Here is a 57,671-nt window from a genome sequence, read left to right on the forward strand (position 1 = left end):
TAACCATTTGTTTTCAACAATGGTGATATATCATCAACTTCTTGTTTAAAAACAAGCGCTCTGCTTGTCATATCTACCAGCTGCCATTTATCATACTTTGACCAGAAATCTTCCATCGACCATACTGTCTCTTCTATTGTTTCTTCACTCATTTCTCCGTCTAAATAAATCCTTTGCAATACGACTTCCAACTTTTTAGGATTCTCATTTTGAGAGACACCGCTTCCAGTCTTTCCATATACTTGTCCATTAGATAAAAAGACAGTAAGAATACTGACAAGAAGAACAGTTGAAAATAAAAGGAATCTGGTTTTCATTATAACCACCTCTTCACATTACTCACAACAGTAGCTTTATTTCCAAGGAAATAGGGTACTGTCAATCTAAAGCTTGGTTTTAAAACAACCTTACTCTCTATTATTCTCACCATAAAAAATAATTTCATTCCTAATTTATAGCAATCTTATTCCGGAGGATTCTCTCATAACGTATTGTAGTACCTCACTCCAGTTTGCATATTCTTTTCCTATTGAAGAATCCTATTCAATAGTTCATTTTTCTTTTTTGGTGCCTATTTTTATATTATCTATCGCTAAACGAATCCCCTTTAAAAACGGCACTTGTGCCTGCCATCCTAGATGGACTTGTGCCTTCTTTATTGAAATTCTACTTTTCTCTCCTTCTTTCAAACCCTTGTGAGGGAGAGAATCCTCTTTTATCGACGACTGAATAATAGAGACAACTTCTTTCATCGAGTATTTTTCCATTGGACAAATATTAAAAATTTCATTCCCGCCTTTATTTAAACTAGAAACAAAGGCTCTAACAGCATCACTAATATATAGGAAATGCTTCTTATGTTCTCCATCTTTAAAACAATTAGACGGGCGATTTTCTAGCACATTTTTGATTGTTGTTTCCACTATATTGTCATTCTGATTATGGAAGGAATATTCTCCATAAAGAATAGGAAATCTTAAAATCGTATAAGAAAGACCATATAATGTATGATAATTTTGTATGTATTTTTCCACTATCTTCTTCGATAATCCTTCAAATAGTACTGGTTGTAAAGTCATATCCTCTGTGATCACTCCTTCCAAGTCCCCATAAACTGCTATGGTAGATGGAAAGATAATTTTTTCTACTTTAGCTTCCACACATGCTTCCAGTACTTCAATCGTACGGCCAATATTCTTCTCTGACTGTTCAAAGGAGTCTTTCATTTTGTTTGATATAATTGGCTCATTCGATAAGTCAATTACACAATCGATTTGATACTTTGCCATTAAACCTGCTAATTCCATCGTGTTTAAGAAAGTGTGTACTTGATGCTGAACTAGAGAGGTAAGGATACTATTATCATTTGCTTGATCAGCTACTATATGATAAATTTGCTTGTTTGAAAGTTCTTGCATTAGAGCATATCTAATTTTATTCTCTTGTCCACCTACGATTAGCACTCTCACCATATATCCCTCCGCCATTTTCGGCTTTTAACTAATTCTCTGATAGTTCTTTATAACGAATGTTTTTTTCATTATAAAGTATACATCTTTTCTTTTATAATTACAACAACTAATTCATTATATAGAACACCTTCTTTTCCTTCTTTCTTTTTTCTGTTAGTATTCATTCTTTTCTTCTTTTATAATTTGGGTGAATCTTGTCTACTTTTTTTAATATGTTCCTAATAAAGAACAAATGTATAAAAACTAACTCCAAGTGGTTTATTCCACTCAAAGTTAGTTTTTATTTTATCTGTTATCTCTTGCAGGATTTAAATCCTGAAAAATATTTTCAATATTATTGTTAATCGTTTGTCGCGGCTGACCATTTCGAATCGAACGATTTATATCTTCTATACTGTTAAATACTCCTCTATCTGTGACGACTGAAATATCTCTTCCATTTAGTAAATCATTTAGTTTGTCTTTTACCTGCGCTTTTGTTTTGGCTATATTCTTTGTGTTTTCAACTTCCAATGCAACTAAAACGTTCTCTCTATAAACAAGCGTCCGTGCATTTTTAACATTATCCATTTTAGTAACCCGATCGGATATTTTTTCAGCTAATTCCGTGTCATAGGATACTCTTTCATCCCGATCATTTGTATTTACGTTATCATGATCATTGTTGCGATTATTTATATTTCTAACGTTTGTTCCGTTTCTATTGTTTACATTTCGAACATTCGATCCATTTCTATTGCCTTCATCCCCAAAAGTATGGTCCATCATTTCTGTAATTGGTCCATCGTTATCTGTATTGCCGACGCCATTGTTTCCTTCATGCTGTTCATTTGAATAGTATCCAATCGGCCTAGTATTATTAAGGCGATTTCGATCAGCAGTCTCATCCTCATTTACACCACAACCTGTCAATCCAAAAGACAGTGTCAACAGAACTGGAGCAACTAGTTTAACTTTACGCATAGTAGAATTCTCCCCTTCATGTAAATCTCGAGCAATATCCTTGCTCTCTTTTATCTTCTACTGTTTGGAAAGAAACATACTGTAAAGTCTAGCCAGTCTTTTTCATGTCTTATGTTCCTACGAGTTGTTGAAGTTTTTGATAAAACTTCTTCCTCCTTTTATATTGATTAGTTGTTAGTAATTGTACTTGATCTAACAAGAAGTCATTATTTACATCTTTATTTCTGATTATTCTATTCCATTCCCTCAAAATATCTGTCGGATATATTAAAGCTGTTAAAAACCATTTATCTTTAAAAAGATCGGCATATACTTGCATTTTTTGTAAATCTTGTAAAGACCATCCTATATCAGGGAGAATGCGATTAGCAAATTGTAAATAGTCAGCAATTCGTGGACCAATACTTATTAAATCAAAATCAATTAAGTATAATTCATTATTCTTAACTCGTAAGAAATTATGATGAGCAACATCCCCATGTATGATTACGTTTGGGGTTGTGTCCAAGTAGTCCATTTGTTTTTTTATTAAACCAAATGAATAATCAGCCCATTCCATTATTTCCTCCGCTATGTCTTTTTTTATATATTGCTCAATAATTAGTAAATTCCCTCGAAATTCTTCTAGCCTTTGTTCAAATTTCTTTATTAAATGAAAAGTTGGCAAGATATACTTATATATTTCTACCAGTCGCTCTGTAACCGAATAATAATGTTCCAATAATTGAAGTGCTTCCCTTCTATTCCGCTTACTATGATAGGAAAAAGTATCTCTATGAGGGGGAAGATATTCAATCAGCCCATACACTTTATTATCGATAATGATTGGCTCATCATCGAAATCATAAAATTGATATGTCTGTGTAAAACCTTCTTGTTTAAGTGCTCTTGTAAAAGCAACTTGAACCTTGAGTTTTTGATAACTATTGTACCCTTTTAAAATTATCCAATATTGCTTCGTTTTTATTAGATATACATCATTTCTAATCCTGTTTAATTCGATAATTTGGATTGGTATTTTTTTTTCTAATAAAGAAAGGAGACGATAAAAAAAAGTATCGTCCCCTCTATGATAAAAATCATAGATCACTGCTTTCATCCTCTTGGTATCTTGGCATTCCAAATGGAGTACCTTGATTCATGCCATATGGATTCATAAATGGCGGCTGCCCAATAGTAGGATTATAAGGCGGTGTGAATACTGGAGCATTCCCTCCCGGTCCATATACAGGTGATGTCACGTCTGTAGAAACTGGCTGCGCCATACTACTACCTTCATATGATGGCGCTTCTTGATCTGCACCATAATTTTCCGTTGTATATGAGATTGGCGTATTTCCAACAGCATCTTGAGGATACGGAGATTGATTTATAGATGGTTGATATCCTATCGGATGTCCTCCCATTTCCATTCCTGAAGTGAATCCTCCCGCCATCGGATAGCCTCCTAATTCTAAGCCAAATCCTTGTGGCACTCCTCTCATATCCATTCCTGGATTAAATCCTCCACCCATTGGGTGTCCTCCCATTTCTGGGCCAAACCCTTGCGGCATTCCTCCCATTCCTGGATTAAAACCTCCACCCATTGGATGTCCTCCCATTTCTGGACCAAACCCTTGTGGCATTCCTCCCATTCCTGGATTAAACCCTCCACTCATTGGATGTCCTCCCATTTCTGGGCCAAATCCTTGTGGCATTCCTCCCATTCCTGGATTAAATCCTCCACCCATTGGATGTCCTCCCATTTCTGGGCCAAATCCTTGTGGCATTCCTCCCATTCCTGGGTCGAATCCTCCACCCATTGGATGTCCTCCCATTTCTGGGTCGAATCCTTGTGGCATTCCTCCCATTCCTGGGTCGAATCCTCCACCCATTGGATGTCCTCCCATTTGTGGGTCGAATCCTTGTGGCATTCCTCCTATTCCTGGATTAAATCCTCCACCCATTAGATATCCTCCCATTTCTGGGCCAAATCCTTGTGGCATTCCTCCCATTCCTGGGTCGAATCCTCCACCCATTGGATGTCCTCCCATTTCTGGGTCGAATCCTTGTGGCATTCCTCCCATTCCTGGGTCGAATCCTCCACCCATTGGATGTCCTCCCATTTGTGGGTCGAATCCTTGTGGCATTCCTCCTTTTCCAGAAGTGGCTCCTTGCATCATTCCATCTACTTGAAAATTGCTTGCTGTAGGGAATGATGGACCACAACCACAATCCTCTTTAACAGGAAGAGTAATAGTCGGATGAACCGCTGTGTGCGTAGGTGCATTTGGTTTATGCGCAACATTTGGTTTTTGAGCTGCACCAGCTACATGGGAAGTAGGTTCATTCTCTATAGGCATCTGACTAAACTGAGCCCATGGTTTTTGACTATTTTCCTGTGGTATCTGATTAACATGGGAAGGCGCCTGATTTATAAAAGCAGAATAGGACGAGGAAGACTCTTCCCAATGGTGTTTTTCTGTAAATTCTACTCCAGGAAATGTTGGATAAACTTGGGATGCAACTTGTTCAACCGGAACTCCTTCAGGAGGGCAAACCCCTGGAGGAAAACCGCTACCTGGCATCATTGGCGATACTTCATAACAATAAGGCTGATAAGGGACAATGGGTGGACATACATCTTTTTGAACTGGTTCTTGATTTGGCAAAACAGGTGCAAGTTGTGTTGGTTCAGGCTTTGTTGGTGCTGGTTTGGCTGGCATTGGTTTTACTGGTGCTGGTTTGGCTGGTGCCGGTTTTACTGGTGCTGGTTTTACTGGTGCTGGTTTTACTGGTGCCGGTTTTACTGGTGCTGGTTTTACTGGTGCTGGTTTTACTGGTGCCGGTTTTACTGGTGTCGGTTTTACCGGTGCCGGTTTTTCTTTCATTTCCACATCAATATCCACATCAACATTAGTCATATTCATGGAATAATAATTCGTTATATCAATTTCGGGAATGATTGGAGCAGGCATTTTTGGTGTAAATGGTTTCTCTTTTGGTATCTCTTTTTTGGGCATTTCCTTTTTTGGCGCTTCTTTTTTTGGTGTTTCTTTTACTGGCATTTCTTTTTTCGGTGCTTCTTTCACAATTGGTTCCATCGTAATCGGCATTTCTTTTTTTGATCCCATTTGAGGAGCTTCTTTCTTTATACTCCCTCCTAAAGTAGGGACTTTAATTTTCATGCCAGGCATAATCATATCAGTATTAGTCAATTGGGAATTTAACGACTTTAACTCTTCGAAATTCACCCCATATTTTTTGGCAATTTCCCAAAGAGTATCCCCTTTCTGAACAATATGGATCTTCACTATAGATTCCCTCCTATGCATATGTCCATATAGTCTATGTTCACACTGCAAAATGGTTATCATTCTATTCAAAAATCTATGCGTTTTTTTTCAAAATATGTGTTCTGGTCGTACAAAGATTGCCCAGATCTTTGTCCTTCTTTTCGCCATTAATTTATAAAAATAAATTGGTTTATTCATTTAGATATTCTTTTGGTAAAATAGAAAGAAAGAAAAATAAATACTGAGTTCTCCCTTTCAAGTGAAACAGGCTAACTGCCACTATTTTTAAAGTAAATGCCAAATAAATTTGTGTTGTTACCTTTACCGGAGATAACAGAAAAAGCAGATAAAGAAAAGGAAGCTTTCTAATCAGAGTAACTGCAACAAAAGGAGAGATTGGATGACTGAATCAAAAAAAATGCTTGGTGAAGAAAGAAGGGCTTATATTCTTACTTTACTAAAAGAGAAAAATCGACCTTATACCGGCAGTGAACTTTCAAAATTGACAAATGTTAGTAGACAAATAATTGTTGGAGATATTACACTGCTAAAGGCGAAAAATGAACCAATTTTGGCAACTAGTCAAGGCTATTTATATTTACAAGAATCAAAACCGATGCTCTACGAAAGAATTATTGCGTGTAATCATCCACCAGAAAAAACGGAGGAAGAGTTAAATATCCTTGTTGATAATGGAGTAACTGTTAAGGATGTCACAATTGAACATCCAGTATACGGCGATTTGACGGCTTCCATCCTCGTCTCTAATCGAAAAGAAGTGAAACAATTTATGAAGAAAATTAAGCATACAAATGCTGCTTATTTATCTGAATTAACGGCAGGTATTCATCTGCATACCATTACCGCACCATCCCTTGATACATTACTAGAGGCAGAAGAAGCTTTACGAAAAGCAGATTTTTTAATGGAAGAAGAAGCTTAACGTAAATGACAAAAAATCACTAAGACTTTAATCGTCATTAGTGATTTTTTGTCATTCTTCGTATAGTGGTTCTATCTATTCCGTCATGTAATAAGGATAACTCCCCAGTATCTTTACTTCACAGCCTATTGCCTCTAATTCTGCAATAGCACCTGGTATTAATACATCATCCATTTTTCTATCTAAGTCAATAAGAAAGAAATAATTCCCTAATCCAGTTTTTGTTGGCCTTGATTCAATTTTCACTAAGTTTAGTTTTCTCCATGCAAAGGCAGACAATACTTGATGGAGAGCACCAGAACGATCGGCAGGCAAAGTGACCATAAGACTTGTTTTATGACCAACCAGTTGACTTGTTGTTGCTGAATAATGTACAGGATTTTTCGATAAAATGAGAAAACGAGTATGATTATTCATTGAATCATGAATATTATGTTTTACAATCTTCAGACCATATTCTTCAGCTGTTAGCAAATTGCCAATAGCAGCCCCGTTGATATGCGGATTTTCTTTAACAAACTGTGCTGCTGCTGCTGTTGACGTCATATACTCACAAGCAATCCCGTTTAATTCTGTATGTAGAAACTTATGGCATTGAGCAATTGCATGGGAATGACTATAGACTACTTCAATTTCTCTCCATGTGTCTTCCCGGAATGGATGAACCATTATATGTTGTTTTATCGGAACCGTCACTTCCCCATGAATAGGTAAAAATACTTCATGTATTAAATAATCTAATGTAATGTTGACCGATCCTTCTAATGTGTTCTCAACCGGAACTAAAGCAACATCCACTTTATCTTCCATCACAGCATCGAGGCAATTGGGAATGGTTAGAAAAGGAATGGATTCCACCCCAGGAAATTGCTGATTTACCGCCATATTTGTAAATGTTGCTTTTGGACCTAAGTAGCCTACTTTCACTTCTTTCTCCTCCAAAAAAATTATTTATTCTGAATTTAATCTTTATAAAAAGAAGATTGACTGAAAAAGTCATCTTCCTAATAAACAACAGGGTCTCCTTATAAATAAATGCCTTTTTATGCGCCCGTACTCAAAACGTCCACTTTCTCCACAAATTCAAGCATACGCAATCGCTCTAACAACATATCAATGGATATTTCCATTTCTGCGGTATTTAACGACAGTGTTACATTGGCTCTTCCTTGCAGCGGAATCGTTTGATGGATTGTCAGTACATTGCATCCAGCAGAAGCAACAACACTTAGCAATTTAGACAAGGTACCCGATCGGTCTTCAATATAAAAGAATAACGTAATCAATCTTTCTTTCACTATTGTGTGGAAAGGAAAGATTGTATCACGATATTTATAAAACGCACTTCGGCTTAGGTCTACCTTTTTTACTGCCTCATGGACAGATTCTGCTTTTCCTCTTTCTAAGAGCTCTTTAGCATCTAGGGTTTTGCGCATTGCCTCTGACAGTACATCTTCTCTTACAATAAAAAATTTATGATCTATTTTACTTTGTTTCATCTGCTCACCCCTATAAGGTATAACGGATACTTAATATGTATGATAGAAATAACTCTGGTTTATAAGAACTAGACATTTCGATTTAGTCATTCTATTCCGTATGAGAAACTGCCCTCTCGTATTATTTATTTTTACGAGAGGGAAGATCTTTCATCTTTTTTAAACCATGTTTTCTTAGTCAATGAATTCAAATTCATATTCCATTAACTTTACAGTATCTCCATCTTTAGCGCCACGCTGACGTAATGCTTCATCGATGCCCATGCCGCGCATTTGACGAGAGAATCTGCGAACAGACTCATCACGAGAGAAATCTGTCATCTTAAATAGCTTTTCAATACCTTCACCTGAAAGAACAAAGCTACCATCAGGATCTCTTGTAATATAGAATTGACGCTCATCTACTTCATGTTTATAAACAACGCGGTGAATACCTGCTTCCTCTTCTACTTCCTCTAATGGGAACTCAGGAGTATTCTCTAATTTATCCGCAATTGCAAAAAGAAGTTCACGCAGACCTGATCTAGTTAAAGCGGACACTGGAAAAATTGGATAGTCTTCCTCTAATTTTTCTTTAAATACTTTAAGGTTTTCTTCTGCATCTGGCATGTCCATTTTATTAGCAACAATAATTTGTGGTCTTTCTAATAAGCGCATATTGTATTCCTGAAGCTCGTTATTAATCGTAACATAGTCCTCATATGGGTCTCTGCCTTCAATAGCAGCCATATCAATCACATGGACAATAACTCTTGTACGTTCAATGTGACGAAGAAACTGATGACCTAATCCGATACCCGAATGAGCTCCTTCAATTAACCCCGGCAAATCCGCCATAACAAAACTTCTATTATCTTCTGTTTCCACCATTCCTAAATTAGGAGCGATTGTTGTAAAATGATAGTCAGCTATTTTTGGTTTGGCAGCAGATACAACAGACAGCAATGTAGATTTACCAACACTTGGGAATCCAACTAAACCAACATCTGCTAATACCTTTAACTCCAGAGTAACATCTCTTTCCTGACCTGGTTCCCCATTTTCCGATAATTCTGGGGCAGGGTTAGATGGACTTGCAAAACGAGAATTTCCTCTTCCTCCACGACCGCCACGTGCAATTACTGCTTGTTGGCCATGTTCAGTTAAATCCGCAATAACTTCTTTTGTATTCGCATCTGCAACGATTGTACCAGGCGGAACCTTGACAATCATATCTTTGGCATTGCGACCATGCTGATTTTTTGACATTCCATGCTCTCCGCGAGGTGCTTTGAAATGACGTTGATATCGGAAATCCATTAAAGTACGCAGACCTTCTTCTACTTGGAATATTACATCTGCACCTTTTCCACCATCGCCACCAGCTGGGCCACCTTTTGGAACAAACTTTTCTCGGCGAAAGGCTACCATACCATTTCCGCCATCTCCGCCCTTCACATAAATCTTAACCTGATCCACAAACATAAATTTATTTCCTCCTATTAAGAAAAACATAAGCAGCTTACTTGTCTAATAGTGAACAAGGACTAATCCTTATGAAAGGAGGGTTGCTCTCCTCACTAGAAGGACTAATTATTTTATTCCTACAAACATTTGCAGCTATTTTTTCTAAAAATCACAATTTTCTTTTATGCTATTGCAAACAAGTCCTTCTTATTATTTACCTGTTTGCTCTCTATCCATCCAAACTTCAAATAGGAGTTCTTCTTTTCTCATTTCAATATTTTCCAATTTCAAATGAGAAAAAGGTTGATGAAGAAATTGAAACATAGATTCACTATCTAGCAGCTCTCCGTTAAAATCAACATACAAACGAAATCCTTCTACCATGGAATGAATGGAGATGTATAAATGATTATCTGCAAAGGGTTTGCTATATTGATTTAACGTCTGGAAAAATAAGGTTGTCCATTTGGCAAGTATTTCATCTTCTGTCCCTTGACATTTTTCTTCGGCCAACACTTCATATTCCAATCGAAAATAATAATTTTCCCAGTTTGCGATTAATAATTTTGTAGCAAATTGTGGAATATCTAGATTTGATAACTTAGCTTCTTGTTTTGTCTCTGTAATAATATCATTAATAATTTCTTTCACTCGATCCGGTTTATTTAAATCCAAATTCCCTTTTATCAATTGAATTTTATTTAGCCAATCATGACGAACATGTCTTAAAAACTCTATCGTATTCCAGTCTTTATTCATTCTTGTACTCCTACAAAGGTTATTAAGTCTTAGAAGACTGCTTGAAGTAAGTATAACAAAAAATGAACCATCTATGAACAAAAACGATAACTCCATCATGTTAGCCATTCAATTATATCCACTTGAACTTTAGGTTTTTACTACTGGAAAATATGAATTAAAAAATACCCGTTTTCTAAAAGTTCTATCCAATTTATGCACCAAGTTATTTTGGATTGATTCGATCAAGAAATGTTGAAAGCGAAGTATATGAAGACTGTGGTAACAACAAACTATATACATAAGAGGCAACCTTCTTGATTGCATACAAAAAAGCAATTGATTTCTCTCTATTTTTCAACACTTAGACAAAAAGCCCCTCCTGCTTTTTGTCTAAGTGTTGAAATCATCCTTCACCTATCTGATCACAACATATATTCTTAATCAAAAAAATCTATCCCTTAACAAACAGATAGGCTGACCCTAAACGAGCCAGCCTATCTGAACATTATCTTATGCTTCTTGTGCTACTGGGTATACGCTAACTTGTTTGCGATCACGACCAAGACGCTCAAATTTAACGATTCCGTCAACTTTTGCGAATAGTGTATCATCGCCACCACGACCAACGTTTACTCCTGGATAGATTTTTGTACCGCGTTGACGGTAAAGAATGCTTCCACCAGTTACTAATTGACCATCTGCACGTTTAGCTCCTAAACGTTTAGAAATGGAGTCACGTCCGTTTTTAGTAGAACCTACCCCTTTTTTAGATGCAAAAAACTGAAGATCTAATCTTAACATTTCGTTCCACCTCCTATTTAATTATAAGTGATAGTTACGTATTTTCCATAGTCTCGTTCAATTGTTTCTAAAGAAACAATCATTCCCTCTAATAGAAGTTGAATTTTATCTCTTGTCTCAGCCGGAATATTTCCAGGAACCGTACAAGAAATAAACCCTCCATCCTTTCCTTGCTTTATAATGGGTGTAATACCAGTAAGAGAAATAACGGCATTAATGCTTCCAAAAGAAACAGCTGATACTCCTGCACACACGATATCATCCCCACTATTCGCAAAAAGAGCATGACCACTTATCGTAAAGGAATGAATGAGACCATCATTCGATTTGTTAATCGTAATTTCGATCATACAAATTCAACCTTATGCGTTGATCTTTTCGATAACGACTTTAGTGTAAGGTTGACGATGACCTTGTTTTTTATGATAATTTTTCTTCGCTTTGTATTTGAAAACGATGATTTTCTTTTGACGGCCTTGTTTTTCAACTTTAGCTGTAACAGTAGCTCCTTCAACAACTGGACTTCCTACTTTTACATTTTCTCCGCCAACGAAAAGAACTTTATCAAAAGTAACAGTGTCACCAGCTTCACCGTTTAATTTCTCGATGTAGATAGCTTGACCTTCTTCAACTTTGATTTGTTTTCCGCCTGTTTCAATAATTGCGTACATTAAACTGCACCTCCTTAATAGACTAAGACTCGCCAATGACAGGCGTTTTGCGAAGCAAAAGCTTAATTACCTGCTATGTGCGGTTGTAGAGCACGGGTGCTACAAACAACATTAAAATACTAACATGTTTAAAAGATACTGTCAATCATATTATCTATTATTAGCTTTATGGTGAATCATTTAACCATTCGAATAAAATAATCCGGCTTTGGAAATTCAGCTATTTCCATTTTAATCATAAAGCCTAATACTTCCTCTAATCGTTTTTTATGTTTATTTCCTACTCCCGTAAATAGAGTATGGACATCTTGTGATACGATAACTTCCACAAGTTCGATATCCATATGGCGATATTCCCATAACTCTCTTTCTAATTGAAAGGCCATACTACTTGCGCTATTCACTAAGCCTGTGCCTTCGCAAATCACACACTTACTTTGCAGTGTTTCGGATAAGGATTTCATCGTTTTCTTTCGGGTGAGCTGCAATATTCCTAGTGTAGTAAATCCAATTACTTTCGATTGTCTATTATCTGATTGCAATTCCTTCTCCAGGATATCCAGCACTTTCTTTTCTTCCTCGCTCTTCATATCAATAAAATCAATTAATATAATGCCAGAAAGGTCTCTTAATTTAATTTGCCTTGCAGCTTCCTTTGCAGCAAGTATATTTGTTTGAAAGACCGTTTGCTCTAACTGATGTTTCCCTTCATATTTACCTGTATTTACGTCAATAATAGTCGCCGCCTCAGCCTGATCGACTATCAAATAGCTGCCATTTGTTAGCCAAACAACTCTTTTCAAAGCTTTATCTATTTCCCTTTCGACATGGTAATAAGAAAATAAATTTTCATTTCCTCGATGAAACGAAACAGTTAAATGGGGGTACATCGCTTGCCATTTTTTCTGCTCTTCAAGACTATCCACAATGACTTCTCCCTCTTTCATTTGTTTAAAGAGAACATTCAACTGTTTAGTAAATTCATCATTTTCATAGACAAGCATTATTTTCTTTTGGCTAGCTTTTTGTTCCAATCTCTTATATTCCTGCCGTAATGCTTCGAGCTCTTCCTTTACTGTTTCTTCCGAACAATTAGCTGCAGATGTGCGAAAGATTAAGCCTTCTTTGTCTGTTTTTATACGACTCCCTATGCTTCTTAACTCTTTTTGCACAGTATGAGAATGAATTTTTTTGGATACCGCTACATATCGCCCATAAGGCATATACACTAAATGCTCTCCGTTAATCTCAATTATCCCCGTTATTTTAGCACCTTTTGGCCCAGCAGCATCTTTTATTACTTGAACTAATACTCGTTCTCCTTGTTTTATATAAGAGGAGACACTTTTCTTTTTTTTCTCCTCTAAAGTTCCATCACTCCGCACAAATGAAGCCATTTTCTCTCTCGGCAAATAGGCTCCTTTGCCTTCCCCAATTTCTACAAATGCAGCGTTCATTCCTGGGATCACCTTTGTCACTTGTCCTAAATAAATATTTCCAACAGTTGTTTTATATTGCGGCTGCTGGACATATATTTTTTCTACTTTCCCATCTTTTAGATAAGCAAATCTATTTTCTCTTGTTTTTATATTAATGATTACTTGATTCAACATCATACATCCTCTTTTTCTGGTTATCCTTTTATTGTAGCTTAGATGAAATGTTTTAGTAAACTTAAGGACCTATTTATTGGACAAATTTCAAGTAAACTCTAACTAAAGAGATCTCATCAGTAATCACCGTTTTAACTATGTATATCTTATAAGACGCATAGTATTTCTTTTATTTTTGCCGTTACGTTCTTTTCTTTAAAATAAACATGTAATAGCTCATTCTCATCCAAAATCGTGTTTTCTTTCCGCTTGGACCTTACAATAATCGGATGTTTGCATCCTCGATGAAATCGCTCTAACACATCCAATAAAGAATCGTCTTCTTGGACTTCTAGAGGAAGTAACTTTCTTAATTCAGTCGATTTCCCATAATATCGTTCCAGTAAAAATCGCATAAACAGAAACCTTCTTTGTTTCCATTCAAAATAAATAGAAAAAACTAAAAAACTAATAATAATCCATGCATTTACATTCTTCGGCATCATAATAAGAACCATTAACAGAAAGATTAAGGTTCCAACAATGGAAAAATAAAGCGTATATTTATGAGATTTGGGAAAGGAATTTTTCAAGGAAAATAAAAGAAACATCAATTTGCCACCGTCCAATGGCCAAATTGGTAGCAAATTAAAGAAAAGGATCATGAAATTATATTGAATAAAGGTATGATACAAGGATTCTGTGAAAATCCCCCACTGCCATAAAAGAAACCCTAATCCAACCAGCCAAATATGCTGTATAGGTCCAGATATTATAACGATTGCCTCTTCTCGCAAAGGACGATTTCCGTGTTCATCCATTTCCGCCACTCCGCCAAATGGTAATAAAGATATTTTCTTTATTCTCCACGAAAAAAATGCGGCAGCAAACGCATGACCTAATTCATGAATAAAAATAATCATAAACAATAAGCATAATTCATAAAAATGGGCAGTCATTACCCCGATAGCAATGACAACCCATAATAGTGGATGAATATGAAGGTACTTAAAAACGCTAAGAAACCTATTCAATTTCAATCACCTGTAAAGGATCGATAAAATCATCATTTTGCTTAATCGCAAAAAAGAATAAACCTAATGTTTCATCTCCTTCATATCTTGAAGCGTTTCCAACTTTTGTTCCTTTTTTAATATTTTCATATAACTTTACATCCACTTCTTCTAAGTTGCCATACCATGATTCACTCTGATCACTATGCTTAATAACGACAGTTTTTCCAAAGCCTTCTTTCTCGCCAATAAAGGTAATTTGTCCTTCATTAAAGGATTGTACCGTTGTATCTACTCCGGTTTCTATCGCAATTCTTTGCCCGTTTTTCTGAAATTCTTCTAATACCTTACCAGAAGCAGATAAAGCATATTGTTGCAATTGTTCTGTATCTTGTTCTTTTCCTTTTTGTTCCGGTAAAAAAGCTAATGGTTTACCGAATTTCTCTTCATACCAATCTGTAACAACCATAAAATTAAATTCTGTCGACATTGCTTGTCTAATCGCATTTTCGACTTTTGCTATTTTTGTGGATGGATGGTCTACTATGATGGCAACAGCAAGAAAAAGAATAGCTGCTCCTAAAATTTTCAACATAAATAAATCTTTTCGAAATAAAGGGTGAATTTTAGGAGGGTAATTTTCCTCTTTTGATGAAAACGTATAATCGAAGTTGTCCTCTTCATCAGACCAAAGCACTCGGTTATCAATATTTTTTTCTATTCTCGCCCGTTCTTTTCTTCTTCTCTCGATTTTTTTTCTAACCTCATCATTTCTTGACCCCATATACTCCTCTCCCCTAACATACTTGTCCTCTTTACCCTATATTTATGTTAGGGAGCTATAAGTTATGCCACTAATAAAAGAATGGTAGAGATATAAAAAAACTGTAAAGAAATAAATTGATTACGCATGAATCAATTTACTCTTTACAGGGCCAGCTATTACGATTATCTCCTATCAGCAGATAGAAGTTTCGTTCATATTTTAAAACAGTTTCGCAACCGACTTATTTATACAAGTATATAAATTTACAATCGTTGTATTTATCTAGCACCAAAGAATGTCTTAATTTTTGCAAACACGCCTTTTGATTCTTCTTCTAACTGCTGCAAAGGAACCGTTTCGCCTAAAATTCTTCTTGCAATATTTCGGTAAGCAATCGCAGATTTACTATTGGGGTTTAAAGCAATCGGCTCCCCGTTGTTAGAAGCTCTTATAACCGCATCATCATCTGCTACAATTCCCAATAAATCAATGGATAGATGGCTAGTTACTTCATCAATATCTAACATATCGCCATTTTTCACCATATGATTTCTAATTCTATTGATAACAAGCATAGGAGGTTCCATCTGCTCTTCTTTTTCCAATAACCCAATTACTCTATCTGCATCTCTAACAGAAGATATTTCAGGAGTCGTAACAACAATGGCTTTATCCGCTCCAGCCACTGCATTTTGATATCCCTGTTCAATTCCTGCAGGACAATCAATGATGATATAATCATAATCTTGCTTTAAGCGAAGAACCAATTCTCTCATTTGATTTGGTCGTACAGCCGTTTTATCACTCGTTTGCGCAGCAGGTAATAAATATAATAGATCATCAAATCGTTTATCTTTCACAAGCGCTTGATGAATTTTACATCTTTCCTCCACCACATCTACTAAATCATAAATGATACGATTTTCTAATCCCATCACGACATCAAGATTTCGCAAGCCAATATCTGTATCTATTAAACAAACTTTTTTTCCTTGTAACGCAAGTGCTGTTCCGATGTTTGCAGAAGTGGTCGTTTTTCCAACTCCACCTTTTCCTGATGTTATAACAATTGCCTCTCCCATCTTAATATCCTCCTTCCAATTTCAGCAAATTAGGTCTTAAATGTGGTAATACTTGTAATCTATCAATCTTAATGACACTGTCATTCACATATGCACATTCCATTTCTCTTGTTTTTTCAGATGAGGTATTTCCAAGCTCTCTCTCAATAAAACGACTAATTCGAATTTGTGTCGGTTTCATAACGGACGCAGCAATGACCGCGTCATCCTTCCCATTATATCCAGCATGAGCTATTCCTTTTAACTGTCCCATAATATAGATGTTGCCGCCGGCGATTACTTTTCCACCTGGATTCACATCACCTATTAATAATAAATCACCGGGGACCTCTAAAACTTGACCAGAGCGCACAATACTGGTTATCGATTTCAATTCATTTTGTTTTAGCCAGTTCTCCGCTTCTTTCTTTGTCACTAAATTACTATTAATCGCTTGAACAGTTAAATTTTGTTTTTCCTGAATGAGATGAATAATGGTTTCTTTTTGTTCATCTGTTACATATCTATTTCCAAGCTCTACTGTCACTTTTATGTCTCGATTTTCATTATGTAGACTGGAGCTCTCATTCAATTTATACTGTAATTCCTTTAGTAGATCCTCGTAAGAACAATTATCATATAGATGCAAACCCAGCCCATTTTTTGTTCCTTTAATTGTTACTAGTTGCCTTTTTTTCATTTCAAGTTGTTCACCTCTGTAAGAAAAGCGTAAGCGTCTCTATATCCTGCTTGGACATAAAGACATAATACATCTATTTCATCCACCATACTAATAGTCTATCGTTCCTTAGATATAAGACGCAAATGCTCGGATATCGTTATACTTATAAATCTCACTTTGCATAAAAAAGCGCAAACATCCTTATCAAATAAAGAAGAGCTATCGATTCTAAACAAGTATCATGCTGTCTATTAGATGATACAAGTCTCCTAATCGATCCAACAATTTAATTTGATAGATGGTTGGCACTTTAACTTAAAGCATTTACTGCTTTGCATAAATGCTGTTTCCACATGCAAAAATAATGTTTTACTTCTCCGTTCACTTTTTAAATAAGTGTCTTTCACCAACACTATGATATAAGAGTAAGGACTTTAGACCTTTATTTCTAATTCCTTTTTATATCATTCGACAAACGCTTTTAAAATTCCTTTTCGAGCTAAATATATTTCTTCTCAAAAAGAACAAAAGACAAATAGTCACTAATCAAATAAATTTCAGATTGTTGACAACTTAATGTCCAACCTGAAATTTATTATCATGCATTCTAACTATATCATTCTTTTAACTCTGCTGCATACTTCTCAAATAATCGTTTATAAGGATAAGCGACAATGATGATAAAAATAAGATTTAATCCTAAAGACGGTAGAAGTCGTAAATGTAGGAAACTCGCAAAATCAATCGTTGTCAAATTTATCACTTTTATCATTTGATACACAATCATTTCCAGTGCCGAAACAGCGAGTAAATTCATCACAGATACAACAACAATATTACTATGAAAAATTTTCATCAATTTATTAAAAATATAAATGATAAAAGGAAAAGTAAAAAAGTAGATACCTAAAATTTCTGTATAAACAATATCAAAAAGTAGTCCAAAAACAAAGCCATATATGACACCAACATTTCTATTTCCATAAACAGAAAAGAAAAGGATAGTAATGAGCAAAAAGTACGGGACAAAAATCCAGTTTTTCCCAAAAGGATCTGTAGGGAGCAACTCAAGAAATACACTCTCCAAAATAAACATAAAGGAAATTAAACAGCCAATTAAAACTTTTCTCATTGTTCTTCCTCTTTAGGAGATAACGCTGCCCTGTCTACCACCATTACATGCTCAATATCATAGAAGTCCGCTGCCGGCTTAATGTATACTTTCTTCTGCAGTCCATTTTCATCTGGCTCTACTTTATCTACTGTACCAATAGCTAATCCCTTCGGAAAGACTCCACCCATACCTGAGGTTGTAACAAGCTGACCTTTTTTCACTTTCAACCCATTAGGAACTTCTTCCCAAGTCATAATTAATTGCTTTGTTTCTTTATCATAATCAGCAATAATCCCAAAAACTTCGGATTTTTCTTTCTTCTTTTTACCATCATCTTTTGACTGAATAAAAGCAGAAATTCGATTAGCTGGATCTTCAGAACTAAGCAGCTGCACAGTCGCAGTATTAGGTGCTACTGACTTTATTTTTCCTATTAACCCAGCAGAAGTTATAACCGCCATATTTTTCTCTACGCCGTCATTATCTCCCCGATTAATGGTAACTAGTTCTGTCCATTGAGAAGGATTTCTCCGAATTACCGTTGCTTTCATAAGTGTGTAGTCACTTAATGACTCTTTTTCTTCCAATGTTTCCTGTAATGCCTGTACATCTTTTTTGAGACCTTGAACCTGATATTTAAGCTGAGCATTTTCCTCTAGCTTTGCCTTTAATTCTTTATTCTCTTTATATGTATCTTGCAAGGATTGGACATTATCAACAAAACCCACCACATAATGGGCAGGTCTAGATACAAGGGTTTGAACCCAGCCGGTAGTATCCTTTACGAATTGTTCCGGCCAGGTTAATTTGTTTCGATTACTCAATGAAAACCCTATTAATGCCACGAGAATAATGATGCTAACAAGCAATATAATCAAGCGTTTATTCATAAAAAACTGTGGCATGCTTCTACACCTCTACTAAAATTATCGTGAATCTTTTGCTTTATTTTTGAATAAATGAATATGGTCTAAAGCTTTACCAGTTCCGATAGCTACACAATCCAATGGATCTTCTGCTATCACAACAGGCATTTTTGTTTCTTCACTGATAACTTTATCAAGATTACGAAGCAATGCTCCACCACCTGTTAGAACTATACCACGATCCATAATATCTGCAGCTAATTCTGGAGGCGTTTTTTCTAACGTTACTTTGACTGCATCAACAATTGCAGCAACTGTATCTTTTAACGCTTTCGAAATTTCATCTGCAGTAATTTTAATTGTTTTTGGAAGACCTGTTAATAAGTCTCTTCCGCGAATATCCATGTTTTCAATTTGATCTGGGTTTCCAGCACTGCCAATTTCCACTTTAATGCTTTCAGAAGTTCTTTCCCCAATCATCAAATTATACGTTTTACGAATATAGTTAACGATTGCGTCATCCATTTCATCACCAGCAATGCGAATGGATTGACTAGTAACAATACCACCAAGGGAAATAATAGCTACCTCTGTTGTACCACCACCTATATCAACAACCATACTACCAGTTGGCTCCCACACTGGAAGATTAGCACCAATAGCAGCAGCAAAAGGCTCTTCAATCGTATAGGCATCTCTTGCACCAGCTTGACGTGTTGCATCAATTACAGCTCTTTCTTCTACAGCTGTAATGCCTGATGGTACACAAACCATTACATACGGTTTGCCAGAAAAATAGCCCTTATTCTTTGTTGCTTGTTTAATGTAATATTTCATCATCGTTGCTGTTGTTTCATAATCTGCAATTACACCATCCTTCATAGGACGTAGTGCAACAACATTTCCTGGTGTTCTACCAATCATATTCTTTGCATCGTTACCAACCGCTACAATGCTCTTTGTATCGGTTTGTAGTGCAACAACTGACGGTTCTCTTAGTACAATTCCTTTACCTTTTACATAAACTAGCGTATTTGCTGTTCCTAAATCAATTCCAAGATCTCTTGTTCCAAAACCTAACATAAATGTATCTCCCTTTCTGAAACTAATGCAATATTATAAAGTAGGTAGATGTTCTCCTCTTTGTAATTTCCTTTAAATGTTACTTATCTATATTTTGTCATGTTTAGACATAAATAGCCAAAAAATCATAAATTATATTATAGCTTATATCTACAAAAAAGAACAGTATCATACATACCCTTTTTCTTTTAAGCTGATAAATTTATTTTCCCCAATTATGATATGATCTAGCAGATCAATACCAATTATTTTTCCACATTCCACTAATCTTTTTGTCACTTCAATATCCTCTCTGCTTGGGGATGGATCGCCTGATGGATGATTGTGAAGACAAATGATAGAAGCTGCAGATCTTCTAAATGCTTCTTTATATACTTCTCTAGGGTGGACGATACTAGCATTTAAACTACCAATAAAAATGACTTGCTTATGCATGACTTGATTCTTAGTGTTTAAATATAGACAGACGAAATGCTCCTGAGTTAGAAATCTCATTTCATTCATCATATATTTGGCAGCATCCTCTGGTGATCGAATACAATATCGATCGGTAAATTCTAAATTGGAAACACGTCTCCCTAATTCAATTGCTGCCATCAATTGAATCGCTTTTGCCGTTCCAATTCCTTTCATTTCTTTTAACTCATCAAGACTTGCATCCTTCAATAAGCGAAGTCCATCAAAATGGACTAAAAGTTTGTTCGCTAATGTTAATACAGATTCATTTTTGGAACCTGTTTGAATCAAGATAGCAAGCAGTTCATGATTTGCTAAACTTTTTGGTCCCTGTTTCATAAAACGTTCTCTTGGTCGTTCATCATTTGGAAAATCTCTTATTAATAGTGAATCCATTCTTTCTTAGTTCCTCCCTATCATTTGATTTTGGGAAGAAAAGAATAAGGGACCTTTGAATTATTTAGGCATATTGAAGCCTTTCGCTTTCAACTCGCGTACCGTTCGAGAAATCGGAAGACCGACTACGGTGAAATAATCTCCTTTAATTTCTTTCACGAGCGTTCTGCCTACTCCTTGAATTCCATACGCACCTGCTTTATCAAATGGTTCCCCGGTGTCTAAATAATCGTGTATTTCTTCATCTGTTAATTCCCAAAATAACACGTCTGTTTTTTCATAAAATGTGGAACATATTCCATTTGCCATAATGGCGACACCAGTGTAGACAGAATGCGTTTTGCCAGAAAGTTCTCTTAACATACGAAACGCTTCCCCATGCGAAGCAGGCTTGCCTAATATCGCACCATTAAGATATACTATCGTATCAGCACCTAGTATATATGGATACTGTTCATCAGCATAAATTGCTTCAACTTTTCGTCTCGCTAATTCCATGACAATTTCATTAGGAGAAAGAGAAGGATCGAAACTTTCATCTACATTACTACTGGATATTACAAATGGTATTTGGAGTTCTTCAAGGAGCTCTTTTCGTCGAGGAGAAGAAGAGGCCAATATGAGGGTTTGCTTTAACATGATTACACCTACCTACTATTTCAAATTGTGAGATACAGATTAATCCTATCAAAGAATTCGCCGATATACAATTTTGAAACGAAAAATTTTATATAATAGTAAATAAAATGTAATATGACGAAATTTGTAGAAATATTTATACAATTAATACAAAAGATATTTTTGCCTATTTAGTTGTATTGCGGCAGATAATCTATACTCTAGTCAATCGTTCGAAGCTGTATAGATGGGGTACCATTCCCCCATCAACTTCCTTTGCAAAAAAGAAAAGGAGCCACCGTTTAATAAACAGTGCGCTCCCCTAATCCATTATAATGAGACATATACAGCTAAATAGTCTAGCAATTTCTGGTGAACTTCCGCTATTTCGTTCTCGCTACTCTTTTCCTTTAATTTTATGGTAAGCTCACCACCTTCTAAAAGATAGGCTGCCATTTTTTTTACTTTTTCATTAGTAAACTTGGCTGTTTTTTTCTCGTCGACTAGAGAGAGTGCCTTCTCTAGCTTATTTTTATCCTCCGTTGCAATAGATTGATCAAATTGAACACTTGTTACCATTTGCAGAATGGCAGAATAGATAGCGGACGATCCTTCAATAATCTCCTTCTCTTCTTTCGAGACATTTTTCACTTCATTGCCACTAAACACCATCTCTTTTGCGTAAGTATCTTTTACTTGTTTCTGCCATGCTTTCGCATTCTCCAAATTACTCACAACACCAACAAGAAGAAACTGCTGCTTATCTATCGGAAGAATTTGACTCTTCTTCCCTGCATCTGTTAGCTTCTGCTGCTCGCTTTTCGCACGCTCTACATTAGAGAAAACTCCCTTTTGAAGGACATATGTAGTAATATCCGGTTTGGTAGCACTTTCTGTTGTCGATACAGCTTGTCCACTTTTAGGTTTATCGGAAGAATCATTGGCCAAAGCTGCTATTTTTCCATTTGTAGTGTTGCTTTGATCATTGCTTACCATGTTTAATAAAATAAATCCAAAGCTAGTGCCTAAGATGACAGCAAAAAATACAGCAAAGAAAATAGAAGCAATTACTTCCTTTGGCAACCGCTTTTTCTTTCCCTCTTTCTCTTTTTTGCCTTTTGTGAATGGTTGCTTGTCCTTTTTATTTACAGACGATTGAAAGCTAAATATACTTTTTTCTTTATTTTTTGCTGGAATTTCCTCTGATGCGGGCAAAATCCAATCAAAGCTTTCCTCAAATTCAGCTTCTTGTCCAGCCGCAGACTCTTCTTTAAAAATATCCTGTTCTTTTCCTTCGCTATTTTGATCCTTATAAAAAACAGAAGGTTCACTCCGCTCCACCATGTCGTCATTGTCCTTATTTTGGAATGGACGGTCATTTCCGTTGATCTTAATCGTTATCGTTTTGCGATTCTCCGGTTTTTCATTCACTCGTCCTACCCCCATTTCCATTTATTTCGTTAATCCTATCATACAAGCAAAAAAAAATAACAAGACTTTTGTCGTCTTGTTATAGAATGATTTCGTCAAATTCAGTTGTTGTTAGACACAATCTGACTTGGAGAAAGATCGTTATATTGTATAGCTTGGTCTACTCCCTCTTCTTCTGTACAAAGCTTCCGATTTTCCCCTTTTAAACAAACAGCAATCGCTATGTTATTTTGAATGGTTACATAGCTTTTATCTGATGGAACTAACTCTCGATCTGTATCTGGATCATGAAACGTGCCCATATACCCACTTTCAACAAGTTCAAAGTAAGTGATTCTTTCCTTTGCATCTGCTCCACTAGTTGTCGCTTCCTTAATATAAAAATCAGTAGCTTCCTTCATATTCCATGCGTTTGCAATAAAAGCTCGATCGCGCATATCTCCTATTACTTTTAAGACAGAGGGAATCGCTATTGCAGCTATTATTCCAAGTATGACAATCACAGCAAGCAATTCCATCAAGGTTAATCCCTTATTATTTAGTCTAGTTTTTAGCATCGCTAGACCCACCTTCTTTTTTCAGTTCCGCTATTGATCTTTACTATTTTCTAATGTTCCAGTATCAAAAGGATTCTTTCGTTCAGATACCTTTGGTGTATCCAATTGCGGAAGATCCTCCATTAAATCCGTTAATGTCGGATAATAATATACAGACACTGTTAATTCAAAATCTATTTCTTGATCACTTTCTTCAACGGCGATGATTTCTTTAGGTCCAGTAATATTTAAAGAATCAACGGTCATAATACGCTGAGAGGATTCGATTTTTTCTAAGAATTTTTCTAGTTCAAAATAAGTAGCTGTCTCTCCTATCATATTGATTGTTGTTTGATGGATACCACTTGGGAGGACGACTTCTTCTGTATTTTTCTTTTCATCTGTTTCCCTATTTTCTTGCTTGTTTGCATCATCGATTGCTTCATCTGCTGTAGAAACTTCTCCATCTGTAACATTTTCATCAACGTCAGATCCATTCACACTTATTTCTAGTATATTCGTATCAGAAATAATTTCTGCTTTTTCTATTTCAAGGAGCGCCTGTTCTAATAAGCGTTTAACCGGTACCTTTTTCTGCAACTCGATAGTATTCGTACTTGTTTCTGAACCAGTCGATTTTAGTTTGGATTGCAAAATATCCGCTTGCTGCTCGGTCATTTGCAGCTCCATTTTTTTCATGTTCAGCTCATTGGTTAAAGGCATTAAATAGCAATAATAACTATATATCGCTCCTAAGGCTAGGAGAATAATGCTAAATGCAAACCATATCATTGGCTTATGATCGCTTAATTTCATGGGGAATCCTCCCCTTTTTCATTTTTGTCTTTTTGCTTTTCCATTTCATCTCGCAGCTTTGCTTTATTTAGGACAAATTCGTAGCTTGCAAAATAGCGAGGTTCCACTTCTGATTGTTTTAAAGTATCAATCGCTTGATCTACTTGTTCGCTAATTTTATTTTCAAATGCATTGGTTGATTTTCCTTCCGTCAAAAGCGCCTCGTCTATCCAGCTAATTTCAAGCAAAGAATTTAAATAATAGGCAGCATCACTTTTTGTATCAAACTGGACAATCATGTTTGTCTTATGATCATCAGATACCTTTAGTTCCTGAATAAAGCCTCTTTCCGGCAAGTTCTTTGTTATTTCCTGCAGAAAAAGAACATAATCCACTGATTGATTATTCGCCCACTTGATTGCTGATTCAAGGCTTTGGACAGACTGTGAACTTTTGTACCTCTCTAACCTCTGATTGTAAGTATCAACCAGATTAGTTGTCATTTTTAACGAGTTTTCTGTTGCCGATAATTCAGCTTTTTTAGTCATATACTGCCAGATAAATAAGCCTATTAATAAAAAAGTAATCAAGAAAGCTAGGATAATCCAAAGCAATTGCGACTTTCTCTTTGGTTCTTTTTTAGGAAGGAGGTTAATTTCTACTAACATTTTTACACCTCTTTTAATCCTAAACCAATGTTTAAAAGGAAACTTGATGGTATAGGCTTATTAGAAACTGATTGGTTCACTTTTAATTCAAAAACAGGGATTTCAAAACGATTCACCATCTTTTCAATAATGGCAGAAAGCCACGGATGATCCCCTGTTACTACTAATTTTGTTACTAGTTTGTCACCCTTATTTAAAGTATAGCGATAGAAGCTCATCACTTTTTCTAATTCATTATAAACATCTTCAAGACCATTCCAAACTTCAGTATGATCGCCAGTAAATGTCAGCTTTTCTTGCTGTAGTAACTCATCTGTCGTAACAATCCAGTGGTCTTCCTCCATCTCTTGTAATAAATGTCTCATCAATAAAGGATAATGTTCTTCAAAAATACTTGCGTTCACTGTTTTAATATCGATTTCAACTAACATGATAATGTCATTGTCTTCGACTTTTTCAGAGCGATAGAAATAGCGATATAGTGCTAATGCAGATATATCAGCAGATTGTGGCGATAATTTCGCCTCTTCTAATAAATCCGCATACTGGGCGACACTTTCTTCTGGTGAAGCAAATAAAATAATTTGCTGTTTATTTTTTTCTTTTGCTTTCAATAGATAATAATCAAATACAGGATCCTCGAATGGCAAATGAATCGATGTTCCAAGTTCCATATACAAGTACCCTTTAATTTCATCTTCGCTTACATCCTCCGGAATAGGGAGCTTTCGAATGACAATGGAGGAGTCAGGAACTAGAAAACGAACTTGTTTTTTTGATAGTTTCCATTCATCCACACATTCTTCTAAAATCCATAAAAAATTCTCGACATCTTGAATCACTCCATCATGAATTAATCCAGGCGGCAAATAGCGTTCTCCAAAATTTTGCACTACAGCATCTTGGGAATTCTTCATTTCCACAAATCGAATTACATGATCTTTTATGGTTAAGTTAACTACTTTATTTTTTCCAAAATTAAAATTTAATGCCATATTGAAAACTCCTTATTGTTACTAGATGGAGGAAGAAAAATTACTCCCCAAAAAAGGTATCAGCCTTTTAAAGAAAAATACTTAGATACCATTGGATAATCTGATTACCAAAATAATAGGTTATGAGAGTTCCTAAGGCTATGTACGGACCGAAAGGAATTGGTTGTTTCTTTTTTGATTTACCAATAGCCATTCCGATAATACCGCCAATTGTCCCTAGAAAGGTCGAAAGAAAAAGGGAGACAAGGACTAGCTTAGTCCCTAAAACAAAGCCAATTACCGCAAAAAGCTTTATATCTCCTCCCCCCATTCCTCCTTTTGATACAATCGCAATAACTAGAAGAAGCGTAAAACCAACCGCTGCCCCCAGCAAAGAACTCCACCAGGGATGCAAAGGAATAAAGAATCGTTCGATCATAAAAACAATCGAAAAAAACAACAGCACTTTATCTGGGATAATCATATATTTTAAATCAGAAACAGTAATAATGATAAATAAGGAAATAAGTGTCCAGGAAACAAACAGCTCAGAACTCCAGCCAAGCAGAAGCGGACTAACGACAAAGAGAATACCTGTCAAAAGCTCAAATATAGGATAGAAGGGGGAAATCGATGCTTTACAGCATTTTGATTTCCCCCTTAATAATACATAGCTTAAAACTGGTACAAGTTCTATCGCTGATAACGTGCGTCCACAGCTTGAACAATGAGATCTCGGCCTAACAATCGATTCATTTAATGGCACCCTTAAGCCTACTACGTTGTAGAAAGAGCCAAGGGTTATGCCGTATAGGAAGATTAGTAGGTAGATCATGTTATTTTACTATTTACTTCACTACAACTGTAGTAGCATTTTTATCATTAATATTTTTTATGGAAGCACCTTTAAATTCAATAGTTTTTTTTCCTGCCTTAACAGGACCAGCAGTTAATTTAAATTCATTGTCTGTTACATCCACAGAAAATGAGGTGATTTCCAAGTTATTTACATAAGAACTATCAATTTGATCTTCAGTGATTTTACCTCCATCAATTTTTGAAACATCATTCGCAGCAGCATAATTCTTGGCAGCATTTAAAATAGTAATTGCATCTGCTCTAACTGCATCTTCTTTTGAATTTTGAATAATTCCTGAAATACTAGGAATCGCAATCGCTGCAATAATTCCCAAAATAACAATAACCGCTAATAACTCGATAAGTGTTAATCCTTTTTCATTTTTGATACGTTGCTTAATTAATTGACGCATATATCTTTCTCCTTAAAATTGGTATTTTTTGTTTTAAATCTATTACTATTATACTAGATTGTTAATTTTAATTATATCTTTTTTTTACTAGAATCCTCTAGAAATTATTGGACATGATTAAAAATCTCAAACATTGGTATTAGGATAGATGACACAATTGTCCCAACAATGCTTGCAAGAAAAACAATCATAATAGGCTCAATCAAGGACTTTAGTCGATCTGTTGCTGTATCGACTTCTTTTTCATAGAAGTCAGCTACCTTTGCAAGCATGTCATCTAATGATCCTGTTTCTTCCCCTATTGCTATCATCTGCGTCACAAGTGGCGGAAACACCCAATGGGCTTTCATTGGCACAGTTAATGACTGACCTTGTTCAAGCGCACCTCTTGATTGAACAAGGACTTTTGCCATTACTTCATTTTCAATAACTCTTTCGACAATCGAAATGGCCTGTAAGATGGGAACAGAGCTTGAAAATAGCGAACTAAGTGTGCGGGTCATTCTCGCAATCGCTGCTTTCTGCAGAATTTTTCCAAAAATCGGCACTCTTAATAGAAAATAATCGAGATAATACTTCGATGCTTTATTATTTCGTATAACCATGATGGCAATAATAAATGCGATCAGCAACAAAGATACTAGCCACCAAAATTTTTGCATAAAGCTGCTTGCCGATAGAACAAATTGTGTAATGGCAGGTAACTCACTATCAAAATCAGCAAACATATCCACAAACGTTGGTACAACACTCACCAATAAAAATATAACAACTATAAAAGCAATAACGGCAATCGCAATCGGATATGTTAAGGCTGAAATAATTTTTTGTTTTGTGTAATGCTGTTTTTCAAAATGATTGGCTAATCTTTCTAAAGTCTCATCCATACTCCCCGTAGCTTCTCCTGCGCGAATCATATTTACAAACATACTGGAGAAAACCTTTCTATGTTTCGCTGCTGCCGTGGATAAAGGATTCCCATCTTTTAAATCTTGTTCTACCACTAATAAAGCCTTCCGCAATGCCTTACTTTCTGTCTGCTCAGCAAGTATCGCAGTTGCATCCACTACTGATATACCTGCTTTTATCAGGGTAGCGAACTGGCGCAAATAAATGACAAAGTCTTGGAGCTTTACAGGACTGCCAAATGTAATTTCCTTTGTTAAAAGAGTTTCAGGAACTTCATTTATTATTTCTGTTATCTTAATCCCTTTTTCTTTTAACTGCACGATCGCTTCTCTTTTGGATGAAGCTGTTACTATCCCTTTTTTTGTTCCTTTTCGATCTCTTCCCGTATATTTATAGCGAGCCATATTTATTGCTCCTTTTCTTGTAGATAAGGAAGTGCAGCTTCTCTTAATACAGCACCAGCGTGAACTAATTCTTTTACATTGCTTTCCAATGTATGCATTCCAGCTGCTTTTGAGGTTTGCATAATATTTAATATCTGATGAATTTTTTCATTACGAATCAAATTGGCTACAGCTGAATTGTTCACAAGAATCTCTGTTGCTGAAACCCTTCCCGATTTATCTGGGGTTGGGAATAGGCGTTGAGCTACAATGCTTACTAAAACAGAAGCCAACTGGATTCGAATTTGATCCTGCTGCGTGGGTGGAAAAACGTCAATAATTCGGTTAATGGTTGCTGGAGCACTCGATGTATGGAGTGTTCCCAGTACCAAATGCCCCGTTTCCGCTGCTGTAATGGCTGTTTGAATTGTTTCTAAATCACGCATTTCTCCAACAAGAATCACATCTGGATCTTGGCGCAAAGATGCTCGTAAGCCATTGGCAAAATTATTGGTATCAAACCCAACTTCTCGTTGGTCAATAATACACTTGCCATGCTTATGCAAATACTCAATCGGATCCTCTAACGTGATAATATGCTTGCGCATAGTTTCGTTCATATAGGCAATCATCGCCGCTAATGTCGTTGATTTGCCACTGCCTGTCGGTCCTGTAATTAAAATAAGCCCCTGAGGCCTTTCAGCAATTTTCTTTATAATAGCAGGAAGCTTTAAATCATCTAGACTAGGGATCGATGTTGGTACAACTCGAATAGCTAAAGCAATGCATGCTCTTTGCTTATACACATTAACCCTAAATCTAGACACTCCTTTTAAACTGTATGAGAAATCAAGTTCACCACGATCTTGGAAGACTTCCCATAACTTCTCTGGAACCATTGTTCTTGCCATTATTTCTGTATCATTTGGTTCTAGATTATTTTTGCCATACCGCTTTAAATCTCCATTTATTCTCATAACAGGAGGAACACCAACTGTAAGATGAATATCTGATGCTTTTAATTCAAAGCCTACTCTCAATAAGTAATCAATACTATGGTTCAATAATGTCCCTCCTAATCAGGGATAGCTACTCTTAATACTTCTTCTGTAGTAGTAATTCCTTGCTTCACCTTTAATAATCCATCATCAATTAGGAAGATGGTTTTTGCTTTCATTGCAAGATCTCGTAATCTAGAAAAAGATTCGCCATTCATAATGACTTTTCTCATTTCCTCATTGATAACTAGCACTTCATGAATAGCTACTCTTCCTTTATAACCTGTCATATTACAAGAAGCACAACCTTTTCCTCTAACAACTTTTTCGATTGTTAGACCCCGTTTTGCGAAGATTTCTTTTTCTCTGACTGTTGCACTATGAACTTGTCCACAGTCTCTGCATACTTTACGAACAAGCCTCTGTGCTACAATTCCTGTTACAGATGAAGCCACTAAAAATGGTTCTACCCCCATGTCTAACAGTCTTGTAACAGAGCCTAGTGAATCATTTGTATGCAAGGTGCTTAAAACAAGGTGACCAGTTAAAGAAGCACGCACGGCTATCTCTGCTGTTTCTTTATCTCGTATCTCACCGACCATGATTACATTAGGATCCTGACGTAATATTGCCCGTAACCCTTTTGCAAATGTCATCCCTACATTCGTATTTACTTGAATTTGGTTAATTCCTTCTAATTGATACTCAACCGGATCCTCTACTGTAATAATATTGACTTCTTCACTGTTTAAACGGTTTAGCGCTGCATAGAGTGTGGAGGATTTACCAGATCCTGTAGGACCTGTAATAAGTATAATCCCTGTTGGTTTCTCAATAAGTTTTGTAAATCTAGCTAAATTCACTTTATTAAAACCTAGTTTATCTAAATCATTTAGTGTACTTCCAAGATCCAAAATTCGCATAACTACCTTTTCTCCAAAAATAGTTGGAAGTGTAGATACACGGAGATCAATGGGATGAAAGTCCAAATTGAACTTCATTCTTCCATCTTGCGGGATGCGGTGCTCTGTAATATCCAAGTTTGCCATAATCTTCAACCGTGCTATCAATACACTTTGCATATGTTTTGGCAAAATTCTTTCTATACGCAATACGCCATCAATCCGATAACGGATTACCACTTTTGTTTCTTGAGGGTCCACATGAATATCACTTGCCTTTAGGGTCGCAGCATTCGATAATATCTGATTGACTAAGCGGACAATCGGCGTATCTTGTTGTTCAACCATGCTGTCGCTCACATCTTCGCCAACTGCGCCATTATCAGATAGCAACTCTTCAAACCCTTCGTCCATATCATAATATTTATTGATTGCACGCAAAATATCATCTTTTGTCGCAATAGCTGTCTCGATTTGAAAACCAGTAGATAAGCGCAAATCATCTATGGTATAAAAATCCATTGGATCAGCCATTGCCACATATAACTTTTCGCCTTCTTTTTTTAGCGGAATAATTAACTGTCTTTTCGCTGTTTCCTTTGAAACGATCGTAAATAGCTTAGGATCAAAGGGATAGCGATACAAACTAACATGAGGAATACCTAATTGAAATTCTAATACCTCGATCAATTGTTGTTCTGTAATATAACCCTTTTGAAGCAGACTATCTCCAAGCCTTTGATCTGGATGCTTATCTTTAAGTGCTTGCTGCAATTGATCTTCTGTCAACAAGCCAGCCTCCACCAACAAATCTCCTAAACGCTTTCGTATTTGTTTCATTGCTTTAGCTCCTGATTTCTATACTTATTATTTTTCTATTTCTGCTTGTGGAGTCTCTTCCTTATTCTCTTTCAAATCCTGATTGTTTGATTCTGTCTGTGAAGGATTCTCTGTCGTTTGATTGTTACTATCCTTCTCTTCCTCTTTGATGTTTTCTCCAGAATCTGAAGGATCATTTAAATCGGTTAAATCTTCGACATTATCTGTATCAATCACTGTTTCCTGTTCTTTTATTAATCCAGAAGCAACTACTTTATTGATTGGAGGATAAAAGTCTTCACTCATTAAATCTTTTTTCACTTCGACTCCATCTTCATTTTTGGCTAAACGATAGACTTTAATTAAAAGTCCATCTGTTCCTTCTGTGATTGTTCTATATTCATTAAACTCTAATAAAGAATCAAATTGGATGACCGTTTTTGGCTTAAATGCTTCCTGATTGGAGAGTACAACATCATATTTAAATAAAAACGGAACCCCGACTACCGAAGCATATAATTTATTGCCAGACATTTTGAATTGAAGCTGATAAGCAGCAGCATTAGGATTATAAAACCGGTAATCCATTTTTTTAGATTGATTGATTTTCGCTTCATATCCTAATGGAGCATAGTTAGGCAATTGATTACTTATAAACCGCTCAGTAATAGTAAAATTAGTTGCTAAGACTAGCTGATGAAGAGCTGTCGCAACCATACTTAAGGTGGTATCTGAATAGGAATCTGTCTGTTTTCCCATTATATCTAGCAACGAGACCGTCGCTTCTTGCCCCACTTCAATAATTGGAAATTGCTTTACCCATTTTGCAACATTTTTTTTGTTTTCCTGAACGTCTAATGTAGTATCTACTAAGATTACTTCTTCTTCCTTTTGGCTGACTAAATAATCTTGGAGCGCAAGTTCGTGATTTCCTTTGTCTAACTGGGAAGCTATCGCTATTAAAGAATCACTCCATTTATTGACGTAAAAAACATCTTCTTCTACGAGATAGGGAGATATTGAATAAAGTAATCCGATTAAATCATCTTGATTTAACGATACAATCAATGCATTGTCTGTGCCCTGATGGATCTTTTCTAAGCTTTCTTGGAATTGGAATGTAAATAAATCAGTAGCAAAGTCAATTGTTTTTTCTTTATAATTTAATTTAATGGAGACTGCCTGAATCCATTCTTCTTGAGAATCCTTCAATGCTTTTAAAGCTTCTTCTAAAGACATTCCAGAGATATCTATTCCACCCACAGTTGTGCCCTCTTCATACCCTTGCTTGGTCGAAAAAATCCTTTCATATGCCTTTACACCAAAATGCGAAAAACTAAAAATAAATGCAGTTGTAATGGCTATAGCTATAAATAGCTTTACAGCTTGAACGTTTTTCATGAAGTAATGACTCCTTTTGTTATGCATACACACTCATGGATAAATCAATTACTACACTCGGTCCCGCGTTTTGCGCTTTCTCAATATCCTCTAGTGCTAATATCGAACCCTTTGCAACAATCAATTCACCATCTGCTGCATAAATATCTTTTGTTACTTGTTTATTTAGCAATAATTCTCTTTGTTTTTCTTTTAACCCATTAAGACCAGCTTCATTTTCTCGCTCCACTTCTTCTAACGCTTGAATTAAGTGGTCATTTGAAGATACAGCTTCTTCTTGAACAAAATTAGGTGTAGCTACTTCTTCTTTCACAATAATGATATCTTTTCCATAGGTGATAACAGCTTCGGATGAAATGACTGATTCTTGTTCCTCCAAAACAAGTCCAATGATTTCACCTGTCTCTTCATTCATTTGATACTCTGTCACTTTACCTACAAGATCTCCTTTTCTCGTAATAACATTTGTATCAATAATCGCGATTTTTTTGCTTGCCAGCTCACTAGCAATAGGAATCTGTGTTAAATCAATGATAGAGTTTGCACTTTCGATCGTTACAGCATATTCTCCTACACCAATCACCTTTTTAAAAGGGATTGCTTGAATACTCTCTTGCCATTCTTCTTGCTCTAATGTTAAAAAATCCACAAAACCTTTTTCTGGATTGATGATTAAAGACTGCACATTTCCTTCTTGTTGTCCGTTAGAAATGCTGATAATCGGTAAACCTTTAAACTGTGTGCTAATTTTCATAATCTATCTCCCCTATACTATCTATTCTTCAGATACTTTTCTTCCATAAATTTGATTTGTTCCAATACAATCGGTTGTTCCATAAATTTTTCCCTAAGTGAATATATTAAACTTTCTAATTTATCCTTTTCGTTATTTTGAACATATGCATCGATTAACAAAGCAGAATAAGCAAAATATTCATTTAAAGGAATAGGCTTCTTCAAACACAGAGTTAATACAGTCTCAAATTCTTCCATATCCATGGAATTCTTCAACATTACTAATTGTGTTAAAGTATTGTTAATTATCTTATGAGCTAATCCACTTACCACATTTTCGTGTTTGTCGTCATCTGATCCGATTTGATTTTCTTGGCTTTGATTCTGGGATACTTCTGCTTGTTCACCCAACATTTCAATCGCAGAAAACTCTTGCGATTCCTCTATATGTTCACTTATAGCAGTCATTTCTTCTGATAGGATTGTTTTTTCCTCTTCCGTTAAATCATTGTCTTCTATATTATTCCAGATCTGTTCCTGTTCCATCTTTTCCACTGACACTGCAACTTCAGCGTACTCGTTAATAGAAAAAGAGATTTCCTCTATTTGATCCTCTTCGGCAATTTCCTCATTTGCTTCATTTGCAGTGGAAAGATCGTTTTCTTCCAGCATTTTTTCAATTTCAGCTAGATAGTTTGTCTCCGCTGGTTCTTTATCTATTTCTTTATCGATAACTTCTTCCTCTATGGAAAGTGAAAATTCTTCATCCAGTTCAACAACTTCTAACTGTTCCATCACATCAAGGTTTATGTCTATGCTCTCGACTGTTTCCTCCTGAATGATATCCTCTTCATTTGTTAAAATACCTTCTCGGTTTACCTCTGGGACATAGGTAATGATATCCCCTTCTTGTTTTACGTCACTCTGGGTAGTTTTTATAGGCTTTATTTCTCGTGGTTCTTGTCTCTTCTCTATAACAGATTCTTCTACTTCTTCTGGCATGACAAAAAGTACTGTTGACCAATTTTTCAACAAAAGATAGCTTGCACTAATAAGGAACAACAGCATGATTAAAATACTTTGCCAGAAAGAAAAGAGCTCCCTTGAAAGTAATCCGATAGCAGAAATACAAAACGCTAATCCGATAATAGTAAACTTCCCTTGATTCGAAAGTCCTAAAGGCAAGATATACAGAATAGGCACAACAAAAATCAAGGACAAAAGCGCCAAAATATATACACTCATTCAAACACCTCCTCTTTTCGAATCATTTCTCTAATCATACGACATTTTTTGTAAATTATCTAAAACTTTTGTATTATTTTTTTGGCATTTTCCATCCTATAATAGCTATTTAGTATTGTATAATAAGATTAGTATTTTTGAAAGCAGGGAAAAAATATGAAAATTTCAAAGCTGATATCTAGTTCCAAAGGATTGACGTTAATAGAGGTCTTATTGTCTCTTACTATCCTTAGTATAATCATTTTAGGTATAATGAACTTTTTTACTCAGGCTTATTCCTATACAAATCTTAATCAGAAAAAAACTGCTGGTATAAATGTTGCTAGAAATGCTTTGACATACATGGAACAAACTACCCAAGAAGACTCCTTTATCAGCATAAAAAATAGAATAGACCATAATAAGGAAGCAACAGGTGAGCTGTTCATCTGCAATAATGAGTATAAAGTAATCTGGAACAAAGATAATCAAGCTTCCTGTACACCTATTAAAATTAATAATATTGATTATCATGTAACCATTAAGCCTGTTTTAGATAAAAATTACAGCAATTTTTTCATTCCTTTAACGGTAACTGTTACATGGAATGTAAACAAAAAAGAGTACAATACTTCCATGGAGGGAGCCATCAAAAGTGAGGATCTTCGATGAAAAAGGGATAACACTATATGAACTATTGGCAACAATCACTATTCTTGCGATCGTATTGCCGGTCATCTATGGTGTCTTTCAGTCTGGGTTATCTTTATATAATAAAATTCAGATAGAAGGACAAATCCGCGACGATGCAGATTATGCCATTTCTATGATGATGAACTCCTTTAACAGTATCCCTTATGACTATGTGACGATAGAAGGTGATTCGAAAATCAGCTTCTATGATACAGAAAAGACTGTATTTGAAAAGAATACTAAAGAGAATTCTTCTTTTTATACTTATGAGAAAGAAAAAATAACACCAGAGAATGCAAAAGTAAGAAGTATTGAATTTGTTGATCAGCAGCTTAAAAGCGAAACGATTACTGCTGTTTCGATCAATAATCAAATTCTAGAGGGGAGCGGGGATTTTACTGGTTCTAAAATAAGGTTGTCCTGTAGTAAAACGGCCCAAGAAGATAAAAATCGTTGCCTTCATGGGTTAATCTATATCACTTTTGTCATTGATCAAGCACGATTAAATCGACCTTTAACTTTAGAAAGTCAATTTGGCTTTTAAGGAGAATACCATTTATGTTCAATTGGAATCAAAAAGGGAACGCCCTAATTACCGTATTATTAATTTCATTAGTTTTCACCACAATAGGTCTTGCAATTGTAGCATCTAGTATAAGCAGTACAAAAAGGGTAGAGACGAGAGAGTCAGATATCAGTATTACGTACGAGAGCAAAAAAGTACTCGAAGAAATAACGTACGAAATGGCTAATGCCTTACAATCCTTACCGTTAGATTATAAGCAGATCGATAACCAATATATCGTGAGTGATTCTTTTGATACACAGCTTGCATCCAATGTTATTATGCCAACATTAAATAAAATTTTAGCAAATCAACCGTATAATGAAGCGATTAGTTGTCTTAGTGTAGTGGATTTAAGCGCTGCTACTAAAGTAGAGATTCCCTCTCATAAAGCGTGCTCTAAAAATACTTACGATTCGGATAGCACTTATTCGATTGATCGAGGATTGGATTTCACCAGAGTGCTAGAAATTATTCTTGTAACCAATAACCCTAACGAAACAGAAGGAGCTATCACGAGAACTTTAAAGAAGCGAGTAATTTTATCTCCCCTTCCTAGCTTTTTGAAGTATGCGCTAGGATCTTATTCTGAACAGGATGATGAAGGACTATTTATTAACGGATCACCTAATGTTAATGGCAATATTTATGCAAATCAGCTTCAAATTAATGATCATGCGAAATACCAGCTAAAAAATGGAAGTAGACAAGAAAAATCATCTCTTCCCCCTTCTATTACCGGTAATATTTATAGTAGTTCTGCAAACTTATTACCAGTGCTGAAAGACAAGAATTTCTATAAAGGAGAAGTACCTTCTTTAAATCATGATAGTCAATTTATTAATATTGATTACAACCGTACTTTTATCCAACGAATGGATACTATGTTAAGAACAGATGATAATTTGAATAGTATAGCTATTGGAGATATAAGTGAAACAGCTAATTTTCCAAGTCTTCTTCAGCACAAAGTGGCTAGTATGGTGAACGATCAACCAAACAGTGCTGCCTTGATTGAAAATGTCCCAGAACAAGAAGCACCTTCTTCTGTATTAGGAGATTCTCTCAAACGACTCTCCAATAGTTTTCAGATTAAGAGTGACAATCATCCATTAGATTTCAAGAACAAAGTAAGCATCAATGGAGATACCGTTATTAACAGCAGCAATTATCCTATTACGTTCGACAAAGATTTGGTTGTTAACGGTGATTTATATTTAGTAAGCAACAACCAATTAAAGTTAGCGGATAATATTTATGTTTCGGGTGATTTACATCTAATCAATTTTGATGGTGAAATGGATTTACAAGGAAATCTATTTGTTGCAGGTGATTTAAATATCGAGTCTGCTGCTGACAATAAAAGTAATCCTCATAACGGTATCAGCATCAACGGAGATATTCTTACAGGGAAGTCTATCCATATCCGTCCTTTAAATACAACCATTTCTTTAAATAGCAATATGATCAGTCTAGATTCATTTACTATAAACGGAGATGAAAAAGGAGAAGAGTCTGGAGAAAATGATATAGTCAAAATTAACTCTGTTGTTTACACATTAAATGAAAGCTTCGTTTCCAACATTAATATTCTTGGCTTGCCATATATTGATAACAGAACAGGTGCCAATCAAGTGGGACAACTGATTTTATTAGCCAAGGAAAAACTGACGATTACAAGGATGAATGAATTTAATCATTTTCATCCAATGAAAGAAACTGGTTTTCCTTATCTTCCAGAGGAGGAGACAATCATCCAACCTTTAAAAGCTTTCTTTTACACGGAAAAAAACGCAGAATTATATGGTGTTGGTTCCCTGTTCTATATTAAAGGTGGCGTTTTTGCAAGAGATTCTCTCGAAATAAATGCAATTCGCGCCAACAGAGAGTTCTCTTCCATTTCTGATATCCCAAATTCAAGGGAAGGAATGCTTTCTCGATTTATCGTTGATTATGACCAAGATGTTTTATTAAGAGGAATAGATGCACTTCCTATAGTGGATCGACTACAAATGATACCGGATGACTTTGTGATTGAATAATTAGTAGTCAGTCTGATAGTGATAATCACAAACCACCTTTCCTAAATATCACAAAAAGCCCGAACAATTACACGAGAGACTATTTACCTCCCTGTAATTATTCGGGCTTAATTTGTGGGATACTTGTGTTCCAGTCTTTGTTCCGCTAGGGTACAAACAATTTACCAGCGTCCATCTCTGTCTTCTCCACTGCCATTATTTCCTTCCTTTTCTTTTACTACTTTGAAAAGGGTAGAATCTTTAGGTTGGGTACCATCTTTTTGCTTTTCTGCAATGGCGGTTATTTCTGCATAACCAACATCCGCTGCTTTCAAATAATATTGACCATCCTGCTTAATTACTTCCACGATATCAGGAGCATTTGACAGAACTTGCTCAATCTCTTTATCTGTTGCATTAGCAGGGTTAAAGATTAAGAGATCATCTACTGCTATAAGCTTGTCATTTGTTTCAGCACTACGTTCGATTGTATAAACTGGCTTCGTAAATGAAATATCCTCTAGTTTTACATAGGGTTCTATAACATGTACTGGAACCCTTTGTACAAGATTGGATCCATCTGTCGTCTTCACAATTAATTCTGTCATTCCTGCTGCATTTCCTATTAAGGTATTTTGTCCAGGAATTAAGCTAGAGATAGATGGATTAGCGACAGCTATATCCAAAGTCTTATTCGTAGCATGATTCGGCTCGACTTTTATCGTAAAGCTCTTTGTACCATCAACGTTCATTTCTATCGGATTAGGCTCAATTGTTATGGAAGTTATCGGCCATGCTATTTTAATCGTTTTTATTATCTCTGTATTATTCGCAAACCCACCAGCTGCTTTGATCGATAGCGTATTTTCCCCTGATGTCTCGATGCTGATATTATCCTCTGGCTTGAATGTTTTCCAGCCAGTACTCTCAGAACCGTTATCGATTTTATAAGCATAAGTCACATTTTGTCCTGGTACTTTCTGGGTTAATACAGTATCAATAAACTCTGTTGAAGTGGAACCACTCTTATAGCGTTTTTTAGTATCCTGTCCAATTAATTCAAAGTCAGGTAAAAAGTGCAAATATGCTTTACTGTTATCTGAATAGGTAATTTCAATGGTTTGGTTTTCAGATTCTTGCGCAAATACCATTTCTTTTACAGGCTTATTAGCAAGATTATAATCATTGGGGTATTCGGTATTAGCTACTTTCTTATTTGTTTCTTGTTCCCTTTTTTCGATTATCCCTGCTGCATCTCCAGTATATTTAATCATTGTAAACTCTTTTAATTGTACTTTCATATTCATCGTTTGTGCAGACGGAGATATAGTTGTGGCATTTATAGGCTGGAAACGAGAATCCTTAAAATATAAGTCTGCTCTTGGCATACTTATATTATTTACAGCATAATTGATCTTATATTCAACTGTTCTATTAATTGTCGAAGGAGTAAAGCTTCCAGTCGAGTAATGAATCTCATTCGGTAAAGTAATAATGGCATATCGACTGCCATCCTTTGTCACTTCTTTCACACTATCTGTGGTGACGATGGATACACTATCTGGCAAAGGTTGTTCGATAACTAAGTTAGATAGCGTGCCACTTACTGTATTATTCACAAGACCAATCGGATTCAGCGTGTATTTGACATTAAAATGATTCGTTTTATCTGATGAATTGCTTGTCTTAATTAAATCATTTAGTTCATTTACTTCTTTTTCTAACATCATGGTCGAAGAAAAACTAGCTGGTGCATCCTCTTTTACTTGGATTGTTGCACTTGTTTTCTTAGTTTGATTATTTCCATCTAAATCTTTATATTGCAAAGTTATATCATCAAATACATACGTTCCCGTTTCACTAAAAGTCAACGGCAAAGCCATATCAATAGATCCTGATGGCTCTTGATTGACAGGGAAAAGAATGTCTTTCTTAATAATGATATCCCCCACGCTATCTGTTGTTACATTTGCATTATCACTTAATTTGACCTTGTTACCAAACTTCGCAATATTTATTTTTATCGTAGCTGAAATAGTAGGTGTATTTACTTTTTCCGAAATCGTCTCAAATATTTTTGCAATAGATTGTTCAGATGCTTGTTGGGCTGTTACGCCTGTTGTTTCGGACAATTTATTCAAATAACTCATATCTACATCCTTGTTTGTTCCAAAACCAATGGAATAGAGTTTATAGTTATTGGCGGCAAGATTATTTACCTCTGTTTCGATATGAGATTTTATTGCTTTTTCCACATAACTTAAACTTGTTGAAACGATAGTTCCATTAGATCTAACAGCTCTAGCAGTGTTATTTGTATAAATAGTATACGTAACTGTATCCTTAACCTGCTTATTTGAACATGATTGCCAGAAATAATAATTTGTGCAAACTTTATCTGTAAATGTTTCCTCCATCATAGAAGAAGTTGGTTCGCCATCTGTTAAAAATACAATATATTTATTAGCATTATTATTGCCGCTTGCCAGCATAGATCCCGCTGTTTGAAAGGACTGAGTATAATTTGTTCCCCCAGTTGCAACAAGGCGATTCGCTACATTATTAATAGTCTTTAAATTATTTCTGACATTATCAGCTGAATTATAAGCATAAATAGGAAAATAAACCATTTTTTCTTTTTCTACATCCGTTGAAAAGGGAATAAATGCAAATCTATCATATACATTTGGATCTTCACTAAAGTAATTAACAGCCTGTGTAATTGCATTTTTTGCACTTTGAAATTTGTATGGATTATAACCAAGCTCGTCCATCGATCCTGATTTATCGAATACAAATGCTAAATCAATAGGAGAACGATTGCTGCTGGTCACTTTCCCTTCCGGTGTCAAGCGAACATCTAAATTTCCTTGTGCTACACCACCGCTTGGTTTTACAATAATATTTTGGGATGGGGTAACAGAAAAGCTAACAGATGGAGTAGTGGTAGATGCATTAGTCTGTACAGGTAAAATGAATACTAAAATCAATAACACGGTGAAAAATTTACTAGCTAATTTCGTTCTCCTCATTAAATTGCACCTCTATTTATAACTCTTTTACTAGTTTTATTTTATAAACGCAATATTACCATCATTATATCAAGTACTTTTGAACTAGTATAGCCTTTTTATAAGGGGGATCAATAATCGCTTTACGATAAAATCTTAAGAAAAACCGGGCATAGCCCGGTCCTTTTCATGGTTAGAGAATATCCGATAATTTGTACTCTATGCCATGTACCCCTTTATAATACTCAGGATACATTTCACCCCCACATTTTTCACATGCAAACATAGGAGGAGTTGTCGGATCTCCATCATCCATTAAATCGAAATCCCTTACCACGTTAATAGGAATCTCTTCTTTCTCATGACACGCCAAACAAACATAGCTGACGCTCTGTTGCTTGGACTGGTTTAGGCTTATGTTTTTCTTCTTTTTCTTTCCCTTTTTGCGGGTTTTTGATACCGGTGAGATCGTTAATCATCCTTTCTAAATAAGCTCTTGTAGTTTTGCATAAGGCTACCTTTATTTCTAATTTACCATTTTCAAGGCAGACTTCTCCCTTGTATTCATAGTAACATTCACACCTCTGACAAACGAGAGGGTCTTTCTTGCCACTGGCTACTATTCTTTCACGCCACGTCTGGCGACGTAAGGTTTTCTTAACTTTTACAACCCAACGTCTTGCTTTTTGTTGCCAAGTACTCAACACTTTTTTACACAAGTTTTTTGATCTTCTTGAATACATACCGTAATGCCGAATAGTTTTAAATTGCTCGTCTGGGATATGGCGAATTAAACGTGAAATAAATTCTTCGACACTTACGGTTTCGGATTTGTCTTTTCCGTCAGTTTTATCCTTATATTTGAACGTAACGAATTGCCCATCATATGCCTCAATCCGATTGATTCCAATCGCTGGTCGACGAATATAACGGCCAATATAACGAAGTTGTTCTTTTATTTTTCCCCTCTGTTTAGGTGCATACACATAGAAGCCTTCGCCATTATTGGTGAACGCCTTTTGAAGTCTTGGTTGGATTCTTTTCTTTTCTCTTGGTGAAACTCCGTTTCTAATTAATTTTAATACGACCGTTTGCCATTGTTTACGAAGCATCGTAAATGGCAAGAAATCATACTGCTTCCATTCTCCTTTTTCTGTTAATCCACCCATTGTAACTAACATATGTACGTGAGGATTGAAGTTGACCCTTGAACCAAAAGTGTGGAGTCCAGCAATAATCCCAGGTGTTACCTTTGCTTTCTTTTTGAAGAAGTCAGTAAGTAGTCTTGCAGAAGCATCCATTAAATCTTTTAATAGATGTCGGTGAAGGAGAAATACATCTCTTAGTCCTTCATCAATCGTAAAAATTACGTGCCGATGATTAACCTGAAGAACATCTTCAGTAAGTAACCTACTCCATTCTTCACTTTCTCCAACAGAGCACGTGGTACAAAATCGACCTTTACATCGGTAAGGAACCTTTCGCACATCATGACAACCTTCACACACAAATAACTTAAATCCATTTTTGATATCCCCACAATCTCGAAATTTCTCAACCTCCTTAATTACGATAGGGCGGATTTTAGCACCGTGTTTTCTTTTGAAAGCTTCCCAATGTTGGTGTTTATCAAAAAATATTCTTCTCAATATATTGGTCTCCATAAAATGAAAATACCACAGCTTAAATGACTGTGGTAGACCCAAATTTTTATACTTTCTTATCTTTCAAAAAAAAATGAACTTCTCCCAAGAAGTTCAAAGAGCTTTTAATTATTGACTATTCACCCAACTATCAAACAGTTAGGTAAATATACTTTTCTGGTTATTCGACCCTTTTTGCAAGAAGCATTTATTTCACATAACCCGCGACACGATTACGTCCTGCTCGTTTAGCACCCACATATAATGCACGATCCGCATGGCGAATCAATGCTAACGGCTCATCCGCATCTACTGGCGCATAAGCTAATCCAAGGGAAGCAGTAATATTTACATTTTTCACTTGGTGACGATCATCGATATTTTGTTTAATGACAAATGGACTAGAGGCAATTCTCTTGCGGATAAACTCCGCTAAATCAAATGCTTCTTTCTTCTCTATATTGCTTAAGAGGATGACAAATTCTTCTCCACCATACCTAGCAACCAATCCGTGGTCACCAATAAGATTTTGAATTCTTTTGGCGAAACCTATTAAAATCTCATTTCCAGCTTGATGACCATATTGATCATTAATCGCTTTAAAATGGTCAATGTCCAACATAATGAGCACTAGATTGTCCAAATTCTTTTCATTCAATTCAGTGAACTGCTCACTTAAGATTTTATCAAAATAGCGGTAGTTATATAGCTTCGTTAGAGCACATCTTTCACTATTTTCCTTTGTTGTTTCAAAATATTTAGCGTTTTCTAGCGCAATAGCAAATTGGCTGCATAAAAGGTCCAAAACCATTAACTTGATGTTTGCAAATGCCTTCTTCTGTCTGCTTCCCAGCAATAAAACACCAATTACTTTATTATTTTTAATTAGCGGCATACAAAGTATACTTTGAACTCCATCCGGCATATACCCCTTGTTTACCTTCTGCCAATCCTGTTTAGAATGGTATACTTCTGCTTTTTTCGACGCCAACACTTTCCCACATATCCCCTCATTTTCTTTCATTATTTCAGGTAATAGCGGTAATTTCTCTTGCTGCTCCACACGTGATATCATTTCTAATTCTTCATTCGTATTAACTTGATGAATAAACACGAAATCAACTTTAAATAATTCATATAGCTTTTCGATAAAGAAATCGATTGTTTCATTTACATACAAATTTTGAGAAAGTTGATGGCCAATCTCGGCTGTTTTTCGTAAATAATCATTTGCCGTTTGACTAGAATGATATAGCTTTAATATAAGCGATAACGATATAAATGGAACACCGATTAAGATTAAGGCAGCTAGACCAATATATTCATACATGAGATATAAAACAATACCTACCGGATATGTGATAATCGTTGTGATTATTTCCCAAATTAAGTCTTTCGTGACAAACCGTTGCTTTCGCTTATAGATAAAGCGAACAATAAAAAAGATACCCAAAGTATTGAGTAAGAGATAGGAAATAAGATATACAGTAATTAAATAAAATGATTTAAAATTTAAGGCAATATCAAATCCATGTCCCCCTCCGAAACTATAGTAAATAATCCCACTAAAAAAGGAAACAAGGAAAAACATAATCGAATTCATAGGTAAGCGGAATAACGACTTCCTATCTAATTTAGCCTGATAGAGCACCGCTAATAATGAGATTTGTACAAGAATAATTTCCGTAACTAATCCAAAAATTAAGAAAACAGATAAAGTTGCCCATTGCAGAAAAAACACAGGGGTGCCATTTATAATCATCGGCATACTAGCGACAATTGTCATAAATAGTAAAAAAGCAACTAACTCCCAACCCTTATCATAAATTTGCGGAGGGTACAAGGTATAAGAAAACCACAAACCCAAAGGTAGAAGGAGTGTCCAAACTGTCCATATTATTTTTTTGTAGCTTGGATTAATCATCCACTCTCTCCCCCTACCTTTCATCTGTCGGTTAAGTTTATATTTTTATATAACTTTTAATTTATATAGAAACAAAAAAATCGCATCAAATTCTTAAAATTCCCACATTTTAAACCTAATAAATATATACTACCTTTTTCTTTTCTAATAATCTATATTTTTTTGTGCGATATAGTTATTTCAGATAGTTTCTCCAAAATTCCTTTACTTCTGAAATAAAGTACAAAGATCCCGTTATAAGGAACAGGTCATCTACTCTAATCTTTTCCAGTTGCGTGAGAATTGCTTTCTGCCAGTCGCTATTCTGCTCCTTCGATGGATGGTTACTTTCTTCATATAATGTCTTGCTGCTTGCAGCCCTTGGATAGTCAAATGTAACAAAAGTAATTGAAGTTGCCACTTGATCCAATTTAGCAATCATTTTGTCCGTTTTTTTATCAGAAAGTGCTGCAAAGATAATATGTTTTTTCTTATCTTTATAGCGATTAACTAATACATCTACCAGTGCATCGATTCCTTCTTCATTATGCGCCCCATCTACTACGACAAAAGGATTTCCTGACAGAATTTCCAATCGACCAGGCCATTTGGATTGGTATAATCCCTTTCGAATACTATCTTCATTTATGGATTCAAATGTATCCTGCAATATATGGGCACCCATTACAGCTAGTGATGCATTTTCCACTTGGTGCTTACCAAACATGGTAATCTGTAAATCTTCCCATTTAAAAAACATTGACTTTAATTCAAATGATTCACTAGAAGGTGTTGAATGGTATTTATCAATCATAAAGTCCTTATCTAATAGATAGATAGGCGCTTTCCTTTCCATTGCCTGATTTACGATTACTTTTTGAGCACCCTTTTGTTTCACTGCTGCAATAATCGGCGTTTCTGTTTTAATAATGCCAGCTTTTTCAAAGGCGATTTTTTCATAGGTGTCTCCTAAAATCGCTGTATGATCTAATCCTATACTTGTAATAATAGAAAGCAAAGGGGAGATGATATTAGTTGAGTCAAAACGACCACCTAATCCTACCTCATAAATGACAATATCCATTTTATTGATATAAGCAAAATAGTAGAAAGACATCGCTGTAATAATTTCAAATTCAGTTGGTCCGCCAATCTCCATCTGGTCCATTTCTTCGACAATTGGTAATAGTTTATTTGCTAGTGCTAAAATTTCTTCGTCGCTAATTGGTATTCCATTTACGCTAATTCTCTCATTAAATTGTTCGATGTATGGAGAAGTAAAGGTTCCAACTGTTAATCCTGCTTGTTGCAAAATATTTCTTAAATAAGTAACAGTAGATCCCTTTCCATTTGTTCCACCTATATGAACTGTCTTTATCTGTTTTTCCGGATGATTTAGCTTTTCCATCATCATTTCCATTCTTGTTAACCCAGGCTTTATTCCAAAACGCAAACGAGAATGAATCCAATTTAATGCTTCCTCATAATTATGAAACATTGCTACACCCTCTTATAAGATTAATGATTGCCAGTATTTTCTCTAATTAACTTTGGCTAGTATTATGAAAAGTAAATGCTTCATCCATAGAAGAAGGGTGCCTCAAAGGTTTGATAGCGGAGACACCCTTCGTTCTACTATGAAATTAACCTTTTAGTTCATTAATACGTGCTTCAACTGCGGCACGTTTTTCTAAATAATCTTTTTCTTTTGCTTTTTCCTCGTTAATTACTTTTTCTGGTGCTTTTTTTACAAAGCCTTCATTGCTTAATTTCTTTTGAACACGTTCTACTTCTTTATTCCATTTCTCTAACTCTTTATTTAATCGAGCTATTTCTTCTTCCATATTAATTAAACCTTCTAAAGGAAGAATGATTTCAGCACCTGTTACTACAGCCGTCATAGCTTTATCCGGTACAGCAATATCTGTATCAATACTTAATGTTTCCGGGTTGCAGAAACGCTCAATAAAAGATTTATTTTCAAGAAGGGTAGCTTTCACTTCTTCATCTTTAGCTTTTAATAAAATGCTAATTTTCTTACTCATTGGTGTGTTCACTTCTGCACGGCTGTTACGAACAGAGCGAATGATTTCTACTAACAGCTTCATATCATTTGCAGCCTTATCATCTGTAAATGCCGGATTTACTTCTGGCCAGTCTGCAACAGTAATCGATTCGCCAGCATGCGGAAGGTTTTGCCAGATTTCTTCTGTGATAAATGGCATAAATGGATGTAATAAACGCATTGTATTATCAAGCACATACGCTAAAATAGAGCGTGTTGTTAGTTTTGCTGCTTCATCATCACCGTATAATGGAAGCTTCGCCATCTCAATATACCAGTCACAGAAATCATCCCAGATAAAATTATAAAGGACTCTTCCTACTTCTCCAAACTCATAACGATCAGATAGACGTGTCACAGTTTCAATAGTTTCGTTCAATCTCGTTAGGATCCACTTATCCGCAACTGATTTTTCACCTGATAAATCAATCTCATCATACGTTAAACCATCCATGTTCATTAACGCAAAACGGGAAGCATTCCAAATTTTATTCGCAAAGTTCCAAGTAGACTCTACTTTTTCAATACTGAAACGTAAATCTTGACCAGGTGAACTTCCTGTTGATAAGAAATAACGTAAGGAGTCTGCACCATACTTAGCAATTACATCCATAGGATCGACACCATTTCCTAGAGACTTACTCATTTTGCGACCTTGTTCATCCCGAACAAGTCCGTGAATTAATACATCTTTAAATGGTCTTTCCCCAGTAAACTCAATACCTTGGAAAATCATGCGAGATACCCAGAAGAAAATAATATCATATCCAGTTACTAAAGCAGCAGTAGGATAATAGCGCTTATAATCTTCTGCCTCTGTATTTGGCCAGTTTAATGTAGAGAATGGCCATAATGCTGAACTGAACCATGTATCTAATACGTCTGTATCCTGTGTCCAATTTTCTATATCTGCTGGTGCTTCATGGTTTACATAAATTTCACCTGTTTCTTTATGATACCAAGCAGGAATACGATGCCCCCACCAAAGCTGACGAGAAATACACCAATCGCGAATATTTTCCATCCAGCGCATATACGTGTTTTCAAAGCGATTTGGAACAAAGTTAACTTTTTCAGCATCTTTATCTTGCAGGGCGATTGCTTTATCAGCCAATGGCTGCATTTTAACGAACCATTGCGTAGATAGATACGGCTCTACTACTGCACCACTTCGCTCAGAATGACCAACAGAATGCATATGCTCTTCAATTTTGAACAAAACTCCCATTCCCTGTAAATCTTTGACAATTTGCTTACGACATTCGAAACGGTCCATTCCTTCATATTTGCCAGCACGCTCATTCATTGTACCGTCTTCGTTCATTACCAAGATTCTTTCTAAATTATGACGGTTTCCAACTTCAAAATCATTAGGATCATGGGCTGGAGTCATTTTAACAGCGCCTGATCCAAAGTCCATTTCCACATAATCATCCGCAACAATCGGAATTTCTCTGCCTACGATCGGAAGAATTACTTTTTTACCAATTAAATGCTGGTATCTTTCATCTTTCGGATGAACAGCAACACCTGAATCGCCTAACATTGTTTCTGGACGAGTTGTTGCTATTTCAATATATCCAGATCCATCTGCTAAAGGATATTTCATATGATAAAAGGCACCTTGTACATCCTTATAGATTACCTCAATATCAGAGAGTGCAGTTTTGGTAGCTGGGTCCCAGTTGATAATATATTCTCCGCGGTAGATAAGCCCTTTCTTATATAAAGAAACGAACACTTCACGAACTGCTTTGGATAGCCCTTCATCTAATGTGAATCTTTCACGAGAATAATCTAATCCTAGACCTAATTTAGACCATTGGGCACGAATATGACTTGCATATTCCTCTTTCCATTTCCATGTTTCTTCTACAAATTTTTCACGACCAAGATCATATCTGCTTATATTTTGGGCGCGCAGCTTTTCTTCTACCTTTGCCTGGGTAGCAATACCGGCATGGTCCATTCCAGGTAACCATAATACATCATAACCTTGCATTCTTTTCATTCTTGTTAAAATATCTTGTAATGTTGTATCCCACGCATGCCCTAAATGCAGTTTACCTGTTACATTTGGAGGCGGGATTACGATTGTATAAGGCTTTTTTCCTTCATCTGGCTTTGCCTCAAAAAATTTGCCTTCTAACCACCAATCATAGCGACCCTTTTCAATACTTGCTGGATCATACTTTGTCGGCATGGAGATTTCTTTCATTTCCATCCTAATTTCCTCCTAATCGTGTTCCTTTGTACTTTTTAAAGCAAATAAAAAACTCCACTCGTCTTAAAAGGACGAATGGAGTTTGTTCGCGGTACCACCTTTTTTCCAATACAAAATAGGTATTGGCTCTTTAAAAGATGATATCGGATACTGTCCGTCTTTTACTAATAAGCACACCGTTCGCAAAAGAAGCTCGAGGGCTACCTTCCAATGGGTTGAATAGAAATCTCGCAGCTGTTGATTTCCTCTCTTTGAAACAACTTACATTGTACTACTCCCTGTCATTGCTTTAATAATTTATTTTATATATGCTATACTACCGAAAATAACTTAATCTCGTCAATAAGGATTGCCTAAATTTTTTAATTTTATTCATTTCCTTTTTTGTTTGTCTTTACTTTATATACATGTGAAAAAATGGTGACAATTATTACACCCAATAATAATAGACCCAAGTTTTTTAATCCTGGGTCTCTGCTTGTTCCGCAGCATCCTGCTGTGCTTTTTTTTGTCTTTCTATCTCATCCACTCGCATAACAACATATTCAGTATTTTTTAAAAGCCAATATTGTTTAAGCAGCTTTTGAACATATTTTCGTTCATTAATGTCTTTCTTATTTGCTTTCATATATTTCTCACAAACTCGAATAATGGGGCCTGGATGAGCTAAATAACTTAAAAACAATAGCATTTCATCGTATTTTAACGGATTATGCTTAAAGTACGTATATAGCCACTCAATACATTTATCGTTCTGCTTCGGTCCCGTTTTTAATGAGCGTGCGAGAAATGGAAGTAAATCATGACTGGCCGTTCCATACTTAGCTTTTTCAAAATTAGTAAAGTAGCCATATCCTCTATCATCATAAAGAAAATGCTCTGGTGACAGTTTCCCATGAATAATGGAGACTCTTGCCTTTTCATCTTCTTTCGTTTCCTCATACCATTCTTTTAGCTTTGTTTCCGAATAGATCAACGCCTGCCGAATATCATGGTAATACAGACAGAACATTAATTCAAATGGTGACATATACTCTTTACTTTCGCATAGCTCAATAAAGCCATTTAAAAACTCTTGTTCTTTTTCAATATCTAACTGTGTATTTTCAAAATGCTCCTGTCGATCTTCCTTCTCAATTTTCACTTCCTTCGAAGATAAAATATGAAGGCGTGCAAGCTCGCGAAACATTTGCTGATGCTTCCTGGAATAATTCTCTCTTTCCTCATTTGGTAACCAGGGCATTAAGTAGAACAGCTTATTATCATAAAAAATAGCGTATCTACCATCTACAGCTGGATAGATCGGAACAATCCGATTATAGCCTTTTTGATATAGCATTCGAATATGACGGGTGAAATCAGCACCGTGATGAGGATCCATTCGTTTCAAAGCAAAAGTTCCTTTATTACTGTAAATCTTCGCTACTTTTCCGAACTCCTCTACAAAATTCGGTTCGACTGCATATGGCTTCAAAATCGGTGTATACTTCTTTAATATGTTTTGTTCATTCATATCCGCCCACACTTTCTCATAAAGTGAAACTGCCATCTTCTCCGTTTCTATCGATGGTTAGTTGACGATTCGGGCATTTACCATATATTCGATTAACAATCGACTCTGTTTTGTTTTCCTTCCAATTCCTTTCACTCTCTTACCGTTTAAACTTCAAGAATAAAAGACGGGTGAAAAGTCAAGAAAAACAGTCAAGCAGGATTTTCTCCTGCCTGCTGTTTGTGCCCTATTTCTCTACAAAATTCCCAGGAATATATAGAACTTGCCCCTCATATATATCTTGATTTGCTTCCATGCGATTTTCTTTTAACAATGCATGGATATTTACATTGTATCGGTCACTTAATTTTTCTAATGTATCGCCTTGCTGTACAATACAAACTTTCACTTTTGTATGCTTCTCTTCTTCTTTTCTAGCAAAAAATTCTGTAAAAGTAAGAGACTTTGTCTTATTAAAAAGGCCTTTCTTCTTTTTAGGCTCCTCATTAGGAGAAGAAGATGATTCTTCTAGTTCTTCTTCTTCCATAACAACCTCTTCTTGCTTTGCTTCAGAGGAGGACTCGTGATCCGGTTTCTGGAAAACTTCTTCTGCAGTAAATACTTTTTCTTCACTACGTAATATGGAAACTTTCATCTCTGGTTCTGCAGGAGCAGCCTCCTCCTCTTTTCTAACTTCCTCAGAAAAATAAGGGATCTTTGTATGTTCGTTTGTGCTCCATTCATCATCCTCTTCTGGAGTCTTTCTAACCTCTAGTTCGAAGGAAGAATATAAGTCATCCTCTGTTTCCTTCTCTTCACGTAATTCCTCTAGTAAGGGACTAACATTTTGAAATGGACTAACGGCAATTTCAACAGGTTCTTCTATGGAATCAGTTAAAACCTCCTCTTCTTCCTTCGAATGATCCCGTATTAGTTCCACTACTTCTTCCTCTTCTTGCGTATGCCGTGCTACTTCCAATTCTTCTTCCCTTTCCTCTTCCGCTATATCCTCCTCCACTTCTTCTGAAGCCAAGCCAGAAATAGTTAAATCAGCCGTTAAATTTAAGCAGCTTCTTTCGGGAAAAACATAATCAAAAGTATCAATCTCGATTTCCACATCATCAAGACTTGTCACTCTTTCAAGAGGAATCGTAATATCGACAGGGAAATGGTGTAAAAATTCACATACCCCTTCCTCTCTCTCCATAACAGAATGCACTAATTTAGGAGCTTTAAAAACCTCCTCCTCTTCTTGTTCCCCTTCATTGTAGCGCTTGTATTCACCACTAAGCTCTAAAGAGCCTTGAATGATAATATACTGATCGTTCTCTTGGATTGTTATATTGGGATCAAGTGAAATGGAAAGCAGATCTGCTACTTCCTGTCCTTTTTGAAACCAGACGGACTCTTCCAACGAAAACCGTAAAATAGACGAATTTTCTTGAGACAAAGCGACTCCTCCTCTCATTCCTTTCACGTGTATATCACTATTGTCTTTAAAAACTTATGATTATCTGTAACACTTTATGAATATTTCTTTTATTTGTTTAGCTAAGAAAGAATCGAACTTTAACAAAAATCTAATTTTTCTGAATTTATACACCAAATTGTTAAAACTATTTATAATTCTAGCCGTTTTTTCCTATTAGGGTCCGATATAATAAAAGAAGATTTTGTAAGTTAACAAAATTACTTAAATTGGAAACGCAGAAATTCTGCATTTTATGAAAGAGGAGGTTTTATGATGGCTTTTTCTGTGTTAATGTATCACGAAATAAGAAAAGAGGAAGATTTTCAAGCAGCAGAACAACATCCCATTGATGTCAAACAAGCATATAAGGATTTCTTGCCCTCTCCCCTTTTCATTACACTAGAAAAATTTGAACAACAAATGGAGTATTTGTTTCACAATGGTTTCCACACTTTATCTTTAGAGGAAGTAAAGGCATATTATGAAAGAGGCAATCCCTTACCGGAAAAATCAATATTACTTACTTTTGATGACTGCTTTCAATCCATCAAAGAATATGCATACCCGATTCTCAAAAAATATCAATTTCACGCAACAGCATTTGTGGTAACAGGATGGCTGCATGATAATAAACGTATATTTGTAAAAGATAAATCTGTATGTTTATCTGCAAGGGACCTAGAGGAAATGAAAGACGTATTTGAATATGCTAACCATACACATCATATGCATATACGTACAAGTGAGTCAGAAAGTCTATTAATGACATCTCGTAAAGAAACCTTTGCCAAAGATCTAGATGAATGCAACAATCATATTCTAATCAACCATAAAAATGTATTTGCCTATCCATTTGGCCTATTTAACGAATCCAATGTACTCACTTTAAAAGAAAAAGAATTTAAACTTGCATTCACTTGTGAAAATGGTCACAATGATATGCAGACTAATCCTCTTTTACTAAAAAGAAATGCCATTCCTTATTTAATAGACTTAGAGGCATTTAAAAAAATTATAACTATTTAGGAGAAAAATGATGAAAAAAATATGGACCCTATCCTTCATACTCGTTTTCGTTTTAGTTGCTGCTGCTTGTGGAAAGACAACAGCAACTAAAACAAATGATCAAAAAAGTAACACGACTGAAAAACCATCCGGGGAAGAACTAACGATCGGCATTTTGCCCGCAGAATCAGCAATACCGATTATTTTGGCAAAAGAAAATGGCTACTTTGATAAAGAAGGACTAAAGGTTTCCATCAAATCCTTCTCTGCTCCTACTGATCGAAATGTTGCCATCCAAGCGAATGAAGTAGACGGGACAATCGCAGATGTCATGACAGCAGCAGCTTTTATGGAGAATGGCATAAAGATGAAGATTACTTCTGATATAAGTGAAGATTTTAAAATTCTCTCCTCTCCAAACTCAGGAGTGACAGAGATGAAAGAGTTAGATGGTAAAAATGTTTCACTTGTCCCGAATTTTATCTTGGAATATATTATGGATGATTTTGCAGCGAAAGAAGACTTCACTTATAATATCGTGGAAATCCCTTCTTTTTCTGGCCGTGCGGAAGCACTTATGGCAGATAAAGTGGATGGAGTAGTTTTTACAGAACCACAGGCTAGCATGCTAGTCAGCCAAGGAGCTCACCTTTTAGGAAGCTCAACAGATGCAGGGATTAAAGGAGGAACCATTTTATTTTCAGATGAACTAATATCCTCTAAACCAGCAGATATCAAAGCTTTTTATAAAGCTTATAATAAAGCTATTGACTATATGAACAATACAAAAGCTAAGGAATATGCTGATATATTAACTAAATACCAATTTCCTGATGCTATGAGCAATTATTTATCAACAAAAGAAAGCTTTCCTTATGCCAGTGTAGTGCCAAAAAATTCCTTTGATTCGATTGTTCAATGGACAAAAGAGAAAGGGCAAATTAAAGAAAGCTATTCCTATGAAGATTTAACAGACTTTACTTTGTTGCCAAATTAAAAAGTATACTTTTTAGGAAAAACAGAATACAAGTAGACTGATTTAATTTGTTTACGAATACTATTCATAGTAGATTCTCCTTGCTGTGTATTGATTGCAGTTGATATATGCAGCATATAGGAGGATCTTCTTTATAACTAATCCCACAGGAATACTCCTATGGGGCTGCGCGAAGTACATGCTGATGTGCTCCCCCCAGCCTACTTTCTTAAGTTAAATGGAACAAATTAACGCCTTCCCTCTAAACTATATGTATCTCTCTTTACTTATAATTCCAAGGTGTCATTTTTAATTCTAGTTTATCTAATAAAATAAATAGCAATAAACCAATACATCCTAAGGCTACAATTCCTGCGAACATTTCTTCATAATTCATTTTTGTCCAGGCGCTGATAATATAGTAGCCAATTCCATATGTCGTTGCATAGTTTTCGGCAAAAAATAAGGTTGCTAAACTAATCCCTATGCTGATTCTTATCCCCGTAAATATCGCAGGTAGTATGCTTGGAAAAATTAAATAAATGAATTGCTGAAAAATAGCTGCCCGATAGCCGTTCATCACTCTGAAATAGCTTGCCGGTATTTGTAAGACACCATCTCTGACAGACAAAATGATTTGAAAAATAATAATCCAAATAATTAACATGATTTTAGACTCGTTTCCTAAACCATACAAAATCATAAATATCGGTAAAAATGCTACTTTGGGAATTGGATATATATAATATAAAAAAGGGGATAGCCATGTATTAACTCTCTTATTTTTCCCTAAAATAATTCCCATGGGAATACCTATTACCAAAGAAATAAATAATGCAATGAAAATTCTTAACAAACTGGCTCCTGAATGAAGAAGCAATATATATTTGTTGTGCCACATATAGGTAACTGTTAAAAGCGGAGATGGGATGGTGTGAGACTGGAGGAGAAAATAGACAATATACCAAAATAAACCGACACTTATAAAACCTAAGAATAGTTGATTCACGATGATTTTTTTTATAATGTTCTTCATACCTCTACCACCGCTAATCTTTTTCGGACTTCAATACAAGCCTTATAGAAGGACAGATTTTCTTTTGCTCTCTCTACTCCAAATAGGGGATTTTCGATCATCTCGATATCACCATTATCTTGTAGCAATAAAATATACTCCCCAAGAAGGACTGCCTCTTCAATATTATGCGTAACAAACAATAACGTGGTCTGCCGTTTTTCCACCTGCTCAGCAATTAACTGTTGAATTTGTTCTTTTGTCATTTCATCTAATGTAGATGTTGGTTCATCCATTAGCAACAAATCAGGTTTATTAATAAGTGTTCTTGCTAAAGCTACCCTTTGCTGCTGCCCTCCACTTAACTCCGTTGGATATTTATTCTCCATCCCACTTAATCCCACTTCTCTCATTAATGCTGTTACACTTTCCTTTATTTCCTGTTTTGTTTTTCTTTTATCTAACTTTAAAGGCATTGAAATAGAATCAAAAACTTTTAACCAAGGAAAAAGGCCTAAATCTTGAAACATAAAGCCAATATCCTTTTGTGGTTGCTGGATTTTCTTCCCATCCATTAATACTTCTCCCTCCGTTGGGCTTAAGAAACCAGCGAGAAGATGGAGAAGTGTACTTTTCCCCACTCCAGACTTACCAATTAAAGCATATGATTTGCCCTTTTCTAAATCCAAATTGATTTTATGTAAGATAGTAGTATGATCATACGTAAAACTAACGTCCTGCATCTTTATAAATGAATCCATAAAAATCCCTTCTTGTCCTATTAATAGTTGCATCATAACATACTATTTCCCTTCATAAAGTGGCAAAAAATCGACAGTTCTAGGTAATTTGAATACATAGAAAGATGGGATCAAGTAAAACAACCTAAAATCCCGATAAATTGCCATGGGGATTTTAGGCTGTTTTATTTTGCTATAACGAATAAGTTACTTTACAGTTTTATTTAAGCCTTCAACGTAGAAAAAGCTTGTTCAGCAGCACGAATCGTGTGCTCAATATCCTCATCCGTTAATGCTGTAGATAAAAACATCCCTTCAAATTGAGAAGGAGGAAGAAATACGCCTTGTTCTAACATACTATTATAAAAGGCTGCAAAGTAATCTAGATTAGATGTTTTTGCACTTTCATAATCTTTTACATCTTCATTAGTAAAGAAGAAACCAATCATAGAGCCAGCGCGATTTACTGTGAACGGAATCTCATATTTTGCAGCTGCTTCTTTTAAGCCTTCTTCTAAACGGTCCGCTTTTCGGATAAACTCTTTATACGTATCTTTTGTTAATTGCGATATTGTTTCAAAACCTGCTGTCATTGCAAGTGGATTACCAGATAAGGTACCAGCTTGGTATATTGGTCCGCTTGGCGCAATTTGGTTCATAATTTCCGCTTTTCCACCATATGCACCAACAGGTAATCCTCCACCAATTACTTTTCCGAGACAAGTTATATCAGGTGTAATGCCAAAATAGCCTTGCGCGCATCCGTAGTCCACACGAAATCCTGTCATGACTTCATCAAAAATAAGTAAAGCACCATATTCTGTTGTCACATCACGCAAACCTTGCAGGAACCCTGGCTTCGGAGGAACAACTCCCATATTTCCCGCAACCGGCTCCGCAATAATAGCTGCAATGTCTTCGCCATACATAGAAAAGGCGTATTTTACGCTCTCTAAATCATTATAAGCAACCGTAATCGTATTTGCTGCAACGCTTTCGGGCACTCCAGGACTATCTGGTAAACCAAGTGTCGCTACCCCAGATCCTGCTTTAATAAGCAAGGAATCGCCATGACCATGATAACAACCTTCAAACTTCAGAATTTTATTTCTCCCCGTATAGCCTCGAGCTAAACGGATTGCACTCATTGTAGCCTCTGTGCCAGAAGAAACCATCCGAACGATTTCGATACTAGGCACTCGTTCTTTTACAAGGGCAGCAAGTTCGTTTTCAATTAACGTTGGTGCTCCAAAACTAGTTCCTTTTTCAGCAACTTTTTTAATACCCTCGACTACTCGATCATCAGCATGTCCTAAAATAAGCGGCCCCCATGATAAAACATAGTCAATATATTCATTGCCATCAATATCGTAGATTTTAGAGCCTTTCCCTGCCTCCATAAACACTGGGTTTCTTTTAACAGATTTAAAGGCACGGACAGGGCTATTTACCCCTCCTGGCATTAATTCTACTGCTTCTTTATATGCAGCTTCTGATTTTTGATAGGAACGCATTTATCTTTCCTCCTTTATTGTTCTTTTAACATACGTGCAACATCTTTAGCAAAATACGTAATAATTAAATCTGCTCCAGCACGTTTCATACTAATCATTGTTTCCATTATAATTCTATCTTCCTCAATCCAGCCATTTTGTGCCGCAGCTTTTACCATGCTGTATTCTCCACTTACATTATAGGTAACAATCGGCAGATTCCATTCATTTTTCATATCACGAACAATATCTAAATAAGGAAGACCTGGCTTCACAATAAGAAAATCTGCTCCTTCTGCTACATCACTTTCAGCTTCTCTAAATGCTTCCAGACGATTAGCGGGATCCATTTGATAGGCTTTGCGATCTCCAAATTGTGGAGTACTATCAGCAGCTTCACGGAATGGACCATAAAAGGCAGAAGCGTATTTTACAGCATAACTCATAATTGGTATATCAATGAATCCAGCTTCATCTAACCCTTTTCTAATCGCAGCTACAAAGCCATCCATCATATTAGAAGGGGCAATAATATCCGCTCCAGCTTCTGCTTGGCTTACTGCAGCCTTCACAAGTAATTCTAATGATTCATCATTAAGCACTCTTCCAGCTTCAATTACTCCACAATGTCCGTGGCTAGTATATTCACATAAGCATGTATCTGCAACGACAATCATTTCCGGATAGTTAGCTTTAATGTATTTGATACCTTCCTGAACAATACCATGATCATGAAATGCTTGCGTTCCACATTCGTCTTTTTCCTTTGGAATACCGAATAATAACACCGATTTGATTCCAAGCTCTTGAACCTCATCCATCTCTTCCTTCAATCGATCAATGGAAAACT

At 35.8% G+C, this 57,671-nt stretch carries 53 protein-coding genes and 2 other annotated features (2 of these 55 cut by a window edge); of the genes, 6 read left to right on the forward strand and 47 right to left on the reverse strand.

From position 1 onward, the window contains the following. From NST77_RS12885 to safA, 5 genes are all read right to left on the reverse strand, one after another. Nucleotides 1-317: the 5' portion of an intercompartmental signaling factor BofC gene (locus NST77_RS12885; RefSeq protein ID WP_341123059.1), read on the reverse strand. It extends 214 nt beyond the left edge of the window; only the first 317 of its 531 coding nucleotides appear in the window; it begins with the start codon at nucleotides 315-317; its stop codon lies off the left edge, out of view. A gap of 234 nt (nucleotides 318-551) precedes the next feature. Beyond that, on the reverse strand, nucleotides 552-1,469 hold the full coding sequence (locus NST77_RS12890; protein WP_176474226.1) for an NAD-dependent epimerase/dehydratase family protein: 918 nt from the start codon (nucleotides 1,467-1,469) through the stop codon (nucleotides 552-554). A gap of 288 nt (nucleotides 1,470-1,757) precedes the next feature. Then, entirely contained in the window at nucleotides 1,758-2,435 is a 678-nt protein-coding gene (locus NST77_RS12895; protein WP_095331621.1) for a YhcN/YlaJ family sporulation lipoprotein, read from the reverse strand. Between the two features lie 109 nt (nucleotides 2,436-2,544). Beyond that, nucleotides 2,545-3,534 (reverse strand): phosphotransferase, encoded by a 990-nt coding sequence (locus tag NST77_RS12900; protein WP_095331619.1) that lies wholly within the window; start codon nucleotides 3,532-3,534, stop codon nucleotides 2,545-2,547. Continuing rightward, the gene (gene safA, locus NST77_RS12905; protein WP_341123060.1) at nucleotides 3,515-5,728 is read right to left on the reverse strand and encodes a SafA/ExsA family spore coat assembly protein; all 2,214 of its coding nucleotides are present in this window, start codon (nucleotides 5,726-5,728) and stop codon (nucleotides 3,515-3,517) included. The genes NST77_RS12900 and safA overlap by 20 nt, the downstream gene beginning before the upstream one ends. A 382-nt stretch (nucleotides 5,729-6,110) precedes the next feature. On the opposite strand from safA, the gene NST77_RS12910 reads away from it, so the two are divergent. Beyond that, nucleotides 6,111-6,653, forward strand: coding sequence for a transcription repressor NadR (locus NST77_RS12910; RefSeq protein WP_047943611.1), 543 nt, complete (start codon nucleotides 6,111-6,113; stop codon nucleotides 6,651-6,653). A 75-nt stretch (nucleotides 6,654-6,728) separates the two neighbouring features. Here NST77_RS12910 and pheA read toward each other — a convergent pair whose 3' ends face one another. The 30 genes from pheA to NST77_RS13060 all read right to left on the reverse strand — a co-directional run bounded on the left by pheA (nucleotide 6,729) and on the right by NST77_RS13060 (nucleotide 34,525). Continuing rightward, a complete protein-coding gene (gene pheA / locus NST77_RS12915) occupies nucleotides 6,729-7,580 on the reverse strand; it encodes a prephenate dehydratase (protein ID WP_095331605.1) in 852 nt (283 codons plus the stop codon). 116 nt (nucleotides 7,581-7,696) lie between these two features. Then, nucleotides 7,697-8,152, reverse strand: coding sequence for an ACT domain-containing protein (locus NST77_RS12920; RefSeq protein ID WP_047943609.1), 456 nt, complete (start codon nucleotides 8,150-8,152; stop codon nucleotides 7,697-7,699). A 174-nt stretch (nucleotides 8,153-8,326) separates the two neighbouring features. Next, on the reverse strand, nucleotides 8,327-9,616 hold the full coding sequence (obgE, locus tag NST77_RS12925) for a GTPase ObgE (RefSeq protein WP_047943608.1): 1,290 nt from the start codon (nucleotides 9,614-9,616) through the stop codon (nucleotides 8,327-8,329). Nucleotides 9,617-9,808: 192 nt separating this feature from the next. After that, nucleotides 9,809-10,357: a Spo0B C-terminal domain-containing protein gene (locus NST77_RS12930; RefSeq protein ID WP_095331603.1), complete on the reverse strand. Its 549-nt coding sequence runs from the start codon at nucleotides 10,355-10,357 to the stop codon at nucleotides 9,809-9,811. A 492-nt stretch (nucleotides 10,358-10,849) separates the two neighbouring features. Further along, the gene (rpmA, locus tag NST77_RS12935; protein ID WP_016201696.1) at nucleotides 10,850-11,140 is read right to left on the reverse strand and encodes a 50S ribosomal protein L27; all 291 of its coding nucleotides are present in this window, start codon (nucleotides 11,138-11,140) and stop codon (nucleotides 10,850-10,852) included. 17 nt (nucleotides 11,141-11,157) lie between these two features. Further along, the gene (locus tag NST77_RS12940; protein WP_095331601.1) at nucleotides 11,158-11,490 is read right to left on the reverse strand and encodes a ribosomal-processing cysteine protease Prp; all 333 of its coding nucleotides are present in this window, start codon (nucleotides 11,488-11,490) and stop codon (nucleotides 11,158-11,160) included. Between the two features lie 12 nt (nucleotides 11,491-11,502). After that, nucleotides 11,503-11,811 (reverse strand): 50S ribosomal protein L21, encoded by a 309-nt coding sequence (gene rplU, locus NST77_RS12945; protein ID WP_016201698.1) that lies wholly within the window; start codon nucleotides 11,809-11,811, stop codon nucleotides 11,503-11,505. Nucleotides 11,812-11,826: 15 nt separating this feature from the next. Next, nucleotides 11,827-11,906 (reverse strand) — a sequence feature (ribosomal protein L21 leader region). An 81-nt stretch (nucleotides 11,907-11,987) separates the two neighbouring features. Beyond that, nucleotides 11,988-13,424, reverse strand: coding sequence for an Rne/Rng family ribonuclease (locus NST77_RS12950; protein WP_235973185.1), 1,437 nt, complete (start codon nucleotides 13,422-13,424; stop codon nucleotides 11,988-11,990). Nucleotides 13,425-13,570: 146 nt separating this feature from the next. Beyond that, on the reverse strand, nucleotides 13,571-14,437 hold the full coding sequence (locus NST77_RS12955; RefSeq protein WP_095331599.1) for a M50 family metallopeptidase: 867 nt from the start codon (nucleotides 14,435-14,437) through the stop codon (nucleotides 13,571-13,573). After that, entirely contained in the window at nucleotides 14,430-15,200 is a 771-nt protein-coding gene (locus NST77_RS12960) for a M23 family metallopeptidase (RefSeq protein ID WP_095331597.1), read from the reverse strand. Before NST77_RS12960 ends, NST77_RS12955 begins: the two co-directional genes overlap by 8 nt. A 260-nt stretch (nucleotides 15,201-15,460) precedes the next feature. Next, nucleotides 15,461-16,264, reverse strand: a complete 804-nt coding sequence (minD, locus tag NST77_RS12965) for a septum site-determining protein MinD (RefSeq protein ID WP_095331595.1) — start codon at nucleotides 16,262-16,264, stop codon at nucleotides 15,461-15,463. Between the two features lies 1 nt (nucleotide 16,265). Then, nucleotides 16,266-16,943, reverse strand: coding sequence for a septum site-determining protein MinC (gene minC / locus NST77_RS12970; protein ID WP_095331593.1), 678 nt, complete (start codon nucleotides 16,941-16,943; stop codon nucleotides 16,266-16,268). A gap of 598 nt (nucleotides 16,944-17,541) precedes the next feature. After that, a complete protein-coding gene (gene mreD, locus NST77_RS12975; RefSeq protein ID WP_095331591.1) occupies nucleotides 17,542-18,057 on the reverse strand; it encodes a rod shape-determining protein MreD in 516 nt (171 codons plus the stop codon). Next, nucleotides 18,054-18,944: a rod shape-determining protein MreC gene (gene mreC, locus NST77_RS12980; protein WP_095331589.1), complete on the reverse strand. Its 891-nt coding sequence runs from the start codon at nucleotides 18,942-18,944 to the stop codon at nucleotides 18,054-18,056. The genes mreD and mreC overlap by 4 nt, the downstream gene beginning before the upstream one ends. Nucleotides 18,945-18,965: 21 nt before the next feature. Beyond that, nucleotides 18,966-19,988, reverse strand: a complete 1,023-nt coding sequence (locus NST77_RS12985) for a rod shape-determining protein (RefSeq protein ID WP_047943598.1) — start codon at nucleotides 19,986-19,988, stop codon at nucleotides 18,966-18,968. A gap of 168 nt (nucleotides 19,989-20,156) precedes the next feature. Further along, nucleotides 20,157-20,840 (reverse strand): RadC family protein, encoded by a 684-nt coding sequence (radC, locus tag NST77_RS12990; RefSeq protein ID WP_095331587.1) that lies wholly within the window; start codon nucleotides 20,838-20,840, stop codon nucleotides 20,157-20,159. Between the two features lie 60 nt (nucleotides 20,841-20,900). Beyond that, entirely contained in the window at nucleotides 20,901-21,479 is a 579-nt protein-coding gene (locus NST77_RS12995; RefSeq protein ID WP_095331585.1) for a Maf family protein, read from the reverse strand. Between the two features lie 309 nt (nucleotides 21,480-21,788). Beyond that, the gene (locus NST77_RS13000) at nucleotides 21,789-22,889 is read right to left on the reverse strand and encodes an SPOR domain-containing protein (protein ID WP_095331583.1); all 1,101 of its coding nucleotides are present in this window, start codon (nucleotides 22,887-22,889) and stop codon (nucleotides 21,789-21,791) included. 101 nt (nucleotides 22,890-22,990) lie between these two features. Continuing rightward, nucleotides 22,991-23,446 (reverse strand): prepilin-type N-terminal cleavage/methylation domain-containing protein, encoded by a 456-nt coding sequence (locus NST77_RS13005; RefSeq protein ID WP_095331581.1) that lies wholly within the window; start codon nucleotides 23,444-23,446, stop codon nucleotides 22,991-22,993. A 30-nt stretch (nucleotides 23,447-23,476) separates the two neighbouring features. Continuing rightward, on the reverse strand, nucleotides 23,477-24,241 hold the full coding sequence (locus tag NST77_RS13010) for a pilus assembly protein PilO (RefSeq protein WP_341123061.1): 765 nt from the start codon (nucleotides 24,239-24,241) through the stop codon (nucleotides 23,477-23,479). Beyond that, nucleotides 24,238-24,888 carry a fimbrial assembly protein gene (locus NST77_RS13015; RefSeq protein ID WP_341123062.1) on the reverse strand — a complete coding sequence of 217 codons (651 nt, stop codon included), beginning with the start codon at nucleotides 24,886-24,888 and terminating at the stop codon, nucleotides 24,238-24,240. The genes NST77_RS13010 and NST77_RS13015 overlap by 4 nt, the downstream gene beginning before the upstream one ends. Nucleotides 24,889-24,890: 2 nt before the next feature. Then, nucleotides 24,891-25,883: a type IV pilus biogenesis protein PilM gene (pilM, locus tag NST77_RS13020; protein ID WP_341123063.1), complete on the reverse strand. Its 993-nt coding sequence runs from the start codon at nucleotides 25,881-25,883 to the stop codon at nucleotides 24,891-24,893. Between the two features lie 67 nt (nucleotides 25,884-25,950). Next, nucleotides 25,951-26,697 (reverse strand): prepilin peptidase, encoded by a 747-nt coding sequence (locus NST77_RS13025; protein ID WP_095331573.1) that lies wholly within the window; start codon nucleotides 26,695-26,697, stop codon nucleotides 25,951-25,953. A gap of 13 nt (nucleotides 26,698-26,710) precedes the next feature. Beyond that, the gene (locus NST77_RS13030) at nucleotides 26,711-27,133 is read right to left on the reverse strand and encodes a prepilin-type N-terminal cleavage/methylation domain-containing protein (protein WP_095331571.1); all 423 of its coding nucleotides are present in this window, start codon (nucleotides 27,131-27,133) and stop codon (nucleotides 26,711-26,713) included. A 104-nt stretch (nucleotides 27,134-27,237) separates the two neighbouring features. Then, complete coding sequence (locus NST77_RS13035; protein WP_163185471.1) at nucleotides 27,238-28,446, reverse strand: type II secretion system F family protein; 1,209 nt, start codon at nucleotides 28,444-28,446, stop codon at nucleotides 27,238-27,240. A gap of 2 nt (nucleotides 28,447-28,448) precedes the next feature. Further along, the gene (locus tag NST77_RS13040; RefSeq protein WP_095331567.1) at nucleotides 28,449-29,489 is read right to left on the reverse strand and encodes a type IV pilus twitching motility protein PilT; all 1,041 of its coding nucleotides are present in this window, start codon (nucleotides 29,487-29,489) and stop codon (nucleotides 28,449-28,451) included. Between the two features lie 11 nt (nucleotides 29,490-29,500). Continuing rightward, nucleotides 29,501-31,165: an ATPase, T2SS/T4P/T4SS family gene (locus NST77_RS13045; RefSeq protein ID WP_163185468.1), complete on the reverse strand. Its 1,665-nt coding sequence runs from the start codon at nucleotides 31,163-31,165 to the stop codon at nucleotides 29,501-29,503. A gap of 27 nt (nucleotides 31,166-31,192) precedes the next feature. After that, nucleotides 31,193-32,545: a VanW family protein gene (locus NST77_RS13050; RefSeq protein WP_163185465.1), complete on the reverse strand. Its 1,353-nt coding sequence runs from the start codon at nucleotides 32,543-32,545 to the stop codon at nucleotides 31,193-31,195. 19 nt (nucleotides 32,546-32,564) lie between these two features. Further along, nucleotides 32,565-33,299 carry a PRC-barrel domain-containing protein gene (locus tag NST77_RS13055; protein ID WP_163185463.1) on the reverse strand — a complete coding sequence of 245 codons (735 nt, stop codon included), beginning with the start codon at nucleotides 33,297-33,299 and terminating at the stop codon, nucleotides 32,565-32,567. Nucleotides 33,300-33,316: 17 nt separating this feature from the next. After that, the gene (locus tag NST77_RS13060) at nucleotides 33,317-34,525 is read right to left on the reverse strand and encodes a hypothetical protein (RefSeq protein WP_163185460.1); all 1,209 of its coding nucleotides are present in this window, start codon (nucleotides 34,523-34,525) and stop codon (nucleotides 33,317-33,319) included. Between the two features lie 156 nt (nucleotides 34,526-34,681). Between NST77_RS13060 and NST77_RS13065 the strand changes: the two genes are divergently transcribed. The 3 genes from NST77_RS13065 to NST77_RS13075 are packed head-to-tail and all read left to right on the forward strand — an operon-like array spanning nucleotide 34,682 to nucleotide 37,804. Further along, complete coding sequence (locus NST77_RS13065) at nucleotides 34,682-35,176, forward strand: type IV pilus modification PilV family protein (protein WP_095331557.1); 495 nt, start codon at nucleotides 34,682-34,684, stop codon at nucleotides 35,174-35,176. Next, entirely contained in the window at nucleotides 35,160-35,741 is a 582-nt protein-coding gene (locus tag NST77_RS13070) for a type II secretion system protein (protein WP_095331555.1), read from the forward strand. The genes NST77_RS13065 and NST77_RS13070 overlap by 17 nt, the downstream gene beginning before the upstream one ends. 14 nt (nucleotides 35,742-35,755) lie before the next feature. After that, nucleotides 35,756-37,804: a hypothetical protein gene (locus tag NST77_RS13075; protein ID WP_163185456.1), complete on the forward strand. Its 2,049-nt coding sequence runs from the start codon at nucleotides 35,756-35,758 to the stop codon at nucleotides 37,802-37,804. A 161-nt stretch (nucleotides 37,805-37,965) separates the two neighbouring features. Here the strand turns inward: NST77_RS13075 and NST77_RS13080 are convergent, their stop codons facing one another. From NST77_RS13080 to spoVID, 8 genes are all read right to left on the reverse strand, one after another. Beyond that, entirely contained in the window at nucleotides 37,966-40,815 is a 2,850-nt protein-coding gene (locus tag NST77_RS13080; RefSeq protein WP_163185453.1) for a VWA domain-containing protein, read from the reverse strand. A gap of 172 nt (nucleotides 40,816-40,987) precedes the next feature. After that, complete coding sequence (locus NST77_RS13085; protein ID WP_341122616.1) at nucleotides 40,988-41,131, reverse strand: hypothetical protein; 144 nt, start codon at nucleotides 41,129-41,131, stop codon at nucleotides 40,988-40,990. 22 nt (nucleotides 41,132-41,153) lie between these two features. Beyond that, complete coding sequence (locus tag NST77_RS13090; RefSeq protein WP_083967595.1) at nucleotides 41,154-42,458, reverse strand: IS91 family transposase; 1,305 nt, start codon at nucleotides 42,456-42,458, stop codon at nucleotides 41,154-41,156. A gap of 187 nt (nucleotides 42,459-42,645) precedes the next feature. Further along, entirely contained in the window at nucleotides 42,646-44,361 is a 1,716-nt protein-coding gene (locus NST77_RS13095) for a sensor domain-containing diguanylate cyclase (RefSeq protein ID WP_235850300.1), read from the reverse strand. 175 nt (nucleotides 44,362-44,536) lie between these two features. Beyond that, nucleotides 44,537-45,838, reverse strand: a complete 1,302-nt coding sequence (locus tag NST77_RS13100) for a glutamate ligase domain-containing protein (protein WP_163185451.1) — start codon at nucleotides 45,836-45,838, stop codon at nucleotides 44,537-44,539. 145 nt (nucleotides 45,839-45,983) lie between these two features. Then, nucleotides 45,984-48,629, reverse strand: a complete 2,646-nt coding sequence (locus NST77_RS13105) for a valine--tRNA ligase (RefSeq protein WP_341123065.1) — start codon at nucleotides 48,627-48,629, stop codon at nucleotides 45,984-45,986. A gap of 64 nt (nucleotides 48,630-48,693) precedes the next feature. Further along, nucleotides 48,694-48,923 (reverse strand) — a binding site (T-box leader). A 166-nt stretch (nucleotides 48,924-49,089) separates the two neighbouring features. Next, complete coding sequence (gene ysxE / locus NST77_RS13110) at nucleotides 49,090-50,178, reverse strand: spore coat protein YsxE (protein ID WP_341123066.1); 1,089 nt, start codon at nucleotides 50,176-50,178, stop codon at nucleotides 49,090-49,092. A gap of 190 nt (nucleotides 50,179-50,368) precedes the next feature. Continuing rightward, nucleotides 50,369-51,571, reverse strand: coding sequence for a stage VI sporulation protein D (gene spoVID / locus NST77_RS13115; protein WP_235850298.1), 1,203 nt, complete (start codon nucleotides 51,569-51,571; stop codon nucleotides 50,369-50,371). A gap of 294 nt (nucleotides 51,572-51,865) precedes the next feature. On the opposite strand from spoVID, the gene NST77_RS13120 reads away from it, so the two are divergent. Continuing rightward, on the forward strand, nucleotides 51,866-52,618 hold the full coding sequence (locus NST77_RS13120; protein ID WP_095331547.1) for a polysaccharide deacetylase family protein: 753 nt from the start codon (nucleotides 51,866-51,868) through the stop codon (nucleotides 52,616-52,618). A gap of 10 nt (nucleotides 52,619-52,628) precedes the next feature. Further along, the gene (locus NST77_RS13125) at nucleotides 52,629-53,594 is read left to right on the forward strand and encodes an ABC transporter substrate-binding protein (protein ID WP_123260781.1); all 966 of its coding nucleotides are present in this window, start codon (nucleotides 52,629-52,631) and stop codon (nucleotides 53,592-53,594) included. A gap of 262 nt (nucleotides 53,595-53,856) precedes the next feature. Here the strand turns inward: NST77_RS13125 and NST77_RS13130 are convergent, their stop codons facing one another. The 4 genes from NST77_RS13130 to hemB all read right to left on the reverse strand — a co-directional run. Beyond that, nucleotides 53,857-54,609, reverse strand: coding sequence for an ABC transporter permease (locus tag NST77_RS13130; RefSeq protein ID WP_286167699.1), 753 nt, complete (start codon nucleotides 54,607-54,609; stop codon nucleotides 53,857-53,859). Next, on the reverse strand, nucleotides 54,606-55,349 hold the full coding sequence (locus NST77_RS13135; RefSeq protein ID WP_341123067.1) for an ABC transporter ATP-binding protein: 744 nt from the start codon (nucleotides 55,347-55,349) through the stop codon (nucleotides 54,606-54,608). Before NST77_RS13135 ends, NST77_RS13130 begins: the two co-directional genes overlap by 4 nt. Nucleotides 55,350-55,552: 203 nt before the next feature. Further along, nucleotides 55,553-56,842 (reverse strand): glutamate-1-semialdehyde 2,1-aminomutase, encoded by a 1,290-nt coding sequence (hemL, locus tag NST77_RS13140; RefSeq protein ID WP_095331543.1) that lies wholly within the window; start codon nucleotides 56,840-56,842, stop codon nucleotides 55,553-55,555. Nucleotides 56,843-56,856: 14 nt separating this feature from the next. Then, nucleotides 56,857-57,671, reverse strand: partial view of a porphobilinogen synthase gene (gene hemB / locus NST77_RS13145; protein WP_095331541.1) — the 3' portion only. 160 nt of this gene lie beyond the right edge of the window; only the last 815 of its 975 coding nucleotides appear in the window; its start codon lies beyond the right edge, outside the window; the stop codon is at nucleotides 56,857-56,859.

It is taken from the genome of Niallia sp. FSL W8-0177, from assembly GCF_038006285.1.
In the GTDB taxonomy this organism is placed as follows: Bacteria; Bacillota; Bacilli; order Bacillales; family Cytobacillaceae; genus Niallia; species Niallia circulans_A.

What these genes read in the sequence shown, in the direction of transcription:
- NST77_RS13090 (WP_083967595.1), bottom strand. Translation starts at nt 42,458, where the DNA reads ATGGAGACCAATATATTGAGAAGAATATTTTTTGATAAACACCAACAT.
- NST77_RS12895 (WP_095331621.1), bottom strand. Translation starts at nt 2,435, where the DNA reads ATGCGTAAAGTTAAACTAGTTGCTCCAGTTCTGTTGACACTGTCTTTT.
- NST77_RS13015 (WP_341123062.1), bottom strand. Translation starts at nt 24,888, where the DNA reads ATGTTAGTAGAAATTAACCTCCTTCCTAAAAAAGAACCAAAGAGAAAG.
- NST77_RS12920 (WP_047943609.1), bottom strand. Translation starts at nt 8,152, where the DNA reads ATGAAACAAAGTAAAATAGATCATAAATTTTTTATTGTAAGAGAAGAT.
- rplU (WP_016201698.1), bottom strand. Translation starts at nt 11,811, where the DNA reads ATGTACGCAATTATTGAAACAGGCGGAAAACAAATCAAAGTTGAAGAA.
- NST77_RS13005 (WP_095331581.1), bottom strand. Translation starts at nt 23,446, where the DNA reads ATGCTAAAAACTAGACTAAATAATAAGGGATTAACCTTGATGGAATTG.
- ysxE (WP_341123066.1), bottom strand. Translation starts at nt 50,178, where the DNA reads ATGGCAGTTTCACTTTATGAGAAAGTGTGGGCGGATATGAATGAACAA.
- NST77_RS12960 (WP_095331597.1), bottom strand. Translation starts at nt 15,200, where the DNA reads ATGGGGTCAAGAAATGATGAGGTTAGAAAAAAAATCGAGAGAAGAAGA.
- NST77_RS13030 (WP_095331571.1), bottom strand. Translation starts at nt 27,133, where the DNA reads ATGCGTCAATTAATTAAGCAACGTATCAAAAATGAAAAAGGATTAACA.
- minC (WP_095331593.1), bottom strand. Translation starts at nt 16,943, where the DNA reads ATGAAAAAAAGGCAACTAGTAACAATTAAAGGAACAAAAAATGGGCTG.
- NST77_RS13075 (WP_163185456.1), top strand. Translation starts at nt 35,756, where the DNA reads ATGTTCAATTGGAATCAAAAAGGGAACGCCCTAATTACCGTATTATTA.
- hemL (WP_095331543.1), bottom strand. Translation starts at nt 56,842, where the DNA reads ATGCGTTCCTATCAAAAATCAGAAGCTGCATATAAAGAAGCAGTAGAA.
- pilM (WP_341123063.1), bottom strand. Translation starts at nt 25,883, where the DNA reads ATGGCATTAAATTTTAATTTTGGAAAAAATAAAGTAGTTAACTTAACC.
- NST77_RS13125 (WP_123260781.1), top strand. Translation starts at nt 52,629, where the DNA reads ATGAAAAAAATATGGACCCTATCCTTCATACTCGTTTTCGTTTTAGTT.
- NST77_RS12940 (WP_095331601.1), bottom strand. Translation starts at nt 11,490, where the DNA reads ATGATCGAAATTACGATTAACAAATCGAATGATGGTCTCATTCATTCC.
- NST77_RS13035 (WP_163185471.1), bottom strand. Translation starts at nt 28,446, where the DNA reads ATGGCTCGCTATAAATATACGGGAAGAGATCGAAAAGGAACAAAAAAA.
- NST77_RS12950 (WP_235973185.1), bottom strand. Translation starts at nt 13,424, where the DNA reads ATGTTGAATCAAGTAATCATTAATATAAAAACAAGAGAAAATAGATTT.
- obgE (WP_047943608.1), bottom strand. Translation starts at nt 9,616, where the DNA reads ATGTTTGTGGATCAGGTTAAGATTTATGTGAAGGGCGGAGATGGCGGA.
- mreC (WP_095331589.1), bottom strand. Translation starts at nt 18,944, where the DNA reads ATGCCACAGTTTTTTATGAATAAACGCTTGATTATATTGCTTGTTAGC.
- NST77_RS12910 (WP_047943611.1), top strand. Translation starts at nt 6,111, where the DNA reads ATGACTGAATCAAAAAAAATGCTTGGTGAAGAAAGAAGGGCTTATATT.
- NST77_RS13130 (WP_286167699.1), bottom strand. Translation starts at nt 54,609, where the DNA reads ATGAAGAACATTATAAAAAAAATCATCGTGAATCAACTATTCTTAGGT.
- NST77_RS13120 (WP_095331547.1), top strand. Translation starts at nt 51,866, where the DNA reads ATGGCTTTTTCTGTGTTAATGTATCACGAAATAAGAAAAGAGGAAGAT.
- NST77_RS12985 (WP_047943598.1), bottom strand. Translation starts at nt 19,988, where the DNA reads ATGTTAGGTTTTGGAACAAGAGATCTTGGAATTGATTTAGGAACAGCA.
- NST77_RS13100 (WP_163185451.1), bottom strand. Translation starts at nt 45,838, where the DNA reads ATGTTTCATAATTATGAGGAAGCATTAAATTGGATTCATTCTCGTTTG.
- NST77_RS13135 (WP_341123067.1), bottom strand. Translation starts at nt 55,349, where the DNA reads ATGGATTCATTTATAAAGATGCAGGACGTTAGTTTTACGTATGATCAT.
- NST77_RS13055 (WP_163185463.1), bottom strand. Translation starts at nt 33,299, where the DNA reads ATGAAAATTAGCACACAGTTTAAAGGTTTACCGATTATCAGCATTTCT.
- radC (WP_095331587.1), bottom strand. Translation starts at nt 20,840, where the DNA reads ATGGATTCACTATTAATAAGAGATTTTCCAAATGATGAACGACCAAGA.
- mreD (WP_095331591.1), bottom strand. Translation starts at nt 18,057, where the DNA reads ATGAGAAAAGTTTTAATTGGCTGTTTAATTTCCTTTATGTTTATTTTG.
- rpmA (WP_016201696.1), bottom strand. Translation starts at nt 11,140, where the DNA reads ATGTTAAGATTAGATCTTCAGTTTTTTGCATCTAAAAAAGGGGTAGGT.
- NST77_RS13010 (WP_341123061.1), bottom strand. Translation starts at nt 24,241, where the DNA reads ATGAAATTAAGCGATCATAAGCCAATGATATGGTTTGCATTTAGCATT.
- NST77_RS12930 (WP_095331603.1), bottom strand. Translation starts at nt 10,357, where the DNA reads ATGAATAAAGACTGGAATACGATAGAGTTTTTAAGACATGTTCGTCAT.
- NST77_RS12900 (WP_095331619.1), bottom strand. Translation starts at nt 3,534, where the DNA reads ATGAAAGCAGTGATCTATGATTTTTATCATAGAGGGGACGATACTTTT.
- NST77_RS13045 (WP_163185468.1), bottom strand. Translation starts at nt 31,165, where the DNA reads ATGAAACAAATACGAAAGCGTTTAGGAGATTTGTTGGTGGAGGCTGGC.
- NST77_RS13065 (WP_095331557.1), top strand. Translation starts at nt 34,682, where the DNA reads ATGAAAATTTCAAAGCTGATATCTAGTTCCAAAGGATTGACGTTAATA.
- NST77_RS13050 (WP_163185465.1), bottom strand. Translation starts at nt 32,545, where the DNA reads ATGAAAAACGTTCAAGCTGTAAAGCTATTTATAGCTATAGCCATTACA.
- NST77_RS12995 (WP_095331585.1), bottom strand. Translation starts at nt 21,479, where the DNA reads ATGTTAAAGCAAACCCTCATATTGGCCTCTTCTTCTCCTCGACGAAAA.
- minD (WP_095331595.1), bottom strand. Translation starts at nt 16,264, where the DNA reads ATGGGAGAGGCAATTGTTATAACATCAGGAAAAGGTGGAGTTGGAAAA.
- NST77_RS13025 (WP_095331573.1), bottom strand. Translation starts at nt 26,697, where the DNA reads ATGATCTACCTACTAATCTTCCTATACGGCATAACCCTTGGCTCTTTC.
- NST77_RS13060 (WP_163185460.1), bottom strand. Translation starts at nt 34,525, where the DNA reads ATGAGTGTATATATTTTGGCGCTTTTGTCCTTGATTTTTGTTGTGCCT.
- NST77_RS13095 (WP_235850300.1), bottom strand. Translation starts at nt 44,361, where the DNA reads ATGATTAATCCAAGCTACAAAAAAATAATATGGACAGTTTGGACACTC.
- NST77_RS13105 (WP_341123065.1), bottom strand. Translation starts at nt 48,629, where the DNA reads ATGGAAATGAAAGAAATCTCCATGCCGACAAAGTATGATCCAGCAAGT.
- NST77_RS13080 (WP_163185453.1), bottom strand. Translation starts at nt 40,815, where the DNA reads ATGAGGAGAACGAAATTAGCTAGTAAATTTTTCACCGTGTTATTGATT.